This window comes from Streptomyces sp. NPDC126510 (genome assembly GCF_040302345.1).
Classification (GTDB): domain Bacteria; phylum Actinomycetota; class Actinomycetes; order Streptomycetales; family Streptomycetaceae; genus Streptomyces.
The window spans coordinates 1-56,108 of sequence record NZ_JBEORR010000029.1; the positions used below are offsets into that span (position 1 = coordinate 1).

Below are 56,108 nucleotides of genomic sequence, written 5' to 3' on the forward strand. Positions count from 1 at the left end.
CCGGGTCGGGGAATTCGCCCGGGTGTACCAGGGGGTGTCTCAGGTGGGCCCCCTGTTTTGGCTTCGTGGGGGGGGGGGGGGGCCCGCGGGCGGGGGGCCCACCCCTCAGCGGCGTTCCGCACCGGCCCCGGCCAGTCCCGCCCCGGCCAGTACGTAGGCGGCGAGGGCGTGCAGCGGCATGAACCCGCCCGGGCGGTCGATCTCGTCCATGAAGGACAGGGAGAGCACCGCCCAGATCAGCCCGCCGCCGACCATCAGCGTGATGTTGCCGGTCTCCCGCATGAGGCGCATCCCGGCCCCCAGCAGGAGGGGCATGAGACCCCAGGAAGAGGCCGTGGTCACCAACGACTCGAAAGCGCCGGCGAAGATCGTCGCCTCGCCGGTCGCCGCTTTGCCGCGGGCCCATGCGTAGCCGGCGGTCATGAGGGCGTGACAGACGGCGGCGGCCGCGGTGGCGCTGATGGCGCCTTTGACGAACCGTGCGTACCTCATGGCGGGAATCCTCGTCCGTCGGTGAAAGCCGGTCAGTCCCCGGGCGCGAGCGCCGCCGCCGTGGCCTTCACGAAGGCCTCCCGGTTGTCCAGCATGATGTTGTGGCCGCAGTCGGGGATCGCGACGACGGACACTCCGGCCTCGGTGAGGGCTTCGGTCCCGGGAAGCGGGCCGTCGGACTCGGGAAGCAGGAAGGCGCGGGGGATCTTCAGCTCCAGCAGCAGCTCGCGCATCGTGGGGGTCGTACCGCGGGTGAGGTGGAAGGCGCTGCGGTGCAGGGCCTCGCGGCCGGCCAGGCGCATCGTGGACCACCAGTGCGGGCCGACCCGGTCGCGGACCTCCTCCCAGCCGCCGCCCGTCACGAACTCCTCCTCGGAGTACGCGGCGATGCCGCTGCTGCCCGAGGAGCCGGGTGCGCGCGGGATGGGATCGAGGTTGGCGTCGACGAGCACCAGGCGGGAGACCAGCCGGGGATGCCGGGCCGCCAGGACGATCGCCACCGAGCCGCCCATACTGTGGGCGATCACTTCGGCGGCCGAGACGCCCGCTGCCGTCAGGGCGCCGGCGAGCGCGTCGGCATGGGACTCCAGGGCGTAGTCGAAGTGCGCCGGGCGGTCGCTGATGCCGTGGCCCAGCAGGTCGACCAGCAGCGAACGGCGACCGGCCAGGCGCGGATCGACCGCGACTTCCGTGAAGTAGGCGGGCGAGGTGGCGCCCAACCCGTGCACATAGACGCGCGCGGGCTCCCGCCCCGGCAGTTCGACCCAGCGGATTCGATCGCCCTCGGGCGTTACGGCGGCGCTGCGCACGGTCGGTGTCCCCCGGGTCATGACGTCGGTGTCGGTGGACAGCCAAGAGTAGTCTGCGGCATGGAGTTCTTCTGCTACCACCGCGACCGGCCCGGCTCCCTGCCGCTGCGCGAGGAGCTGGGGGAGGCGCACTGGGCCTACATGGACCGGTACGAGGCGAAGTTGATCGCCCGCGGGCCGACCTTCGCCCCCGACGGGGAGTCGCCGAGCGGCAGCGTTCACATCGTCGACCTGCCGGACCCCGCGGCCGCCCGCGCGTTCGCCTTCGACGAGCCCAACTACCAGGCCGGTGTGTACCGGGACGTGCTGCTACGGCGATGGCGCAACCTGCTGGGCCGCACCATGTGGGACTTCCCCGGCGGCCGTACGGGCGATGACCGCCACCTCGTCCTGGGGCTCGGCTCGGGCCCGGCCGCCGACCTCGACGTACCGCCCGGCCACCACGAACTGATCGCGTACGGGCCGCTGTTGTCCGACGACGGTGCCATGTGGCTGGGCACGGCGGCGCTGGTGCGGGCGCCGGACGCGGAGGCGGCGCGTTCCGTGCTGACCCGGGAGAAGTACGACGACATCGAGGTGCACGACTGGGAGTTCGGCGGACGCCGGTGAGGCGCGGAGCGGGGCGGGGCTGGGGAGGGAAGGGGACCGCTCGGTGCGCGAACGGCCCCCGCGGTACGTGCCGGGTGCGCCCGGCGTCAGCCCTGTTCCACGCCCAGGGTCAGCGTGCCCGCGTAGCCGGCGGACGTCGTGCTGCCGAGCGGGGTGAGGGTGAGGAGGCCCGAGGCCGCGCCTCCGTCGTCGTAGATCGAGTCCCGGGCCAGGGTGGTGCGCGGGACCGTGTTGACCTTGTACGTGGAGAGTGCCGCGACCCTGGCCGTGATCGTCTCGGCGAAGAAGAGCTGGCCGGTGTGGAGTTCCCGGCCGCCGGTGAAGGAGCCGTCAGGGGTCAGGGTCACGTTGGTGTGGACCTTGATGTGGATGTGCACGCAGCGGCCCCGGTACCAGCCGGGGTAGACCGTGGTGATCGCCGCGACTCCGCGCGCGTCGGTGAGGACGCCGCCGCGCAGGAACGTGCCGTTGTCGGGTTCGTCGTGGCCGTTGTCGCCCACGAAGCCGGAGTACTCGCCGAGGGCGTCGCAGTGCCAGATCTCCACCAGGGCGTTCTTGAGCGGGGCGCAGGTGTCGTCGTCGACGACCGTCAGCGTCAGCTTCAGGGGGATGCCCGTCTTGTCCTCCCGGATGTCGGAGCGGACGTACTGGCCGTCGAGGTAGTACGGGCCTTCGGTCAGCTCCTTCGTCAAGGTGCAGACGGCTGCGGCGGCGACGGGGGCGGTGGGCCCGGTCTCCTGGGTGCCCGGGTCGGCCGGGGTGACCGCGGCGCCGACGGCCAGCGTGGCGGCGGTGGCGCCGGTGGCGAGCAGAACGGTGCGGCGGCCGATGGGGGTGTCGGGGTGCTTCTTCGGAGTTTCTGTCATGGACACGGCAGAGTAGAGGCGGAATCTGTCGGCGGGCTGTGAGTTCGGCAAAGTGCTGCGGCGTCAAGTATCTGACGAGACAGGTACTTTACGGGTCCCGGTGGGCCACTCGCTTCTTCGCAGTGTCGTGCTTCCGCGGCCTGCATCAAGGGCGCTTCGCGTCGCCTTCGGCGATGGCCCTGCGGGCCACCCTTGACCCAGGCCGCTCCAGCACGGGGGAGAAGCGAGCGAGCGGCCGGGGAGAAACGGGTGGCCAGGGGCGTCAGGCCCGCTGGTGGGTGGCGTGGCTGTCCGGCGTTGTGGGACGCGCCAGCGGAGTGGCGGCACGCCGGGTCGGCTCAGCGGCCTGCGGGCCGTCAGGAGTGGCGCATCGGCAGGGGGTGGGCACGCCGGGTGGGTTCGGCGGCTGACGGCTGTCGACCGCACACTGGCCCTCATGCCCAGTCAGAAGGGGTGGGCCCTGTGGTGTTTGGAGCGGATGGGCCAAGAACGCCGACAGGTTGGCCGGTCAGTGCCGGGTGGTGTGACCCGAACGCTCCAAAAGTGCCCGGCACCCCCGCCCCCACACCACCGTTCGCCGCTGAGCCCGCCCGGCGTGCGGGCGAGGCGCGAGTGCGTTCGCCCGATGCCGATCGGCGATGCAACGGGCCGTTGACCGCAGGCAGGCCTGGCCACCCGCCTTTCCGGGCCGCTCGCTCGCTTCTCTCCCGTGCTGGAGCGGCCTGGGTCAAGGGTGGCCCGAAGGGCCATCGCCGAAGGCGACGCGAAGCGCCCTTGATGCAGGCCGTGGAAGCACGACACTGCGAAGAAGCGGGCGGCCCCGACGGTTGCTACCTGGCGGCGTGGGTGAGGAAGGCCGCCCAGGTGGTGGGGGAGAGGGTGAGCCGGGGGCCCTGCTCGTTCTTGGAGTCGCGGATGTGGACGGCTTCCGGGGAGGTGGCTATCTCGACGCAGTCGCCGTCGCCGCCACTGCTGTAGCTGGACTTGCGCCAGATCATGTCCGACGTGCTCATGGCTGCAGGCGTTGCCGCTCCGCCCTGGCAGCCCACTGCGCCTCGATCTGATCGTCGTCCAGGGGAGGGAGCAGCACCAGCTCGCCGAACTCCTCCCGGCTCAGCCCCGCGTGCTCGCGCAAGCCCTGGACCACCGCCCCGAACGTGCGCAAGCTGTCCGAGGACTCCGGCTCGCCACCCGTTCCCGCCCCCACCGTGCCATCGACCACCGTCGATCACCTCCCGGGCGCCATGGTTACGGCACGTCACCAGTACTGTCCAGCCAGTGACCGCGTACGCTGCGCCGGCGTACGCGGCTGCGACCTCGCGCAATGGGGGTCGGGGCGCGGGAAATTGGCCGTATGGCAGCACCTGGCTCGCCGACCGGTGGGAGGTCCTGGAGTGGAAGCCGTCGCCCGGCAAGACCGTGCGGGCCGAGGTCAGACTTTTCCCGGCACCCTGAAATAGCCTTCTGTGCAATGGGGTTGGCGATGGCATGACCAAGAAACCCGCACCCCGCCTTCTGTCCGACGCAGCCCTCTCCGACCTGCTCGGTGCGCAGCAGTTCGGCACGCTCGCCACCGTCAAGCGCAGTGGCCACCCCCACCTGACCACCATGCTGTACAGCTGGGACGCCGAGTCCCGCACGGTGCGGTTCTCGACGACGGCCGACCGCGTCAAGGTCAAGCACCTGCGGCGCGAACCGCGTGCGGCACTGCATGTGCAGGGCACGGACGTCTGGTCGTTCGCCGTCGCCGAGGGTGAGGCCGAGGTCTCCGAGGTCACGGCGGTCCCTGGCGACTCGGTCGGCCGGGAACTGCTCGCGATGATCCCGGCGGGCGCCGCACCGGAGGTCGAGGACGCCTTCCTCAAGCAACTGGTCGACGAACGGCGCCTCGTCGTCAGGCTGAAGGTGGACCGGCTGTACGGGACCGCGCTCGACATCGAGGGATAGGGCTGCGGCGCGCTGAGCGCATGAACGGGCGCCGTCGCCGTCCGAGTGCCCCGGCACGGGTGCTCGGACGGCGCGACAGAGGTGTTACCCCGCCTGCCCCATCCCCGCCGCATTGGGCCAGTTCTGGGCCGCGGGCCAGCCCGTGGCCGGGGCCGGTGTCAATCCGTTCGTGCCCCGTACCTGCGCGGCCGTCAGGCCGCCGCGGGCCGGGACGCCGGGCGGTGTGGGGCCGGTGAACGGTGCGGCCATGGGCGACGACGCGGGGACGGGGGCCGGCGCCGGAGCAGGGACCGGCGCCGGGGCTTGGGCCACGGGGGCCAGGGGCGGTGCCGGGGCGGCCATCGGCTGGGGAGCGGGCTGCGCCATCGGCTGGGGTATCTGCGGCTGCGGTATCTGCGGCTGGGGTATCTGCGCCGCAGCCGGCATCGGCATCCCGCCGCCCGCACCCGCCGGTACGGCGGACGCGGCGGCGGGGAGCGGCATGCCGATGCCGGTGGCCGGAGTGGGGGCCGGGGCGGGCACCAGTCCCGGCCCGCCGACGGCACCCGTGCTCGCGGCGGCAGGGGCGGGCGCCTGTGCGGGGGAGAAGCCCTGGCCGCCGCCCGTTCCCGTGCTCGCGGCAGCCGGAGTCGCGACGAGCCCCGGCCCCCCGGCCGTCGCCGCGGCGGCGGGCATGGGGGTCGGCACCGCTGCCGGGGCCGCTCCCATCGCCTGGGCCGCGAGCCCCCGCATGCCCGACCCGTTCGTCTCGCTCACCAGCCGGTCCACGGCCGCCGTACCCGAGCTGTAGCTGGTCCCATTGCCCAGCTCGGGTACGGCGGCTCCCCTCCTGGACGTCCCGTAGAGCACCTGTTCCAGGCCGGACACCAGGCGACGCACGTCCACCTGGGGGCGCACCACGAGACGCAGGAAGCGGCTGGACGAACCGATCTTGTTGCCGCACTCGCGGACCAGGATGCGGTGCTCGGTGAGCATCCGGTCCCGGACCACCGTGCCCTCGGCGCCCACGGGGAGGCGCACGAAGAGGAAGTTGCCCTGCGACGGGTAGACCGTCAGCCCGGGCAGGGAGGACAGCTGGCCGGCCATGTCGAGGCGGTCGCGGCGCACCTGCTGGAGGCTCTGCGCGTACTCGGCGCCGTGCTCCTTGAGCATGAAGACGACGTGCTCGGCGAAGGAGTTGAGGTTCCACTTCGGCAGCATCGAGCGGATCCGGCCCGCGAGCGCCGGGTTGGCGACGAGGTAGCCGAAGCGGATGCCGTGCAGGCCGAAGTTCTTGCCGAGACTGCGCAGCACGACCACGTTGGGCCGCAGCATCGCCTCCTGGACGACCGACGGCTCGGCCTCGGCGTCCGCGAACTCCAGGAACGACTCGTCGATGACGACCAGGTCGAGGTCGGCCATGGCGTCCATGAACTGCACGATGGCGTGCTTGTGCAGGAAGCCCCCGTCGGGGTTGTTCGGGTTGCAGATGACGGCGACGCGGGTGCCGCGGGCCCGGATGAACTCGGCGTACTGCGCGAGGTCGAGGGCGAAGCCGCTGGACTCCTGGAGCGGGAACATGTCGACCCGCTTGCCGGTCTCCATGGGCTGGTCGGTCCAGCGGCCGAAGGTGGGGACGGGCACGGCGAGGGACTCGCGGACCAGCAGGTGGTCGATCCAGGTGATGAGCTCGGTCGAGCCGTTGCCCATGGCCACGCACTGCGGCGGCAGCTGGAGCAGGCTGCACAGCTCGGCCGTGATGGTGTCGGCGCTGCTCGGGTAGTACGTGATGATGTCGCGCAGCCGGCCCGCCATGTCCTCGAACATGGCCGGGGTCGGGAAGTAGGGGTTGCAGGGGATACAGAAGTCCACGGGGCCGGCTCCCTCGCCGCCCTCCCGTGTCAGAGCCGCCATCGACGGGCTGTGAGCCGCGGTACTGCGGAACAGCGACGTGACGTTGTCGGCCATGGAACCTCCGTATGGGGCGGGTCCGTTGGGGACGGACGGACCCGACGTTTAAGGGCGGCCCGCGCGGGGGAGCGCGGGCCGCCCTTTCATACGGAGATCACGGTGACACCGTTCAACCGTCGGTAAAACGGTCGGGAAATGTGTTTAATCCGTGAAGACCTGTCAGTGGCCTCAGCAGCCGAACGTGTGGATCGTGGTCGTCCGGTACGTCTGTCCGGGCCGCAGCACCGTCGACGGGAACTTCGGCTTGTTCGGCGAGTCCGGGAAGTGCTGCGTCTCCAGGCACAGCGCGTCGCCCTGCCGGTAGGTGCGGCCGGACGGGCCGGTCAGCGTGCCGTCGAGGAAGTTGCCCGAGTAGAACTGCAGGCCCGGCTCGTTCGTGGCGATCTTCAGGGTGCGGCCGGAGGCCGGGTCGCGCAGGGTCGCCACGTGCTCGGGCCGTGCGGTGATGCCCTTGTCGAGCACCCAGTTGTGGTCGAAGCCCTTGGCGGTCACCAGCTGCGGGTGCGAGGTGCGGATGTCCCGGCCGATCGGCTTGGTCCGGCTGAAGTCGAACGGCGTGCCCGCGACCTTGGCCAGCTCGCCCGTCGGGATCAGGCCCGCGTCGGTGGGCGTGTAGCGGGAGGCGGCTATCTGCAGCTCGTGGTCCTCGATCGTGCCGCTGCCCTCGCCGGCCAGGTTCCAGTAGACGTGGCTGGTGAGGTTGACGACGGTGGCCTTGTCCGTGGTGGCCTCGTAATCGATGCGCCAGTCACCGTGCCGGGTGAGCGTGTACGTCACCTTCGTCTTCAGCGTGCCCGGGTAGCCCATCTCGCCGTCGACACTCGTGTAGTACAGGTGCAGGCCGACGTCGGAGCCCTTCACGAACGGCTCGACGTCCCACACCCGCTTGTCGAAGCCCTGGGTGCCGCCGTGCAGGCTCTGCTCACCGTCGTTCACGGACAGCTGGTAGTTCTTGCCGTCGAGGGTGAACTTGCCCTTGCCGATGCGGTTGCCGTAACGGCCGATCAGGGCGCCGAAGTACGGGGTCTTCGCGACGTAGTCCGCGAGGTTGTCGAAGCCCGCGGAGACGTTGGCGTAGCGGCCGCGGCGGTCGGGGATCTCCAGGGACTGGACGACACCGCCCCAGGAGAGGACCTTCAGGCGCGTGCCGCCGTTCTCCAGTGACCAGCTGTAGACCTTCGTGCCGTCGGCGAGCTTGCCGAAGAGCGTCTTCACCGGCTTCCTGCCTCCCGTGGCGTGTGCCGTACCGCCGAGCGTGGTGGCGGCGATGCCCGCCGCCGCTGCTCCCGCGATGACCGTGCGTCTGTTCAGTTCCATGCGTGCGGCTCCCGAATAAGGAAAGGGCCCCGCCTTCCGGCGGGGCCCAGAGCTGACTTACGAACCGACCTTGCGCTTGTTCCACACGTCGAACCCGACCGCCGCCAGCAGCACGAGGCCCTTGATGACCTGCTGCCAGTCGGTGCCGATGCCGACGAGGTTCATACCGTTGTTCAGCACGCCCAGGACCAGGCCACCGATGATCGCGCCGAGGACGGTGCCGACACCGCCGCTCATCGACGCCCCGCCGATGAACGAGGCCGCGATCGCCTCCAGCTCGAAGTTGAGGCCGGCCTTGGGAGAGGCCGCGTTGAAGCGGGCGGCGAAGACCAGACCCGCCAGGGCCGCGAGCATGCCCATGTTCAGGAAGACAAGGAAGGTGACCTTCTTGTCCTTCACGCCCGACAGCTTGGCCGCCGGGAGGTTGCCGCCGATCGCGTAGATGTGGCGGCCGATGATCGCGTTGCGCATCACGTAGCCGAAGCCGACGAGCAGCACGCCCAGGATGAGCAGCACGATCGGGGCGCCCTTGTAGCTGGCCAGCAGCATGGTGAGGGTCAGCACCGCGGCGCCGATCGCGACCAGCTTCAGCAGGAACAGCTTGGCGGGCGGGACGTCCAGGTTGAACTCCTGCTGCCGCTTGCGGTCCCGGACCTCCTGGAAGATCACGAAGGCGATCATCGCGAAGCCCAGCAGCAGCGTGAGGTTGTGGTAGTTGGTCTTCGGACCGACCTCGGGCAGGAACCCGTTGGCGACCTTCTGCAGCCCGTCGGGGAACGGGCCGAGGGTCTGGCCCTCCAGGAAGATCTCCGTCAGACCGCGGAAGATCAGCATGCCCGCCAGGGTCACGATGAACGACGGTATGCCGCCGTACGCGATGAAGAACCCCTGTACGGCGCCCGCGACCGCGCCCACGGCCAGGCACAGCACCACGGCGAGGGGCCAGGGCAGATCCTGTTTGACCATGAACACCGCGGCCATGGACCCGACGAACGCCGTCAGCGATCCGACCGACAGGTCGATGTGGCCGGCGATGATGACCAGCATCATGCCGATCGCGAGGATCAGGATGTAGCTGTTCTGCAGCACCAGGTTGGAGACGTTGCGCGGCAGCAGCAGGTCACCGTCGGTCCACACGGCGAACAGGACCACGATCAGGCCCAGGGCGATCAGCATGCCGTACTGCCGCATGTTGCGGCGCATGCCGTCCATCACCAGCTGCAGCAGGCCGTCGCCCCCGGCCCCGCCGCTCTTGCCCGGCGGCGCGGGGGCCGGGCTCTTGGCGGTCACGTCCGTGCTCATCGGGTTACCTCTTTGTCCTTCGTCATCTGACGCATCAGCGATTCCTGGGAGGCCTCGGCCCGCGAGAACTCACCCGTCAGCCGCCCCGCGGCCATCGTGTAGATGCGGTCGCACATACCGAGCAGCTCGGGCAGCTCGGAGGAGATGAAGACGACCGCCTTGCCCTGGGCGGCCAGCTGGTCGATGACCGTGTAGATCTCGTACTTGGCGCCGACGTCGATACCGCGGGTCGGCTCGTCCAGGATCAGCACGTCCGGACCCGAGAAGATCCACTTGCTGAGGACGACCTTCTGCTGGTTGCCGCCGGACAGCTTGCCGACCGGCTCGAACACCGTCGGCGCCTTGATGTTCATGGACTTGCGGAAGCCCTCGGCGACCTGCCGCTCCTCGTGCTCGTCGACCACACCGCGCCTCGCGACCTTGCCCAGGGCGCTCAGCGAGATGTTCCGGTTGATGGTGTCGATGAGGTTGAGGCCGTAGTGCTTGCGGTCCTCGGTGACGTACGCGATGCCGTGCTTGACCGCCTCGGGGACGGTCTTCGTACGGATCTCCTCGCCGTCCTTGAGGACCGTGCCGTCCGCGTACCGGCCGTAGGTCCGCCCGAAGACGCTCATCGCGAGTTCGGTACGGCCGGCGCCCATCAGACCCGCGATGCCGACGATCTCGCCCCGACGCACCTGGAGGGACACGTCGTCGACGACCTTGCGCTGCTGGTCGATGGGGTGGTGCACGGTCCAGCCGCGGATCTCCAGGGCCGGGGCCGCGCCCTCCTCGGGCTCGTGCGGCGACCGCTCCGGGAAGCGGTGCTCCAGGTCGCGGCCCACCATGCCGCTGATGATCCGGTCCTCGGAGGTCTCCTCGGCCTTCACATCGAGGGTCTCGATCGTCTTCCCGTCGCGCAGGATCGTCACCGAGTCGGCGACCTTGCGGATCTCGTTGAGCTTGTGGGAGATGATGATCGAGGTGATGCCCTGCTTCTTCAACTCCAGGATCAGATCCAGGAGTTTGCCGCTGTCCTCGTCGTTCAGGGCGGCGGTCGGCTCATCCAGGATGAGCAGCTTCACCTTCTTCGACAGGGCCTTCGCGATCTCCACGAGCTGCTGCTTGCCCACGCCGATGTCGGCGACGCGGGTGTCCGGGTGGTCGGCCAGACCGACCCGGCGCAGCAGCTCGCTCGCGTGCCGCAGGGTCTCGGTCCAGCTGATGATCCCCCGGGTGGCGTGCTCGTTGCCGAGGAAGATGTTCTCCGCGAGGGAGAGGTAGGGCACCAGGGCCAGCTCCTGGTGGATGATCACGATGCCGCGTTCCTCGCTGGCCCGGATGTCCTTGAACTGGCAGACCTCTCCCTCGAAGAGGATGTCGCCCTCGTACGTGCCGTGCGGGTGGACGCCGGAGAGGACCTTCATCAAGGTCGACTTGCCGGCGCCGTTCTCCCCGCAGATGGCGTGGACCTCGCCCTGGCGGACGGTCAGTGTGACGTCCGACAGCGCCTTGACGCCGGGAAAGGTCTTGACGATCGAGCGCATTTCCAGGACGGGTCCCGCCATGGTCGTGCCTTCCAATCAGTGGTGGAGCGTCGGTCGGTGGCGGGGACTACTTGAGGTCGCTCTCCTTGATGTAGCCGGAGTCGACGACCTCCTTCTGGTAGTTCGACTTGTCCACCGCGACCGGCTCCAGCAGGTAGGCGGGGACGACCTTCGAACCGTTGTCGTAGGTCTTGGTGTCGTTGACCTCGGGCTTCTTCTTGTTGAGCAGCGCGTCGACCATGTTCGAGGACACCTTGGCGAGCTGACGGGTGTCCTTGTAGACGGTCATCGACTGCTGGCCTGCGATGATCGACTTCACCGAGGCGACCTCGGCGTCCTGGCCCGTGACGACCGGCAGCGGCTTGCTCTTGGAGCCGTAATCGTCGGACTTCAGCGCCGAGAGGATGCCGATGGAGATGCCGTCGTAGGGGGAGAGGACGGCGTCGACCCGCTGGCTCTTGTAGGCAGACGTCAGGATGTCGTCCATGCGCTTCTGGGCGGTGCCGCCGTCCCAGCGCAGTGTGGTGACCTGGTTGAGCTTGGTCTGGCCGGAGCGGACGACGAGCTGCTTCTTGTCGATGTACGGCTGCAGGACGTTCATCGCGCCCTGGAAGAAGTAGCGGGTGTTGTTGTCGTCGTTGGAGCCGGCGAACAGCTCGATGTTGAAGGGGCCCTTCTTGGAGCCGTCCTTCAGGCCGAGCTTCTCGACGATGTAGGTGCCCTGGAGCTCGCCGACCTTCTCGTTGTCGAAGGAGGCGTAGTAGTCGACGTTCTGCGTGCCGAGGATCAGGCGGTCGTAGGAGATGACCGGGATGTTCGCGTCCTTGGCCTGCTGGAGCACGTTGTTCATCGACTTGTTGTCGATCGCGGCGATGATCAGCGCCTTGACGCCCTGCGTGATCAGGTTTTCGACCTGCGAGACCTGCTGGTCGGGGTCGTCCTCGCCGTAGACCAGCTTGGTCTTGTAGCCCTTGGACTCGAGGTCGGCGACGACGTTCTTGCCATCGGCGATCCAGCGCTCGGAGGACTTGGTCGGCATCGCGATGCCGATGGTGGCGCCCTTGGTGTCGCCCCCGCTTTCCTTGCTGCCGCCCTCGCCGCTCTGGCCGCAGGCGGACAGGGTCAGGGCGAGGGAGGCGGCTCCGGCTATGGCGGTGAGAGCGGCTCTGCGGTTACGCATGATCATCATCCTTGATCTGTGGCAGGGCTCGGTCTCAGGCGCGAAGTCGATCCGGGTGGTCGTGCCGGAAAGACCGAGAAGAGATGTGGTGGATTGTGGTCGGCTGTGTCTTCTTTTGTAAGCCGAGTAGCCGGAACGTTATGACGAGGTTTCGAAACGTTGCAGATCGCCCGGCAGGCGGGACCCCAGCGGCGCCATGTCGCCGTCCGCTCCGTGGCGGGCCAGGAGGTCCAGGGCGAGCCGTCCGCGGCGCACCCGCTCCTTGGCCGTGGCCAGGGTCAGCTCCCGCATGTGCTGCCCGTACGGGTAGATCCCGGGGGTCTTGGACAGGCCGAACTTCAGGTACAACGGGGCCCCGCGTCTGATGAGTTCGGCCACCTCGTACATGCGGATGTAGCCACCGAGGTCGTCGGGAGCCTCGATGTACATGTCCATCGGCGCGCCCGACACCCGGCGGATCTCGGTGAGGTGATCGAGCGTCAGGTCGCTGGGCACGTTGACCGAGTCGGCGCCGAGGCGCTCGTACACCGCGTAGGCGGCCGGGTTGACCGGGCCGATGAGCGCGGAGACCTTGAGTGTCGTGTCGGCCGGGATGATCCCCGCGGCCCGGGCCCGGTGCAGCGTCCAGAGCACGCCCTCGTCGGCGACGAGCAGGCACTTGACGCCCAACTCGGTTGCCCTGACGGCGTCTTCGACGCAACCGGCGACAGCGTCGTGGCCGCGGGCGCGCAGCCCGGCCCCCCGTGAGTCGGTGCGCGTGGACCCGCCGATGTCCCAGGTGCCGCGCGGGCCGGTGAACAGGCAGAGCTCGATGTCGCGCTCACCGGTCGACTCGACCATCTCGGTGATCTCGGCGTCGGACAGCATCCAGACGCCGCTGCCCTGGCTGATCCGGTGGATCGGCACGTCCAGCCGCGAGGCCTCCTTCAGGACCACCGCGAGCGCCTCGGGGCCCTCGCAGGAGGGGATCTCGGTGCGCCAGCGGCCGCCGCCGGGGAAGGAGTGTGCGGAAGTGTCGGCCGGGTCGGGGGCGGGCGCGCTCAGACCCAGCGCGGTGAGGGCCGGCTCACCGGGCCTGCGGGCTGCCGTGGCGGAAGCGTCGGTCACAGGACTGTCCTTCGGTTCGATATTTCGGACGAGGTTCACGGCTCTGAGTGGGGCAGGGCTGAGCACGGGCACGGCCGCGCGGAGGGCGCAGCCGGACAAGGGGTAGAGCTGGTGTACGCCGGTACGGGAGCCGTCAGGTTGCTCCCGTACCGGCGTACGTCTAGGGGCGGAGCAGGACCTTGCCCACCTTCGGATCGCCGGCCCCGACCAGCTCGATGGCCTGCGAGAACTCGGTGAGCGGCAGCTCGTGCGTCACCAGCGGCAGCGGATCGAGCAGACCGGCGGCGAACACCCGCACCGTGTGCGCCCAGGCGTCCGGCGGCGCGCCGAAGACGGTGTGCACCTCCAGCTGCTTCACGACGAGGTCGGTCGGGTCGAGGCCCTCGGCGCCCGACGCGGGGATGCCGGTCAGGACCAGCCGCCCGCCGCGCCGGAGCAGACCGGCGGAGATCCGGGCGGCGTCCGCGGACCCGGCCGTCTCGATCACCACGTCGATGTCGTCCGGGAGTTCCTGGTCCTTCGTCCGGAAGTCCGTCGCGCCGTACTGGCGCGACAGCGCCTCACGGTCCCGGCGGGTGCCGACGACCAGCAGCTCGGACGGCGAGTTGGCCTTCAGGAACTGCACGGCGAACATGCCGAGGGTGCCGGTGCCGACCACGGCGACGCGCTCGCCGGGCTGGGCGTTGCCCTTCAGCGCGGCGGCCGCGATGCAGGCGGCGGGCTCCAGGAGGGCCGCGGCCGTGAGGTCGCAGTCGTCCGGGAGGGCGTGCAGGAGACGGGCCGGGAGGGTCAGCGTGGCCGCCATCGCGCCCGGCTGGGTGAACCCGGTCTCCTCGTACCCGGCCGTGCACAGGGTCGTGTCGCCCGCGTGGCAGCGGTCGCAAACCTGACAGTTTCGAAAGCCCTCGCCGACGACCTTGCGGCCCACGAGCGACGCCGGGACACCGGCGCCCACGGCCTCCACCGTCCCGGACCACTCATGGCCCGGGGTCAGCGGATAGCGCACATAGCCCTCGGGGCGATTGCCCTGGTAGACCTCGCGGTCGCTGCCGCAGATCCCGGCGGCGTGCACCCGCACCAGGGCTTCGCCGGCCTCGGGCCGCCGCGGCTCGTGCGGGACGAGCCGGTGCTCGCCCGGGGCGTCGACGACGACCGCGGTGCTCACTTCGAGCCCTTCGGCTTGCGCTGTTCCCAGCCCTCCGCCCAGAGGTCGAAGCGGGCCTGCTGCTGCGGGAACTCGGCGGCGGCGTCGACGTCCAGCTCCACACCGAGGCCCGGGGCGTCGGAGAGGTGGAAGCAGCCGTCCTCCGGGTTCACCTGCGGGGCGCCCTTGACCACCTTCTTGATCTCCGCGTCGGCGAAGTCGTTGAAGTGCTCGAGGATCTTGAAGTTCGGGGAGGTGAAGCCGACCTGCAGAGACGCGGCGGTCAGCACCGGGCCGCCCACGTTGTGCGGAGCGACCAGCATGTAGTGAGTCTCGGCGGTCGCCGCGAGCTTGCGGGTCTCCCAGATGCCGCCGATGTGGCCGACGTCCGGCTGGATGATGTCGACGGCCTGGCTCTCGAACAGCTCGCGGAACTCGATCCGGTCGTGGATGCGCTCACCGGTGGCGACCGGCATGTCGACCTTGGCGGCGACCTTCTCCAGCGCCTTGAGGTTCTCCGGCGGGACCGGCTCCTCCAGCCACGCCGGCTTGAACGGCGCCAGTTCCTTGGCAAGGCGCACGGCCGTGGCGGGAGAGAAGCGGCCGTGCATCTCCAGCATCAGCTCGGCCTCGGGGCCGATGGCGTCGCGGACGGCCTCGATCAGCGAGACCGCGTACAGGGTCTCCTTGTGGTCCAGCTCGAAGTGGCCGGTGCCGAAGGGGTCGATCTTCAGCGCCCGGTAACCGCGCTCCATCACGCCCCGGGCGGCCTTGTGGTACGCCTCCGGGGTGCGCTCGGTGGTGTACCAGCCGTTGGCGTACGCCTTGACCTTGTCGGTGACCTTGCCGCCCAGCAGCTGCCAGACGGGGACGCCGAGGGCCTTGCCCTTGATGTCCCAGCAGGCCATCTCGATCACGGCGATGCCGGACATGACGATCTCGCCCGCACGGCCGTAGTCGCCGTACTTCATGCGCTTGACGAGGTCCTCGACGGCGAAGGGGTCGGAACCGAGGATGTGGTTGGTCTCGGCCTCCCGCAGGTAACCGAGGAGGGCGTCGGTGTGTCCCAGCATCCGGGTCTCGCCGACTCCGGTGATCCCCTCGTCGGTGTGCACCTGGACGTAGGTCAGGTTGCGCCACGGCGTCCCGACCACGTGTGTGCTGATTCCGGTGATGCGCACGGCGGTTGTCCCTCGCAGCTTCGTCGGCTCGTTCTGTCAGTTTGTTCCTGCAGCGTCCCGTTCGCGTTCCGGCGCCTCGTCTTGTTCGAGATTTCGGCACACGTTCGAAATGCTGGCGTGACAGTAAGGATCGGGCGGTGGGGGTGTCAATGGGTGGCGCACATAACGGTTTCGACAGTTTCGAAACCACGGAGCGACCGTGTCCCTACACAACCTTCACAGTTGGATCTAGGAACGTGACCGGCGCGGAACTTAATCTTCCCGCGTCATGGACTACTGCGACCCGTGCCGACGGCACCTCAACGGCGCCCTCGCCTGCCCGGGGTGCGGCACCTCGGCCGACCCGCTGCGTCGGAGCGACCCGGTGTACGGCGGGTACGACGCCACCGCCCCGGGGCACACCGGCGACGGGCCGGAGGGACCGTCCGGACAGCACGAGTCGCACGCCCCCGACGACGGGCACCACGACGCATACGGCGAGGGACGTGGCGACGCGTACGACGACGGGCACGACGGCCCGTACGGCGACGGACGTGACGACGCATACGGCGACGGACACCACGACCCGTACGGCGATGACGACGGCGAGCGCGCGGGGCGCGCGGCCCGGCGGGGCGGACGTGGGCGCGGTCCGGCCCCCGACGGTCCGGGCGGGTCGAGCAGACGGGACCGCAAGGCCGCGGCGCACCGCCGCCGGCGCCGCCGCACCCTGTTCGTGGCCGCCGGGTTCGTACTGGCGGCCGGCGGCCTGAGCCTCGCGGAACTCGGCCTGGACGCCCCCGGTTCGAATCCGAGACCGGCCGCGGCCGGGGGCGAGTCGGCGGACGGGGACGCCTCGCCCGAGGCGGGGGCGCCGGGAAGCGGTTCGGGTGGCAAGAGGGCCGGGACCGACGGCCCGTCAGACTCCGCTTCGCCGACGGCGTCTGACTCACCGTCCGCTTCCGCATCCCCGAAGGGCGAGAACTCGGAGTCCCCCAAGGGCGGCGAACCCTCGAAGGATCCCGAGTCGGCGGCGGGAGGTGCTCCCAGCGGCCCGGCGCCCGCCCCCACGGCAGCCCCGCCCACCTCGGGCCCGGGTCCCGGTCCGACCGCGGATCCGACCACCCAGCCCCCGCAGCCGGAGCCGTCCGCTTCCGAGCCGTGCAAACGGTTCCTCTGGTGGTGCACGTAGCGTCCGCTCGGCCGATTGCGCGAGGCGGCACCGATTGAGGCGCCGGCCACGAGTGCGCGGCCGCGGTCCGGCCACGCGGGCGGACAGCCCGCGACGGGAGCGGTTCCGCTCCTTGCCGGGATCCGAACGGCCCGTGCGCCGGTCGCGTCCGACCGCGTCGCGAGCAGGCCGCCCCACCCGGTCCTGCGCGGCGTAGTCCCTCGACGGCATCGCTCACGTACCCGCCGCGCCCCGAACAAGCCGCCGCACGCGGTCCTGAGCCACCGGATCTCCTGACGGCGGCGGCCCCTGCCTCAGTCCAGCATGCGCCGCAGCGCGTCCCGCAACGCCACCCGCTCCTCCTCGGAGAGCCCGGCCAGGGGCTCCCGGGCGAACCGCAGCGACTCCCGCAGGTTCCGGGCCACCTGCCGCCCCTCCGCCGTCGCCGCCGCCACCTTCACCCGGCGGTCGGAGGGGTTCGGCTGCCGCTCGACCAGGCCCCGCGCCTCCAGCCGGTCCACGATCCCCGTGACGTTCGACGGCTCGCACTTCAGCTGCTGGGCCAGCCTCCGCATCGGCAGCGGCTCGAGACACAGCAGGCTGAGCAGCCGCGCCTGCGCGCCGGTGAGGGCGTGCTCCGCCGCCGCGGACTCGTAGTCCTCGTGGAACCGCGCCACGACCTCCCCGATCAGCTCGACGACGTCGAGAGTCAGCTGATCCGGACGGGTGCCCGCCATTTCGGGCGTCGGTGTGGTGGAAGCCATGCCTTCGAGGGTACCCGGTTATTTGACAACCTGAAATTTTCAGGAGCATGGTTGTTTCAGGTACTGAAACATCGAGTCAGTGAGGTAAGGCGCATCATGACCGACACCCCCGCCCTCCCCGCCGTCAGCCGCGAGTGGCACCTGGCGAGCCGTCCCGTCGGCTGGCCGAAGCCCGAGGACTTCGCCTTCGTCGAGGTGGACGTACCGCAGCCCGGTGAGGGTCAGGTCCTCGTCCGGAACAAGTACCTCTCCGTGGACCCGTACATGCGTGGCCGGATGAGCGACGCCAAGTCCTACGTCGCCCCCTTCGAGCTGGGCAAGGTCATGCAGGGCGGTGCCGTCGGCGAGGTCGTGGCGTCGAACGCCGAGGGGCTGTCCGTCGGGGACCACGTGCTGCACTTCCTCGGGTGGCGCGAGTACGCGGTCGTCGGCGCGAAGAACGCCGTGAAGGTGGACGCGGACGCCGCGCCGCTGTCGACGTACCTCGGTGTACTGGGCATGACCGGCCTCACCGCCTACGCGGGCCTGCTGCGCACCGCCGCCTTCAAGGAGGGCGACACCGTCTTCGTGTCCGGTGCCGCCGGCGCCGTGGGCGGCCAGGTCGGCCAGATCGCCAAACTGAAGGGCGCCTCCCGGGTCATCGGCTCCGCCGGTTCGGACGAGAAGGTCAAGCTCCTCACGGAGGAGTACGGCTTCGACGCCGCCTTCAACTACAAGGAAGGGCCCGTCGCCGAGCAGCTGCGCGCCGCCGCCCCCGACGGGATCGACGTCTACTTCGACAACGTCGGTGGTGACCACCTCGAGGCGGCCATCGGCTCCCTCAACCAGGGCGGCCGGATCGCCGTCTGCGGCATGATCTCGGTCTACAACACCACCGAGCCCGCCCCGGGCCCGAAGAACCTCGCCCGCCTGATCGCCACCCGCGGCCGGATCGAGGGCTTCCTGGTCGGCGACCACTACGACCTGCAGCCGCAGTTCGTGCAGGAGGTCGCGCCCTGGGTCGCCTCCGGCGAGCTGAAGTACCGCGAGACGGTCGTCGAGGGCATCGAGAACAACCTGGAGGCGTTCCTGGGCGTTCTGCGCGGCGACAACACCGGGAAGATGATCGTCAAGCTCTGACGCCTTCCCTCGGGATTCCGGCATGCGGTAACTTGTTTCCGAATCCGTCCCGGTCCGGGCGCGAGCCGCGGCGGACGACCTAAGGAAACAACCGCATGCCGATCCAGCAGTCCGACGTCCTGTACACCGCCGTCGCCACCGCCGAGAACGGGCGCGACGGCCGGGTCGCCACCGACGACGGCAGGCTCGACGTCGTCGTCAACCCGCCGAAGGAGATGGGCGGGAGCGGCGCCGGCACCAATCCGGAGCAGCTGTTCGCCGCCGGGTACAGCGCGTGCTTCCAGGGGGCCCTCGGTGTCGTCGCCCGTCAGGAGGGGGCCGACCTCTCCGGTTCGACCGTGACCACGAAGGTCGGCCTCGGCAAGAACGGGGACGGCTTCGGGATCATCGTCGAGATCTCGGCCGCCATCCCGAAGGTGGACCGGGGGACCGCCCGGTCACTGATCGAGAAGGCCCACGAGGTCTGCCCGTACTCGAAGGCGACCCGCGGCGACATCACCGTGACGCTGGTCTGACCACGCTCGTTGCGTACGCGGAGGCCGCACCCTTGGACGTGGGGTGCGGCCTCCGTCCGTGCCGGGGCTCAGCGGTCCTCAGAGGGCGAGCGCCGCCGTGTGGACCGCCCGTACCAGCCGGCCGTTCTCCGGGGCCGCCCCGCCGGGGAAGGCGAACCGGCGGCGCGTGTAGCCGTAGGCGAGGCCGCTCCACGGGTCGGCGAAGGCCTGGGAGCCGCCCGCGCCGCTGTGCCCGATCGTTCCGGCACCGAGGAACGGGTGCCACGTGTCAGCCGTCATCTGGAAGCCGAGCCCGAACGACTTGTGGGCCCGGGCCACCAGGTCGTAGCCGGTCGAGTGGAACTGACCGAACTCCGCAACCGTGTCCGGCTTCAGCAGCGCCGGCTGTTCGTCCACCCCGCTGATCGTCGCCGCGTACATCCCCGCGAGGCCCCGCGCGGACGCCACCCCGCCCACCGACGCCGGGCCCTTGGCGCGGATCAGCGGCATGTTCGGAAGGGAGGCGAGGTCGGTCGGCTCCGCCGCGTTGCCGTTGAACGCGATCGAGGCCAGCGAGTGCGGGCCCGTGGGCGTGGCGTCGAGCTCGGCCCGCTGCTCGGGGGTCGGGTCCATCGGCTGGGTGCCCCGGAAGCGCGGTTCCTCGGGCGCGGGCAGGCCCAGGTGGAGATCCAGCCCGTACGGGATTCTGATCCGTTCCTGGTAGACCTCCTGGAGGGTGCGGCCGGTCGCCCGGCGTACGACCTCCGCGGCCAGGGCGCCGGCGACCAGCGCGTGATAACCGAACGCCGTGCCCGGGCGCCAGAACGGCCGCTGGTCGGCGAGGCGCTCGGCGAGCTGGCGGTCATCGGCAAGCTCCGCGAGCGTGAAGCCGGTATCGGTACCGACCACGCCCGCCCGGTGCGCCAGCAGGTCCCGCAGCGTCAGCGCGCCCTTGCCCTCGGCCGCGAACTCCGGCCAGTAGTACGTCACCTTGCGGTCCAGTTCGAGCGTGCCGTCCTGGACGAGCAGAGCCACGACCAGGTAGGCGGCGCCCTTGGTGGACGAGAACACACCGTAGAGGGCGTCGGCGTCGGTCCCCGCCCACAGGTCGACGACCTTCCGGCCGCGGACGTAGGCGCACAGCTGCCCCTCGTAGTCGGCCCGCTCCCCGGCGACGAACGCGGTGAACTCCTCGCGCACCGCCTCGAAGCCGTCCGCCACGCTGCCGTGGATCTCCCGCGTCATCCGCTCTCCTTGACTGAAGCGCTGTGTGCCACTGTGAACAATGCCCTTGCCACCTGCGGGAACTCCCCCTTGGGGTGGTCCCGGAAAAGTGGTTCGGTGCCGAACAGGACCGTGTTGTCCCCGCTCACGATGGAGGCCTGCCCGGCGGCAGCGGCGGGGCCGCCGGAACCGTCCCGCAGCGCCCGCCAGTGCCCGGAGACCAGTGGGTTCCCCCTCGCGTACGACTGCTCCACGCGGACACCGGGGCCCGCATCGGTGAACCAGAGCGGGGCGTAGACGAAGCCGCGGGCCGGTGCGTCCCGCGTGATGCCGCCGGAGTTGCGCACCCTCACTACGCCGTTCGCGTCCGCGTTGCCCTCCACCGGCTTGACCGCCAGCCGCCCCGCCGCCGCGTTCAGGGCCGCTCCCGCGGCGCCCCGGCCGACCAGGCCGTGCCCGTCGAGGAAGGCGTCCAGGGCCTGCCGGGCCGGCTCGGTGAGGTCCGCGCGGTCCAGGCCGGCGGACACGAACAGCACGTCCGCGCCCCGCCAGTCGAAGCCCGCGTTCAGGACGGCCGTCGAGACCGGCGTGACGTCGAAGCCCATCTCCCGCAGGGCGAACAGTTCACCCGGTGTGACGGCCGCGGCGACCCGCAGGCGGTGGAGCCGTGCCGTGCCGGACTGCCGGGCGGCCGTGAGGGAGACGTCGTGGGTGCGGGCGGCCGTACGCGCCTCGCGGCGGGCCGACGCCGGGACGATCGCGCTGCCGTCCGCCGCCCGCCGGACCGCGACGCCCGCCCGGAGCAGGGAGTTGAGGGCGGCGATCTCGCGCGGGTCGGTCAGGCGCAGCCGCAGGTCACCGTGCGCGGGCACGTGCGCGACGGGTGCGGCCTCGCCGACCGGGCGCAGGGGCGCGCCCCGCAGGCTGCCCGACGGCACCCGCTCGACCGTGGCGCCCCACAGGCTGCCCAGGCTCCAGCCGGAGATGTCGTACATCACCGAGACCTCGCCGCTGATGTCCCGGCCGTCGGCCAGCAGCGCGTTCGCCATACCGCGCTTGGGCTGGTGCAGGTCGACGACGTACGAGCCCCGGGGGTACGTCCGGCCGGCGAGCCGGAAGGGGCGGGTGGCGCGGGTGACGCGGACGTCGTTGGCCAGGAGGTGATCGACCAGGCGGGCGGCGGCCGGTCCCGAGCGTTGCGTGCGGGCGTCGCCGGACGGGATCACATAGGCGCGCGGGAACGTGGTCGTGTAGACGTCCTCCGGGCCGATGCCGGGCACGCCCGGGACCGTCTCCGGGGACACCGGCACCTGCGCGGCGCCCGCCGCGCCGCGCCGGAACACCTCGATCTGGTCGGAGATCAGGGTGCCGCGGTGCTCGTGGACGTGGTTCAGCGTCGCGCGGATCGCCGCGCCCGCCACGGCCGTGTTGACCGCCGAGCGGCGGCGCAGCTCGGGGACGGGCAGCTCGTCGTACTCGTCGTTGTTCACCGCCAGCGGGATCTCCACCGTGTGGGCGGCCACCGTGCCGTGGAAGGCCGCGTACTGCGGGGTGAAGATCGGCGGCCAGTCGTCCCAGCCCTCCTCCTGGTCGCGGAAGGGGATCTGCGCCGGCCGCACGCCGTCCTTCGCGGGTGTGTAGCCGAGGGCGTTGACCGCGGACTCCATGCCGAGGGCGTTGGCGTAGGTGTTCTTCAGGAAGAGGTCGTACTCGTAGTTCTCGCCGTGCGGGGGAGTGGTGGGCTCGATGAGGGTGCCGTTGACGTAGCCGTGCAGGTCGAGCAGGACGGCCGGCTGCGTGCCGAGCTCGATCTGCCGCATCGCGCGGGTCTCGGGCTGGGAGGCGGTGACGAAGTCGCGGTTGAGGTCGAAGCCGTTCGCGTTGGCGCGGGTACCGGCGATACGGCCGTCCGGGTTCGCCGTGATGTTGAAGTACAGGCGACTGTGCGCGAGGAGGTCCCTGGTCCTGGCGTCCTTCGCCGTGGCGAGCTGCTCGATGACCTTCAGGGAGGCGTCCGTGCCCTCCCACTCGTTGCCGTGGATGTTGCTGTTGACGAAGACCGGCGTCTTGTAATCCCGGCTGATCTCACGAGACTTCGCCGCTGTGGCGGGCGCGTTCCCGATCAGCTCGCGCATCCGTTCCTGGGCGCGGGCCTGCCGGACGGTCTCCGGGGCGGTGACGGTCACGAGGTAGAGGCGGTGGCCGCCGGCCGAGCGGCCCGTCACCTCCACGCTCACCCGGTCGCCGAGGCGCTGCAGGGCGTTCAGCTTCGGCGCGATCGCGTGGTACGGCGTGAGCCCCAGCTTCAGGGACGTGTCGCCGGGGTTCTCCGGGTCACTGGAGAGGGCCAGGCGGCGGGGGTAGGAGCGGATGGTGGCGGCGGTGGGGGCGTCCGCGGTCAACGCGCGTCGCGCCGCGCTCGCGGGAGCCCGTGCCGCCCGGTCGTCCACGGCGAAGCCCTCACGGGTGACGGGTAACGGGTCGGCGCCCGCGGGCCCGGGGGCGAGCAGGAGCGAACCCGCCGCGGCCAGGGCCAGGGCGGCGATCAGTGCAGGTCTCGCAGGAACGCTTCTCTCGGTGCGCACGCGTACCTCCTCCTGGGGCTTCCTGAGATCGGTACGGCGAGGTGTACCGGTTCGACTCAACGGCAACAAGAGCGCGTTGGTGTCACCCGTGACCCGGATGGCTCCCACCGGCGCGTCCGGCCTGACCTGGGCGACCCGTGACAGCGGTGTGACCGGAGCGCGTCAAGAGCGCGACACGGGCCCGGATAGGGTCTTCCCATGCGCGATCTAGGGGCGGGTTTCCGGTACCTCCTGAAGGGCCAGCGATGGGTGGCCCGGCACGGCAGGCAGTACGGCTTCGGGCTGCTCCCGGGGCTGATCACCCTCGTTCTCTACGCGGCGGCGCTCGTCGCGCTGGCCCTGTGGGGCGAGGCCCTCGTGGGCTGGGCGACGCCCTTCGCGGACGACTGGTCCAGCCCGTGGCTCGGCCTCTTCCGCGGCTTCCTGACCGCCGTGCTGTTCGCCCTCGGCCTGCTCCTGTCCGTCGTGACCTTCACCGCGGTGACCCTGCTGATCGGCCAGCCCTTCTACGAGAACCTCTCCGAGAAGGTCGACCGGGACGTGTCCCCGGACGGGCACGCCCCCGAGTCGGGGCTGCCGTTCTGGCGTGAGCTGTGGATCTCCGCCCGGGACAGCCTCCGGATCGTGCTGCGGGCCGCCCTGTGGGGGGTGCTGCTGTTCGCGTGCGGTTTCATCCCCGTGGTCGGGCAGACGGTCGTCCCGGTGATCGGGTTCGTCGTCACCGGGTTCTTCCTCACCGAGGAACTGACCGCCGTCGCCCTCCAGCGCCGCAGCGTCGAACTGCGCACCCGCCTCACCCTGCTGCGCTCCCGCAAGACCCTCGTCTGGGGCTTCGGCACGCCGCTCGCCGTGGCGTTCCTGGTGCCGTTCGTCGCGGTGTTCCTGATGCCGGGCGCGGTGGCCGGCGCCACCCTCATGGCACGTGACCTGCTCGGCGAGGACATCCGTGAGGGTGGCGAAGACGGCGAGGAGGGTGACGGGGCCGCTACGACGCTTCCGCAGCCACCTTCAGGATGGCCCTCACCTGGGCGATGATGTCCAGCCGGTTGCGCACGAACTCCGGGTCGGTGATCTCGGTGGTGTTCCCCGTGCCGAACTGCAGTACCGGCGTGTGGACATGCCCGCCCGGCAGGGTGTCGTGCAGCCCGAGCCGGTCGCGCAGCAGGGTGGCCCGGTAGGCGATCTCGTTGGAGAGGTAGTCCCCGCCCCCGCCCGCGCGAGCGGTGGAGCCGGGTGTCGGCCCGCCGGGGCGCACGACGGGCTCGGTGCCGCCGGCCGGGATCTCGGTGACACTGGTGTTGTCGTACACCGGGAAACGGCCTGTCTGCGCGGCGGTGATCGCCGCGTGGGGCAGCGTGGTCGCCGTCCACTGGGGCTGTGAGGCCGGGTCGGCGACCGGCACGGTCCCCGTGCGGCCGATGGTGTCGTTGTCCGCGAAGCCGCCCCGCCAGGCTCCGTTGGTCCGCTCGACGTCGAATCGCCCGACGCGGCCCTGGCTCACCGTCGTGAACAGGTCGACCTTCGGCAGGTACGGCCGCAGGGCCCGTTCCACCGTGCCCTCGGTGAAGTCCTGCCAGCGCACCGGGAACACGGCCGTCTCGATCCGGGCCGGGCCGTCCGCCGTCTCGATCACCGTGCCGTCGAGGGCCAGCGCCGTGGCGCCGGACGGGTTGGAGATCCGGATGTCCCGGTCGAGCGTGAACGGGTCGAAGCCGGTGAGCAGGATCCGCTTCAGGCCCTTGCCGTGCGGATACCGGATCGCGTTCTGGCCGCGCGAGGTGCGCTCCAGTTCGTCCAGCAGCGCGGCCCGCTGCCCGTCCGTCAAGCCGAACGCCGGCTCCCAGGTGCGTACTTCACGCGTCATGCCGAGCCGAGCCCAGTACAGCGGTCGGTCGTCGTCCCGGCTGAGGGTCCCGCCGGCCGCGCCGCGCCCCTGGGCCCGGTCGACGGCGTGTTGCCACAGCCGTGCGCCCTCCCCCGCCACCGCCCGTCGGGCCTCCCCGTAGGAGCGGGCCGAGTCGAGGGCCCGGGCCAGCCGCGGGGCCAGGGCGTCGAATCCGGAGCGGCGCAGGATCTCCTGAGGGGCGGCCCGGTCGAGCCGCTGCTCCTCGACGGTGGGAGAGGGGGCCGCCGGGGCGGCGCTCGCGGCCGTCGGGGTGGCGAAGCCGGTCAGCAGGGCGAGACCGAGTACGCCGAGGCGAACGCGTAGGGATATCAAGGGTGTTCAGGCCTTCCGTCGCGGTGGGGGGTCGGTGCCGGACGGCCGCAGTATCGCGTGACGCGTGGGGTGCACGCCATGGGGGGGTCAGGCGGGGATCCTCGCCGTCGCCTCCCGGCCGACCGGTACCAACTGCCAGGCGACATCCCTGTTGCTGTCGCGTGGCGCACCCCGTGACAGGGTCAGCCCTGGTCCTCCGACGAGGGGTAGATCCGCCACAGCTGGGAGAGGTTCGGTCCGCCCCACATGCGGGTGAGGCCCACCAGCCGGTCGTTGCCCTGAAGGTGGTCGGCGATGGCCAGGGCGTAACGCGGATGCACGACCGAGACCATGTAGAAGTCGTTGCCTCGCTCCGCGTGAGAGACCAGCCGCCAGTGCTGGTTGAGGCTGTCGGTGCGTTCCCGCAGGGTCACCATGTCAGGCGGGTTGGCCCCTGCGGTGAGGCAACGGTGGTTGGCGTACGACTCGATGCGCACGGTGCCGTCGCTGTTCTGCCGCAGGAACCACCGGTGTGAGTGGTTGTCCTTGGCGAACGGGTCCTGTGCCCAGGTCTGGGTGTGGTTGCCGACACCGTCGTGCCAGTCGTTGCACATGAAGTAGGTGCCGGTGACGTGGTGGGTCATCGTCACCGATCCGCCGGCGAGCAGTACAAGGTCGGTCACGTCAGTGCTCCTCAGCCTCGAAGTCCTACAGGAGAGGGCGCCCCTGAAACTCAGCGTAACCAGTCGGCTGTTGTTCCTCAGCGCCGCGAACCGGTCGTTTCACGAGGTGAGGGGCTGTCTGAGAGTGATCGAACGGACAGGCGGCGCGACTCGAACTCCCCAACAGAGCGTCACCCACACGCCGCACGCGCGGCGCAGCGTGGTGGCAGCGCACCGAGGCGTCCGAACGGATGAGGATGATGGCCGGCGGCCTGCCCGGGCGGCGAGAGCGAGAAACCGACAGCCGTCCTGACGAGGCGGCTGTCTCGGACCGGCTTCTTCGCCGGCCCGTGCGGCGAACAACGCCGCGTTCGGCGCGAGCGGCCTTGCCGACAGTCCACGCCTGACGGCCGCGCGCGCCTTCGGGATCCGGGACGAGGCGACCGGCTCGTGGTCGCTTGTGAAGGGTTCGTACGGGATCCAGGTCGGACGCTCGATCACGGACCGCGGGATCACCGCGACGATTAACGTCTGACCCGGGACAAGTTCCCCGCCGAGCGGCCCCGGCCCGGGACCTGACCTCCGGACCGGGGCTCTTGGTCTGTCACGGGCCCCCTCAGCGGGTGCCGAACCCGTACACCGTCTCCGAGCGGAACACCTCGCCCGGCCGCAGCACGGTCGTCGGGAACTCCGGCCGGTTCGGCGAGTCGGGGAAGTGCTGGGTCTCCAGCGCGATGCCGTCACCGGGCGCGAAGGGCTCGCCCAGGTGGTCGGCCGTGTACAGCTGGAGGCCGGGCTCGGTGGTCGCCACCGTCAGCACCCGCCCGGACGCCGGGTCGTGCAGCTCGGCGACCTCCACCGGGTCGTCCGTCACGCCCTTGTCGAGCACGAAGTTGTGGTCGTAGCCGGAGCCGGTCTTGCGCGTCTCGCGGAAGTCGAAGCGCGTCCCCGTCACGTCCTCGATGCTGCCGGCGGGGATCAGATCCGCGTCGACCGGCGTGTACCGGGAGGCGGCCAGCCGCAGCTCATGGCCGCCCGCGTCACCGGAACCGGCCAGGTTGAAGTAGCTGTGGTTCGTCAGGTTCACCACGGTCGGCGCGTCCGTCACCGCCTCGTACGCGATCCGCAGGGCGCCGCTCTCGTCGAGCGTGTACGTCGCCGAGACCTCCAGCAGCCCCGGGAACCCCTCCTCGCCGTGCGGGCTGATCCGGGTCAGCCGCACCCCGTGCCCGACGGGCTCCGCGTCCCACACCCGCTTGTCGAAGCCACGCGCACCACCGTGCAGCGAGTTCGGCCCGTTGTTCGGTTCCAGCGCGTGCGTCCGGCCGTCCAGGGTGAACCGGCCGCCGGCGATCCGGTTGGCGTACCTGCCGACCATGGCGCCGAGGTACGGCTCCGGATGGGTGAGATATCCGTCGAGATCCGGGAACCCCAGCACCACGTCCCCGGCCCGGCCCTCCCGGTCCGGCACCTCCACGGACTGCACGATCCCGCCGTACGACAGGACCCGCACCCGTACGCCCGCCCGCTCCAGGGTCCAGCGGCGCACCGGGGTCCCGTCGGAAAGTGTTCCGAAGAGTTCGTTCATGTGCGGAACTCTAAGTGAGAGTCCCGGTCAGGGCTTCTTCGCGGTGACGGTGCGGTACGCGATCTCCGCCAACCGGGCCTGTCCGTTCACACTGGGGTGGAAGTAGTCCCAGCGGCTCAACTGGGCGGTGCCGAAGCGGTAGTCGTACACCGCGCCCCCGTCGTAGCGGCACCGCTTGTCCTCGGCGCAGACCTCCTGGAGGACTTCGTTGTAGTCCTCCACCCGCTTCTGCACCGTGTCCCGCCGCAGGGTCGCCGCCGGGTCCAAGGCGTCCGCGTCGCCCAGCATCGACGGGCAGATGCCCAGCTTCCACACCTGCTTGCCCGTCGGGCTGGTGCGGCCCTCGGACCACAGCCGCTTCAGGTTCGGCACGCTCGCCACGAACACCTGCGCCTTGGGCAGGGCCTTGCGCAGGGAGCGCAGCGAGTCCTCGAAGTCGGCACGGAAGGCGGAGACCGGGGTCATCGCCGAGGGCGTGGCCCGGCAGGCGTCGTTGGCCCCCACCATCACCGTCACCAGCTGCGGCCCGCGCCGCACCGCCCGCGCCATCTGCCCGGGCAGATCGGCCATCCGCGCCCCGGTCACGGCGTAGTTCCAGCTCCGCCGGGCGGCCCCGGCCCTGCCCAGCAGCCGCACCGCGAGCGAGTCGACCTCGGGGCTGGCGCCGGTCGCCCAGGACGCCTCCGGACAGTCCGACAGCACGTCACACGCGTCGAACGCGCGCGTGATGGAGTCCCCGACGGCGGCGACGGAACCCGGGCTGCGGTCCCACAGGGGCGTGGGCTTCGGCGACGGCTTCGCGGATGCGGACGGGGCGGCGGAATCGCCCCCCACGGCATCACACCCGGCGACACCCAGCACGGCCGCCGCGACCACGGCCAGAACGCCCCGTGTGCGACGGCTTCGCTTCCGCATCCCTGGTCCATCCCCTCGCCACGCCGTGCCTTCTCTCCCCAACCCATAACAACGCACGAGGGTTCCCGACCGATCAGGTGCAACGGCTCACACCCGTACAAGCGTCCCCATGGGTGAATGGCAGGCGTTTCCCGGCACCTGGACCGACCGTACGTCACACTCCTTGCGCCCCCGCACGGTAGCCTCGCCATCAACGTGACCCGCCCGGTCACAGCCGTTCCGCCCGTTTGCACCCCGCTCTGCCCGGAGGTTCCGGTGACGACACGTGGAGTTCTGTACGTGCACTCCGCGCCGCGCGCGCTGTGCCCGCACGTCGAGTGGGCCATCGCCGGGGTGCTCGGCACGCGCGTCAGCCTGGACTGGATCCGTCAGCCTGCCGCGCCCGGCACCTGGCGCTCGGAGTTCTCCTGGCAGGGCCAGGCGGGCACGGCGTCCAAGCTGGCCTCGGCGCTGCGCGGTTGGCACCTCCTGCGCTTCGAGGTCACCGCGGAGCCCTGCCCCACCGCCGAGGGCGAGCGCTACAGCTGCACCCCCGACCTGGGCATCTACCACGCCGTCACCGGCATCCACGGCGACATCCTCATCCCCGAGGACCGGCTGCGCGCGGCGCTGCACCGCAGCCGGCGCGGCGAGACGGACCTGGAAGCCGAGATCGGCAAACTCCTGGGCAAGCCCTGGGACGACGAACTGGAACCGTTCAGATACGCCGGAGAAGGCGCCCCGGTCCGCTGGCTCCACCAGGTGGTATGACGCCGCTCCTTTAGGGGCGCGGGGAACTGCGCGACCAGCCCCCACCGGCCGGCACCCGGCACACGACGCGAAACAAAACGGCGAGTGGCCCGAACTCACGAAGAGTCCGGGCCACTCGCCGTAAGGCGAAATCAAACCGTCCGGAACGCCAGCACCACGTTGTGCCCACCGAACCCGAACGAGTCGTTCAGCGCGGCGATGCGGCCCTCCACGGGCAGCTTCCGAGCCTCGCCCCGCACGACGTCGGCGTTCGCCTCGGCCTCGGGGTCCAGGTTCTCCACGTTGATCGTCGGCGGTGCCACCCGGTGGTACAGCGCGAGCACGGTCGCGACCGTCTCCACACCACCCGCACCACCCAGCAGATGCCCGGTCATCGACTTCGTCGCGGACACCGCGAAGTGGTCGGCGTCGTCACCGAACACCTTCCGCAGCGCCTTCAGCTCGGCGATGTCACCGGCCGGCGTGGACGTCGCGTGCGCGTTGACGTGCACGATCTCCGCCGGGTCCAGGTCGTTGCGGTCCAGCAGGTTCTGCAGGGCGTGCGAAATGCCCCGCCCCTCCGGCTCCGGCTGCACGATGTCGTGCGCGTCGGCGGAGATGCCCTGCCCGACCGCCTCGGCGTACACCCGGGCGCCGCGCTTCGCGGCGTGCTCGGCGGACTCCAGGACCACGACACCGGCGCCCTCGCCGAGCACGAAGCCGTCGCGGGCCGTGTCGTAGGGACGCGACGCGCCCTGCGGGTCGTCGTTGTTCTTGGACATCGCCATCATGTTGCCGAACGCGGCGATGGGCAGCGGGTGGATCGCCGCCTCCGTGCCACCCGCGACGACGACGTCGGCGCGGCCGGTGCGGATCATCTCGATGGCGTAGCCGATGGCCTCGGCGCCCGAGGCGCAGGCGGAGACCGGCGTGTGCACGCCCGCCCGGGCGCCCACGGCCAGACCCACGTTGGCCGACGGGCTGTTGGGCATCAGCATGGGCACGGTGTGCGGGGAGACGCGGCGAACGCCCTTCTCCTTCAGCACGTCGTACTGGTCGAGCAGCGTGGTGACGCCGCCGATACCGGAGGCGATGACCGCGCCGAGCCGGTCGGGGTCGATGTTCGGGTCCTCGCCGGCCTTCGCCTCGAAACCGGCGTCGGCCCAGGCTTCCTTGGCCGCGATCAGCGCGAACTGCGCCGAGCGGTCCAGCCGGCGGGCCTGCGGCCGCGGAATGACCTCGGTCGGCTCCACGGCGACCGGGGCCGCGATCTTGACGGCCTGGTCGGCCGCCCAGTCCTGCTCCAGGGGCTTCACGCCGGACTTGCCGGCGATCAGGCCCTCCCAGGTAGAGGCTGCGTCGCCACCCAGCGGTGTGGTTGCGCCGATACCGGTGACGACCACGGTGCGATTGGTCGAGCTCACGGGAATTCTTTCTCCAACGGATCCGAGGATTAAGCGGCGCCACCGCCGGGTGGCGGGGCAGTCAGCCCGAGGGGCCAGATCGGCAGATCAGCCCTGGTGCTTGAGGATGTAGTCGGTCGCGTCACCGACGGTCTTGAGGTTCTTGACGTCCTCGTCGGGGATCTTGACGTCGAAGCGCTCTTCGGCGGCGACGACGACCTCGACCATGGACAGCGAGTCGACGTCCAGGTCGTCGGTGAAGGACTTGTCCAGCTGGACGTCCTCAACCGGGATGCCGGCGATCTCGTTCACGATCTCGGCGAGACCGGCGACGATCTCTTCCTGAGTGGCGGCCATGTTGGCGCTCCTTCGTAGATATCCAGAGGGTGTGGCAGGTGTTTCCTCCCGTGCCGGACCGCATGATCCGGCACGGAGTGCCTAGGGGAGAGTAACGACAGTCGCGGCGTAGACGAGACCCGCCCCGAAGCCGATGACGAGCGCGGTGTCGCCGCTCTTCGCCTCGCCGGTCGCCAGGAGCCGCTCCATCGCGAGCGGGATCGAGGCGGCCGAGGTGTTGCCGGTGGTGCGTACGTCACGCGCGACCGTGACCGACTCCGGCAGCTTGAGAGTCTTCACCATCGAGTCGATGATCCGCTCGTTGGCCTGGTGCGGAATGAAGACGTCCAGGTCCTCCGCGGAGATGCCGGCGGCGTCCAGCGCCTCCTTGGCGACCTTCGCCATCTCGAACACGGCCCAGCGGAACACCGCCTGGCCCTCCTGCGTGATGGCGGGGAACTTGGCGACCTCGCCGGAACGGTAGTCCGTCCACGGCACGGTCTGCTTGATCGTCTCGGACTTGTCGCCCTCGGAGCCCCAGACGGTGGGGCCGATGGCGGGCTCCTGGGCCGGGCCCACGACGACCGCGCCCGCGCCGTCGCCGAACAGGAAGGCCGTCGCCCGGTCCTCCAGGTCGGTCAGATCGCTGAGCCGCTCCACGCCGATCACCAGGACGTACTCGGCCGAGCCCTCGACGATCATGCCCTTGGCGAGGGTGAGGCCGTAGCCGAAGCCCGCGCAGCCGGCCGAGATGTCGAAGGCGGCGGCCTTGGCGGTGCCCAGCTTGTCGGCGATCTCGGTGGCGACGGCGGGCGTCTGCTTGAAGTGCGAGACGGTCGAGACGATCACGCCGCCGATCTGCCCGGCGGAGATCCCGGCATCGGCGATCGCCTTGCCGGACGCCTCGATCGACATCGCGGCGACCGTCTCCTCGTCGTTCGCCCAGTGCCGGGTCTCGATGCCGGAGCGCGAGCGGATCCACTCGTCGGACGAGTCGATCGTCTCGAGGATCACCTCGTTCGGCACGACCCGGGTCGGGCGGTAGCCGCCGACGCCGAGGATGCGCGCGTACGGGGCGCCCTTGCTGGGCTTGATCTTCGCCATGCGGTCGGCTCCTTGGGGGCGGCGGTCAGGCGTGCTCGGCGATGAGCTCGCGAGCCGCGTCGAGGTCGGCGGGGGACTTCAGGGCCAGCGTCTTCACCCCGGGCAGGGCCCGCTTGGCGAGGCCGGTGAGGGTGCCACCGGGGCACAGCTCGACCAGAGCCGTGACACCGAGCTCCTTGAAGGTCTCCATGCACAGGTCCCAGCGGACCGGGTTGGCGACCTGGCCGACGAGGCGGTCCAGCACTTCGCCGCCGGCGGCGACGGTCCGGCCGTCCTTGTTGGAGACGTAGGTGACCTTCGGGTCGCCGGGCGCCAGGGCCTCGGCGGCCTTGGCCAGCGTGTCGACCGCCGGGGCCATGTGGTGCGTGTGGAACGCGCCGGCGACCCTCAGCGCGACGACCTTGCGCACGCCCTCGGGCTTGTCCGCCTCCAGCGCGGCGAGCTGCTCCTTGGTGCCGGCCGCGACGATCTGGCCCGCGCCGTTGATGTTCGCCGGGGTCAGGCCCAGCTTCTCCAGGTGCGGAACCGTCACTTCCGGGTCGCCGCCGAGCAGGGCCGCCATGCCCGTCTCCGTGATCGCGGCGGCCTCGGCCATGCCGAGCCCGCGGGTGCGGACCAGGCGCAGCGCCTCCTCGTGGGGGAGCACCCCGGCGAGCGACGCCGCGGTGATCTCGCCGACGCTGTGACCGGCGATCGCGCCGACCTTCTGCGGCAGCTCGGCCGGGTCGTCGAACAGCATGTACGCGGACGCCAGTCCGGCCGCGACCAGCAGCGGCTGCGCCACCGCGGTGTCGCGGATCTCCTCCGCGTCGGCCTCGGTGCCGTAACGGATCAGGTCGAGCCCCGCGGCGTCGGACCATGCCTCGAGGGCACCGCGAACACCGGGGAGGTCGAGCCATTCGGTCAGGAAGCCGGGCGTCTGAGCGCCCTGGCCGGGAGCGACGAGTACGAGCACTCTCACACTCTCTCTTGAGGACGGGCACAACCGCCCGTGGGGACAGGGACGAAGAACACGGAGGGGTTTTGTCGAGCCCCGACAAAACCTTAGGCCTGAGGATCTCCATCGACCAGACGCCCCAGGATCAGCGCGATCCGCAGGGTGAACGCAGAGCGTACATCGGAGGGTGACCAGCCGGTGACGTCAGTCACACGTCGAAGCCGGTAGCGGACGGTGTTGGGATGGACGAACAGCATCCGGGCGGCGCCCTCGAGACTGCTCGCCTGTTCGAGATAGACGCTGAGGGTCTCCAGGAGCGCGGCCCCGGCCTCCTCCAGTGGTCTGTAGATCTCCTCCACCAGTTGGTCCCGGGCCGAGGGGTCCCCGGCCATCGCCCGCTCCGGGAGCAGATCGTCCGCCAGGACCGGGCGTGGCGCGTCCTGCCAGGCGGAACACGCCTTCAGCCCGGCCGCGGCGGCCTGCGCGGACCGGGTGGCGGCCAGCAGGTCCGGCACCACCGGGCCCGCCACGACCGGCCCGGCCGCGAACGGGCCGATGAGCGACTTGGCGACGGCCAGCGGATTGTCGCTGCCGCCGGCGATGACGACCAGCCGGTCGCCGAGCACCCCGGTGAGCACCTGGAGCTTGGCGTGCCGGGCGGCGCGGCGGATCGCCTCCACGGTCAGTTCGGAGTCGCCGTCGGGCGCCGTGCCGAGCACCACGCACACGTGCTCGGGCGAGTTCCACCCGAGCGCGGCGGCCCGGGACACGGCGCCCTCGTCGGCCTCGCCGCTGAGCACGGCGTTCACGACCAGGGACTCCAGCCGGGCGTCCCAGGCGCCGCGTGCCTCGGCCGCCTGGGCGTACACCTGTGCCGTGGCGAAGGCGATCTCCCGGGCGTAGACGAGCAGCGCCTCGCGCAGCACCCGCTCGTCACCGGGGGCCGCGACCTCGTCGATCGCGCTCTCCATGACCTCGATGGTGGTGCGCACCATCTCCACGGTCTGGCGCAGGGTGATCGCCCGGGTCAGCTCGCGCGGCGCGGTGCCGAACACGTCGGTGGAGATGGCCTGCGGGGCGTCCGGATGCCGGAACCACTCGGTGAACGCGGCGATGCCCGCCTGCGCGACCAGACCGATCCAGGAACGGTTCTCCGGGGGCATGGCCCGGTACCACGGCAGCGTCTCGTCCATCCGCGCGATGGCCTGCGCGGCGAGCGATCCGGACGACTTCTCCAGCCGCTTCAGCGTCGCGGCATGCGGATGGACGTCGTGGGCTGCGGCTTCGTTCTTGCTGGTTTCGGGTTCGGGCACGGGGACAAGACTGCCTTATCCGGACGGGAAGGTGGGCCGCCGGGTCTACGGTGGACTCCGTGATGGACGTCAGGCGCGCACACGAGCGCTACCCCGGAGGGGACGCGACCGCTGGGATCGAGACGTGGCACGCCTTCTCCTTCGGGCCTCACTACGACCCGGACAACCTCCGTTTCGGCGCGGTGCTCGCCTGCAACGAGGAGCGGCTGGCGCCCGGCGCGGGCTTCGACGAGCATCCGCACAGCCACACCGAGATCGTGACGTGGGTGGCCGAGGGCGAGCTGACCCACCGGGACTCCACCGGGCACGAGTCGGTCGTCCGCCACGGGGACGTGCAGCGGCTCAGCTCGGCCGGCGGAGTACGGCACGTGGAGCGCAACGACGGCCCGGAGCCCCTGACCTTCATCCAGATGTGGCTGGCCCCCCTCAGCCCCGGCGGCGACCCCTCCTACGAGGTCGTCCACGGCATCGCCGACTCGACGCCCTACGCCGTCCCCGGGGCCGGTGCGATGCTGCACGTGCGGCGCCTGGGGCCCGGGGAGCGCACGGCGGTGCCGGACGGGGCGTACGCGTACGTGCATGTCGTGCGCGGCGACGTCCGCCTGGACGGCGAGGAACTGGGGGCCGGTGACGCGGCCCGGATCACGGACGCCAAGGGCCTGGAGGCCGAGGGCGTGAGTGACGCGGAGCTGCTGATCTGGGAGATGGCCTAGAGCTCTGCCAGCACCGCGTCCGTGAACGCCGGCCACGCCTCGATCGCCCACGGCCCGAACGCCCGGTCCGTCAGCGCCACGCAGGCCGCTCCCGCGTCCGGGTCGACCCACAGGAACGTACCTGATTGCCCGAAATGCCCGAAGGTGCGCGGCGAGGACGAGGAGCCCGTCCAGTGCGGCGACTTGGAGTCGCGGATCTCGAAGCCGAGCCCCCAGTCGTTGGGGTTCTGGTGGCCGTACCCCGGCAGGACGCCCTTGGTGCCCGGGTAGTGCACGGTCATCGCCTCGGCGACCGTTCGCGGATCCAGCAGCCGCGGCGCCTGCACCTCGGCCGCGAACCGCAGCAGGTCCTCCACCGTCGACACCCCGTCCTTGGCCGGAGAGCCCTCCAGGGTCGTCGAGGTCATGCCCAGCGGCTCCAGCACGGCCTGCCGGAGGTACTCCCCGAACGGGATGTCGGTGACCTTCGCGACGTGATCGCCCAACTGCTCGAAACCGGCGTTGGAGTACAGCCGCCGCTCCCCGGCCGGGGCCATGACCTTGTGCTCGTCGAACGCGAGGCCCGACGTGTGCGCGAGCAGGTGCCGGACCGTCGACCCGGCCGGACCCGCGGGCTCGTCGAACTCGATGGCGCCCTCCTCGTACGCGACGAGCACCGCGTAGGCGGCCAGCGGCTTGGTCACCGACGCGAGCGGGAACCGCTGCCCGGCAGGTCCGTGGGTGCCGAGGACGGTGCCGTCCGCTCGTACGGCACCCGCCGCGGCGGTGGGAACCGGCCAGTTCTCGATCAAGGCGAGGCTCTTCAGCGACATGCGTTCGAGCCTATGCGCTCAGAGGGCGAGTTCCAGCAAAGGGTCGGGCTTGGGACGGAAACCGAGGGAGACGTACAGCGGCTCGGCCTCCGGCGAGGCGGTCAGCTGCACGCGCCGGGCGCCGCGCTCGCGGAACCACTCCAGCAGCGTGTTCATGCAGGCCCGCGCGTAACCACGCCGCCGGGCGTCCGGGTCGGTGGCGACGCTGAAGACGAAGCCCACCATGCCCTGCGGGTCGCCCGCCTTGCCGATGCGGTAGTCGATCGTCCCGGCCACCAGGCAGGCCAGCGCCCCCGGCCGCTCCGGGTGGTCCACGACGAACGCCGTGAAGTCCGCGTCAGGATCGGCCAGTTTGGCCCTCAGGGTGGGGAGCGACTCCCCGTGCCAGGCGACGGAGGGATCGGCGGCGAACACCGAGTCGATCATGACCTGGCGCAACCGCAGGACTTCTTCGGCGTCTTCGGGCAGGGCGCGACGTACAGCACTCATGAGTCCGTACGCTAACCAGCCGGATCCGGAAACGTCCTGCCGATTTCTTACCGTCGGCGCTTGCTTGGAGTGCACTCGAGGGTTTTAGCGTTGGGGCCATGACGGTGATGGAGACCACGGGAACCAGGACCGACACCTGCGCCGGTCCGCCGCAGCAGAACCGGCGCCCGGACGGCGACGACCACTACACGATCAGCGAGGTCGTCGCCTTCACCGGCCTGACGGCACACACCCTGCGCTGGTACGAGCGCATCGGCCTGATGCCGCACATCGACCGGTCCCACACCGGCCAGCGCCGCTACACCAACCGCGACCTCGACTGGCTCGACCTGGTGGGCAAGCTCCGTCTGACCGGCATGCCGGTCGCGGACATGGTCCGGTACGCGGAACTGGTGCGCGAGGGCGACCACACCTATGCCGAGCGCTTCGAGCTGCTGCAGACGACCCGAGAGGACGTCCTGGCCAGGATCGACGAACTCCGGGGCACGCTCGCCGTGCTCGACCGGAAGATCAGTTTCTACGCGGACGCCGGGCGTGCCCTGGCGTCGGAGAGGTCCCGATGACGGACGGCAGGATCACGACGGCGAAGCTCGGCGACCACGGTCCCGAGGTGAGCGTCCAGGGCCTGGGCTGCATGGGCATGAGCTTCGGCTACGGCCCCGCGGACGCGGACGCGTCCCGGGCCACGCTGGAGCGGGCGCTCGATCTGGGCGTCACCCTCTACGACACGGCCGACGCGTACGGCGCCGGTGAGAACGAGCGGTTCCTCGCGCCGTTCTTCAAGGCTCACCGCGACGAGGTCGTGATCGCCACCAAGTTCGCCCTGTCGATCCCCCCGGACGACCCCACGCGCCGAATCGTCCGCAACGACCCGCCCTACATCCGCCAGGCCGTCGAGGCGAGCCTGAAGCGCCTGGACGTCGATGCCATCGACCTCTACTACATGCACCGGCGCGATGTGAACGTGCCGATCGAGGAGAGCGTCGGCACGATGGCCGACCTGGTCCGCGAGGGCAAGGTGAAGCACCTCGGCCTGAGCGAGGTCACGGCCGGTGAACTGCGGGCCGCCCACGCCGTCCACCCCATCGCCGCCGTGCAGTCGGAGTGGTCGCTGTTCAGCCGTGACATCGAGACGCACGTCGTTCCCGCGGCCCGTGAACTGGGGGTGGCCCTCGTCGCGTACTCACCTCTCGGCCGGGGCTTCCTCACCGGCTCCTTCACCGACGCCGACCAGGACCTGACCGCCGGTGACTTCCGCCGCCAGCAGCCGCGTTTCACGGGCGACAACGCCACGGCGAACGCGACGCTGCTGGAGCTGATCCGGTCGGTGGCGAAGGCCCATGACGCGACCCTCGGTCAGATCGCCCTGGCCTGGGTCCAGCAGCAGGCGACGATCCACGACCTCCCGGTCATCCCGATCCCGGGCACCCGCAAGCCCGGCAGGGTGGAGGAGAACACGGCGGCGACCAGGATCGTCCTGACCGACGCGGAACTGGACCTCCTGGACGGCATAGCGGCCCAGGTGGCAGGAACGCGGTACGCGGACATGGCGTTCACGTCAGCGGGCAGGGAGTAGCGAGGCGCCCGCAGGGGCGCGGGGAACTGCGCGATCAGCCACGCACGACCCGCGCCCGCCCACTCACCGAACCGGCACAGGCTAAAGCTCCGCCAACAACTCCGCCTTTTTGACCGAAAACTCCTCATCCGTCACCAATCCGGCTTGATGCAGCTCGCCCAGGTGACGAATCCGCTCGGCGATGTCCGCAGGGTCACGCCGCGGCCCGCCGGCCGGCACGGCCGGTACCGGACTGGACGTCCGCACAGCGGCCAGCACCGCGGCAGCGAACGGCAGCGACTCGTGCACGGGCCCGTACCCGAGCCCGAACACCACCGCAGCGGGATCCTGGTCGGCCTGAGCGCCCGAGGCCCCCGCATCTCGGCGCAAAAGCCGCAAATGCCCCTCGAAGACCTCCGGTGACCGCCACTCCACCCCGTTCAGCTCTCCGACGGAGAAGCTCTGGTCGCCGGCCTTCCACTTCGCCGACGACGCCCCCGTCCAGAACCACCGGAAGTTCACGGTCCGTCCGTCGAAGGTCGCCTTCCCGTCGTAGGCCTTGAACGACAGCGGCCCCTCGGGCGGCTTCACGAGGAACCGATCGGCCGGCCCGGACTCCGTCAGCAGACCCCGCAGTTCGTCGGCGTAGTACTCCGCGAGGACCTCGCGCTCGGCGGGCAGCACCAGCCGGTAGGGGTCCACGTTCTCCTTCAGCTGCCCTGCGGCCGCCTCCAGCAACGGGTCCGCCCCGGGGCGCGGCTCGACGCGCAGCACCACCGTTCCGCGCTTCCCGCGGGTCAGCGTCACCCCGGCGATCGCCTCCAGCGGCACGCGCCGTTCCCCGAGGGCCTGAAAGAGCTTGGGTGTTCGAATCCCCCGTTCGTAGCGGATGAGCACGGAGTCGGACTCGAACTCCCAGGCGGCATGAAATCCGGCCAGTACGTCACCCATGCGGCTCATCGTATGCGGCACGAGCTCCTCCGTCCCCCTCCCGAACAAACCGCAATTTCTGCGCCTCTACGCGCGTCAGGCCGCCGCCGTGCCGGACATACCGGTACGGCAGACGCCGTCTTCGTGCGCGCAGTGCACCGAGCGGTATGCGCCGACGCCGATCTCTGCGAAATTGAACAGACTTGCCGTTCCGGGCTCGAAGTAGCCCGCGTGACCCTTCGCGCCCGCCGCCGACAGCACCCGCGCGCCGAACCCGGCGGACACCGGATCGGCTCCGTGGCCCAGTCCGCCGACCTCCAGATAGGGCACGTCCTGGATCCAGTCGTCGGAGTCCCGCATCGCCCACACCCGGGCGGTGGTGTGCAGCTGGGCGGCCTTCTCGACGCGCATGCCGGGGCTGCCGGCCACCGCGATGTCGGACACCCGGCCCGGCAGCGAGTGCGCGGCCACCCCGCACACCACGGAGCCGTAGCTGTGGCAGAACAGCGAGACCGGCGAACCGCCCGGCAGAGCCCGCACCAGCGCGTTGAGCCGTACGGCACCCTCCTCGGCGCGCATCGCCGTGGCCGAGTCGATGCCGAGTCCGCTCGGCGCCGTGTAGTCGGCCCAGGCGATCACGGCCGTACGGGTCGACGGGCTCACCTGCCGCTCGGCCGCGTGCAGGGACTTGGCCATGCCGACGGGCGCCGAGTACTTGCGGTGGGTGCGCTGGAAGGTCAGCAGGTCGGTGTCGACGCCGGGGACGACGACCGAGACCCGCTCCGCCCTGCGCAGGTCGCCGAAGACCTCCGCCACCCGGCCCGAACCCTCCGGGTCGAAGGCCAGGATGTGCCGGCCCGGCTCCATGAGGTCACCGAAGCGGTGCATCCTGCGGCCCGCCTCGTGCTGACCGGCCGGGGTGAGGCGCTTGTCGTGCACGCGTTCCCGCTCGACCTTGCGGGCCTTGGCGAGCGCGAGGTGATTGGCGCGGTAGCGCAGCTCGACCGGTGCGCCGTTCATGTTGCCCACCGCGAGCGAGTACTTGCGGACCAGGGTCGAACGGTCCTGCTCGGTGAGCGAGGAGAAGAAGCGGGCCAGCTTCGCCGGCTCGGACTGTGGGTCCGGCAGCCGGTGCCCGCCGATCCGGCCGTGCTCCCAGGCGGAGAGCGAGGCTTGGAGCGGCGTGGCGCCCCGCTGGTTGCGCAGGGCCGTCCAGCCGGTGGTCGCCAGCATCACGAACACGACGGCCAGAGCGAGCAGTGCGCGCCAGACGTTCAGTTGCGGGGAGGTGTCGAAGGAAGTCACTGAAAGGACACACTAGGAGAACGAGAGGGTCTCGCGTTAACCAAGTGACCGGGATCACGTTTCGGTGGATCTGTTAGGGGGACGGCTCCGCGCGCCAGTTCCCGGCGAGTGCGGGGCCCACCTGATCCAGGTATGCGGTGGTGAGTTCGCGCATTCCGTCGAGGGTGACGTCGTCGCCCGCCGACCACAAGCGTTCGGTGACACGAATCACCCCGCCGAAGAGCGCGACGACGATCCTCGGCCGGGGGTCCAGGTCCACGTCGAGCCCCTCGCGCTCGGCGATGATGCACGCGAGCTGCTCCTCCAGCTCCGCCGACCGCCGCAGATGGGCGGCGAGCAGCGCGGGCGTCGACTCGATCACCCGGTAGACGCGCATGTGGAGCTCGATCGGCACGAGTTCCACGACGGCCTCGTTGATCGCGTCCCAGCTCTCCAGCACGGACCGGCGCAGCGCCTCCAGCGGGACCTCGTCCGGCGGCCGGGTGCGCAGGGCCTCGACGACGAGCGTCTCCGCGAGGCGCGGAACGAAGAACGCCGTCTCCTCCTTGCCGGCGAAGTAGCGGAAGAAGGTGCGCTGCGAGACGTCCACGGCGGCGGCGATGTCGTCGACGGTCGTCTCCTCGTACCCGCGCGTGGCGAACAGTTCCAGCGCGGCCCGCAGCAGTGCGTCCCGGGTGCGCCGTTTCTTGCGTTCGCGCAGGTTCAAGTCAGGCCTCTCATCCGAAGTGTTTGCCCAGTTCAGGCTATACGGGGATGCCGTGCCGGTTGCCGACCGGTGAATTGGTTTGTCAACTGTCAGTCGCTGACACTAGCCTCCCGGTATGACTAGTCAGACCACCATCGACGCGACGGGGCCGGGGGGCAAGGCGCCGGCGGAGTCGTCGGACGCGACGCCGGGCAAGGGGTTGCGAGGGCATCCCTGGCTCACCCTCATCACCGTCGCTGTGGGGGTCATGATGGTGGCCCTCGACGGCACCATCGTGGCCATAGCCAACCCGGCGATACAGAAGGACCTCGGCGCCACCTTCGCCGAGGTCCAGTGGATCACCAACGGGTACTTCCTCGCCCTCGCGGTCTCCCTGATCACCGCGGGCAAGCTCGGTGACCGCTTCGGCCACCGGCAGACCTTCCTCATCGGCGTCGTCGGCTTCGCCGCCGCCTCGGGGGCCATCGGCCTGTCCGACAGCATCGCCTTCGTCGTCGTCTTCCGTGTCCTTCAGGGCCTGTTCGGCGCGCTGCTGATGCCGGCCGCGCTCGGCCTGCTGCGGGCCACCTTCCCGGCCGAGAAGCTGAACATGGCCATCGGCATCTGGGGCATGGTCATCGGCGCGTCCACCGCGGGCGGGCCGATCCTCGGCGGCGTGCTCGTCGAGCACGTCAACTGGCAGTCGGTGTTCTTCATCAACGTGCCGGTCGGTGTCGTCGCCGTGGTCCTCGGCGTGCTGATCCTGCTCGACCACCGCGCCGAGAACGCCCCGCGCTCCTTCGACCTCCTGGGCATCGCCCTGCTGTCGAGCGCCGTGTTCTGCCTGGTGTGGGCGCTCATCAAGGCCCCGCCGTCCGAGTGGGGCTGGGGCGACGTCAAGACGCTGTCGTTCCTGGGTGCTTCGGTGCTGTGCTTCGCGGTCTTCGCCTTCTGGGAGACGAAGGTGAGGGAGCCGCTGATCCCGCTCGCCCTGTTCCGCTCCGTGGCGCTGTCCGCCGGTGTGGTGCTGATGGTGCTGATGGCCATCGCGTTCATGGGCGGTCTGTTCTTCGTGACCTTCTACCTCCAGAACGTCCACGGCATGAGCCCGATCGACGCGGGCCTGCACCTGCTGCCGCTCACCGGCATGATGATCGTCGGCTCGCCGCTGGCCGGCGCGATGATCACCAAGCTCGGTCCCCGGGTCCCGCTCGCGGGTGGCATGGCGTTCACCGCGATCGCCATGTACGGGATGTCGACGCTGGAGACGGACACCGGCAGCGGCATCATGTCGCTCTGGTTCGCCCTGCTGGGCCTCGGTCTCGCGCCGGTCATGGTCGGCGCGACCGAAGTCATCGTCGGCAATGCCCCGATGGAACTGTCGGGCGTCGCGGGCGGCCTCCAGCAGGCCGCGATGCAGATCGGCGGCAGTCTCGGTACGGCCGTGCTGGGCGCCGTCATGGCCTCCAAGGTCAACAGCGACCTCGCCGGCAACTGGGAGAAGGCCGGCCTTCCGCCGCTCACCCCGGAGCAGGAACACCAGGCCTCCGAGGCGGTCCAGGTCGGTGTCCCGCCGGTGGCGCCGGGCACACCGGACGCGATCGCCGCGAAGATCACGGGCGTCGCGCACGACACGTTCATCTCGGGCATGAGCGCGGCCTCGCTCGTCGCGGCCGGGGTGGCCGTGGTGGCGGTGCTGGTCGCGTTCCTCACCAAGCGCGGTCAGAACGCGGAAGCCGGCGCGGGCGCGGCGCACATCTGACGGTCCCCGGCGGTTCGTTCCCTCATCAGGGTGAACAGGGCCGCCGAACTCTCCCCTTCGGCACGTGCCGCAGGTCACAGTGGGTCAAGTCCTCCGCAGGGCATGGAGGAAGGACGCTGCGGCGCGCCGCCGGAGGGGGGTGGCGCGCAGGCAGCGGGATTAACGCGCACCGGCGGGGTACCCGCCATGTCGTACCCGAAGGAAACCCCAACCGATCGAGGGTTCACGGGAGTCGATGATGGCGAGCTTCGGACACGGTACGCGCAGGCACCCCCGCTCACGTGGCCGGACGTGGTCACGGGCCGGGACGGATCGCGCGACGCTCGGACTCATCGGAGTCATCTGCGCCGTTGCAGGCTTCTTCGTGCTGGGGATCGTTCTCGGTCCCGCCGCGATGGTCTGCGGCTGGCTCGCCATGGGCCGCGCGTGGTCGGGTTCCCGCCCCATCGCGGCCGTGATCGCCCTGGTCCTGGGCGCCATCGACACGCTCCTGGCCATCATCTGGCTGTCCGGAGCGGCCACACCGGGCATCGGCATGTTCTGACCCGGGTGAAGAATGTGGGAAGGGCCCCCGGCCACCTGGCCGGGGGCCCTCTCATTGCTCCACCGGGGTTCCCTTGAGCTCCGCCAACTCTCCCCGCAGTGCCCGCACCTCCTCCGCCAGCTCCCGAATCGCCTCGGTCTGCCGCCGCTCCTCGACGTCGTCCTTCTCGAAGCGCGCGATGAACCAGGCGGCGATGTTCGCCGTCACCACACCGAGCAGCGCGATCCCGGACAGCATCAGCCCGACCGCCAGCATCCGCCCGAGGCCGGTGGTCGGTGCCATGTCCCCGTACCCCACGGTGGTCATCGTGGTGAACGCCCACCAGACCGCGTCTCCCAGGGTGTGGATGGACGCACCGGGCTCATCCCGTTCCACCTCGAGCACGGCCAGCGCACCGAAGACGAGCAGTCCCAGGCACGACCCCGCGACGTACGTGGTGACCCGCACCTGCGACGCCATCCGCGCCCGCTGCCCGGCGAGGAGCAGCATCGACACCAGCTTCAGCAGCCGCAGCGGCTGCGCCAGGGGCAGCACCACGGCCAGCAGCGCCAGCGGATTGCCGCGTACGAACCGCAGCCGGTCCTCGGCCAGCCACAGGCGGACCAGATAGTCGGCGGCGAACGCGGCCCACACCACCCAGTTGGTGACATGGCAGGCGGTGAGCAGGTCCTGCGGAGCCCTCGGGGCCACGATCGGTATGGCGTAGGCGATCGCGAAAAGCACGGCCAGCGCCAGCAGCGGGCCCTGGGTGCGCCGTTCCCAACGGGCCAGCGTGGTCGATGCGGTCATCGGGAGCGTCATGGAAGCATGGTAGGAAACGCGTGGGGCGGCACCTCTCGGGTGCCGCCCCACGGATTCGGTCCTCGCTGTCCCTACGCGTCGCCGCCCGCGGCTCCCGGATCGGCGGCCGACACGTCGAGCAGCTGGTAACGGTCGATGGCCTGCTTGAGCACGGAACGGTCGACCTTGCCCTCACGGGCCAGCTCGGTCAGCACACCCACCACGATCGACTGGGCGTCGATGTGGAAGAACCGCCGGGCCGCGCCCCGGGTGTCGGCGAAGCCGAAGCCGTCCGCGCCGAGCGACTGGTACGTCTGCGGCACCCAGCGCGCGATCTGGTCCGGAACCGCCCGCATCCAGTCGGACACGGCCACGACCGGCCCCTGCGCGTCCGCGAGCTTGCGCGTCACGTACGGCACCCGCTGCTCCTCCTCGGGGTGCAGCAGGTTGTGCTCCTCACAGGCCACGGCCTCGCGCCGCAGCTCGTTCCAGGAGGTCGCCGACCAGACGTCCGCCTTGACGTTCCAGTCCTCGGCCAGGATCCGCTGTGCCTCGATGGCCCAGGGGAGCGCGACACCGGACGCCAGGATCTGCGCCGGGATCGAGCCGGCCGTGCCCTCGCTGAACCGGTAGAGGCCCTTGAGGATGCCGTCGACGTCCACGTTCTCGGGCTCGGCGGGGTGCTGGATCGGCTCGTTGTAGACGGTCAGGTAGTAGAAGACGTCCTCGCCGTGCGGGTGCTCCTCGGAGCCGCCGTACATCCGGCGCAGGCCGTCCTTGACGATGTGGGCGATCTCGAAGCCGAACGCCGGGTCGTACGCCACACAGCCCGGGTTCGTGGACGCCAGCAGCTGGGAGTGGCCGTCCGCGTGCTGGAGGCCCTCACCGGTCAGGGTCGTACGGCCGGCGGTCGCGCCCAGGACGAAACCGCGCGCCAGCTGGTCGGACATCTGCCAGAACTGGTCGCCGGTGCGCTGGAAACCGAACATCGAGTAGAAGACGTAGACCGGGATGAGCGGCTCGCCGTGCGTCGCGTAGGCCGAGCCGGCGGCGATCAGCGACGCGGTGCAGCCCGCCTCCGAGATGCCGTCGTGCAGCATCTGCCCGTTCGGCGCCTCCTTGTAGGCGAGCAGCAGGTCACGGTCGACCGACTCGTACTGCTGGCCGAGCGGGTTGTAGATCTTCGCACTCGGGAAGAACGAGTCCATGCCGAACGTGCGGTACTCATCCGGCGCGATCAGCACGAACCGTTTGCCGATCTCCTTGTCCCGCATGAGGTCCTTGAGGAGTCGGACGAAGGCCATGGTCGTCGCGATGGACTGCTGACCCGAGCCCTTCTTCACGGTGGCGTACGTCTTGTCCTCGGGCAGTGCCAGAGGCTTGGAGCGGACCACGCGCGTGGGGACGTACCCGCCGAGACCCTTGCGCCGGTCGTGCATGTACTGGATCTCCTCCGAGTCCCGGCCCGGGTGGTAGTACGGCGGCACGCCGGACTCCAGCTCCTTGTCCGGGATCGGCAGGTGCAGGCGGTCGCGGAAGCGCTTGAGGTCGTCGACCGTCAGCTTCTTCATCTGGTGCGTGGCGTTGCGGCCCTCGAAGTTCGGACCCAGGGTCCAGCCCTTGATCGTCTTGGCGAGGATCACCGTCGGCTGGCCCTTGTGCTCCACGGCCGCCTTGTACGCCGCGAAGATCTTCCGGTGGTCGTGGCCGCCGCGCCCCAGGTGCAGGATCTGGTCGTCGGACATGCCCTCGACCATCGCCCGCAGCCGGTGGTCGTCACCGAAGAAGTGGTCGCGGATGTACGCGCCGGTCTCCGTGGCGTAGGTCTGGAACTGTCCGTCGGGCGTGGTGTTCATCTTGTTGACGAGCACGCCGTCGCGGTCCTGGGCGAGCAGCGGGTCCCAGCTGCGGTCCCAGACCAGCTTGATCACGTTCCAGCCGGCGCCGCGGAAGACCGACTCCAGCTCCTGGATGACCTTGCCGTTGCCGCGCACCGGGCCGTCGAGGCGCTGGAGGTTGCAGTTGACGACGAAGGTCAGGTTGTCCAGGCCCTCGCGGGCGGCGAGGGTGAGCTGGCCGAGCGACTCCGGCTCGTCCATCTCGCCGTCCCCGAGGAACGCCCAGACCTGCGACTTCGAGGTGTCGGCGATCCCGCGCGCGTGCATGTAGCGGTTCATCCGCGCCTGGTAGATCGCGCCGATCGGGCCGAGGCCCATCGACACCGTCGGGAACTCCCAGAAGTCCGGCATCAGCCGCGGGTGCGGGTACGACGACAGGCCGTGCGGCGCCTTCGACTTCTCCTGGCGGAAGCCGTCGAGGTTCTCCTCGCTGAGCCGGTCCAGCAGGAAGGCGCGGGCGTAGATGCCGGGCGAGGCGTGGCCCTGGAAGAAGACCTGGTCACCGCCGAGGCCGTCGTCCTTGCCGCGGAAGAAGTGGTTGAAGCCGACGTCGTAGAGGGACGCGGAGGACGCGAACGTGGCGATGTGGCCCCCGACGCCGATGCCCGGACGCTGGGCCCGGGAGACCATCACGGCGGCGTTCCAGCGGGTGGCGTTGAGGACCTTGCGCTCGATGTCCTCGTTGCCCGGGAAGAACGGCTCGCTCTTGGTCGGGATGGTGTTCACGTAGTCCGTGCTGCGCATCTCGGGCACGGCCACGCGCTTCTCGCGGGCCCGCTCGATCAGTCGCAGCATCAGGTAGCGGGCCCGCTCCCGGCCGCGTTCGTCGACGGCGGCGTCGAGAGAGTCGAGCCATTCCTGGGTCTCTTCGGGATCGAAGTCAGGAACCTGACTCGGAAGGCCGCCAATGATGATCGGGTTGCGATCGGATGCGGAAGCCACGCTGTTCCTTACCTGTCAGAGGGCCTGCGAGGGCCGCTGTTTCGCTGTCGTCGCCGGGGCGTCGTCGCTGGGGGGCGCGCCGCTGTCCATGGTCCACCTCAGGGCCGGGAAACGTCATCTCTACCGGGTGGTAACCCAGACTGAGATGGACTCCGTGACGTATGGGGCGAATACCTTCGAGTCTCGTACCCATAGACGATTCCCAAACGCCCAAACGGGGCAGAAAGGTGTGGTGTGTGTCACCTCGGACCATGATGGTGTGCCTGAGGTTGCGGTGACACCGCCAGGATCGTCACCGTTTCGGCGGTCTGAACGGCCGGGTACTTGCGCGATCCGCCCCGCCCGTGTGGACTACGGCCAATGCTTCGCGCACGCGCGTGGCTGAGATATTCCCAAGACATGATCAGGAGGCAACCCGTGAGCGCGACCGCGGACCACGCGGAGGAGCGGACGAACCCTGCCGCCAGGCTGGGGTTCCAGCCCGGGCAGGTGGTCCAGGAGATCGGCTACGACGACGACGTGGACCAGGAGCTCCGCAAGGCCATCGAGGGCATCATCGAGGCCGACCTGGTGGACGAGGACTACGACGACGTGGCCGATGCCGTTGTGCTGTGGTTCCGTGACGACGACGGCGACCTGACGGATGCGCTGGTGGATGCCACCACGTACATCGAAGAGGGCGGCGCGATCCTGCTCCTGACGCCGAAGACCGGCCGTTCGGGGTACGTGGAGCCGAGCGACATCTCGGAAGCCGCCACCACGGCGGGTCTGACGGCGTCCAAGAGCGTCAGCGTCGGCAAGGACTGGAGCGGCAGCCGGCTGGCGACGCCCAAGGCCGCCAAGACCAAGCGTTAGTCGTACGGCGGGGCGGGTCGGCGTCTGCCGGCCCGCCCATCGGCCTGTGCCGGTGCCTGCGTAGGGTGGTCTCACCCGAAAAGCCCCACGAAGGGACACCCACAGCGATGGCGATCCAGGTCGGCGAGAAGGCCCCCGACTTCGAGCTCAAGGACAACCACGGCGCGGCCGTGCGGCTGTCCGACTTCCGGGGCCGGAAGAACGTGGTGCTGCTCTTCTACCCCTTCGCCTTCACCGGCGTGTGCACCGGCGAGCTGTGCGAGCTGCGCGACCACCTGCCGCAGTTCTCCGACCGCGACACGCAGCTGCTCGCCGTCTCCAACGACTCCATCCACACCCTGCGCGTCTTCGCCGAGCAGGAGAACCTGGAGTACCCGCTGCTGTCGGACTTCTGGCCGCACGGCAACGTCTCGCGCGCCTACGGCGTCTTCGACGAGGACAAGGGCTGCGCGGTGCGCGGCACCTTCGTCATCGACAAGGAGGGCGTCGTGCGGTGGACCGTCGTCAACGGCCTGCCGGACGCGCGCGACCTGAACGACTACGTGAAGGCGCTCGACTCCCTGTGACGCCGGTCGGGCGGCATGCGTCCGACACCCGCTGAATTACAGGCTTCAGGGCCTGGGTGGGGCGGGAACCCGTCACTAGGATCGACTCGTTGATCCGACATCCGAGCACAACGGGGCATCCCGCCCCTGACACCAATGGAGGACTCGTGGGAGTCAGCCTCAGCAAGGGCGGCAACGTATCGCTGACCAAGGAGGCGCCGGGCCTGACCGCGGTCATCATCGGTCTGGGGTGGGACGTCCGCACCACGACCGGCACGGACTTCGACCTGGACGCCAGCGCGCTGCTGCTGAACAACTCCGGCAAGGTCGGCAACGACCAGCACTTCATCTTCTTCAACAACCTCAAGAGCCCCGACGGCTCCGTCGAGCACACCGGTGACAACATCACCGGTGAGGGCGAGGGCGACGACGAGCAGATCAAGATCAATCTCGCGACCGTCCCGGCCGACATCGAGAAGATCGTCTTCCCGGTCTCGATCTACGACGCCGAGACCCGCCAGCAGTCCTTCGGCCAGGTCCGCAACGCGTTCATCCGCGTCGTGAACCAGGCCGGCGAGGCGGAGATCGCCCGGTACGACCTGAGCGAGGACGCCTCCACCGAGACCGCCATGGTCTTCGGCGAGCTCTACCGGCACGGAGCGGAGTGGAAGTTCCGCGCCATCGGCCAGGGCTACGCCTCGGGCCTGCGCGGCATCGCGCAGGACTTCGGTGTGAACGTCTGAGCCGACCACCCGAAGGGCCCCGGCACCGGGGCCCGGAGGCCTTCTCGTCCGGCGCCGCACGGTTTACGTGCGGCGCCGGACGCGCAGGACCACCTCAGTAACACCATCGGGCCGGTGGCCCCAAGGGGAGGGACAGCATCATGGGCGTCACGCTCGCCAAGGGGGGCAATGTCTCCCTGTCCAAGGCCGCACCGAACCTCACCCAGGTGATGGTCGGACTCGGCTGGGACGCGCGCTCCACCACCGGAGCGCCCTTCGATCTCGACGCCAGCGCCCTGATGTGCGGCGGCGGGCGCGTGCTCGGGGACGAGTGGTTCGTCTTCTACAACCAGCTCAAGAGCCCGGACGGCTCGGTCGAGCACACCGGTGACAACCTCACCGGCGAGGGCGACGGCGACGACGAATCGCTCCTGATCGACCTCTCCAAGGTGCCGCCGCAGTGCGACAAGATCGTGTTCCCCGTCTCCATCCACATGGCCGACGAGCGCGGCCAGACCTTCGGCCAGGTCAGCAACGCCTTCATCCGCGTGGCCAACCAGGCCGACGGTCAGGAGCTCGCCCGCTACGACCTGAGCGAGGACGCCTCCACGGAGACCGCGATGATCTTCGGAGAGCTCTATCGCTATCAGGGCGAATGGAAGTTCAGGGCCGTGGGGCAGGGGTACGCGTCGGGCCTGCGCGGCATCGCGCTGGACTTCGGGGTCAACGTCTCATAACGCGTTATGAGCAAAATCCGGGCCCCATAGGGGCGCGGAGGGCGTCCGACTAGACTTCGGCTTCAAAAGTTCGTAAAGCCGGGTACGGCGCGGGGGAGCCCCGTACACACACGATTGGGTAGCCAGTGGTTCTGAAAACCTTCGGGTGGTCGTTCGCGGTCACCGCGCTCGGCCTGGTCGCGGCGGTCCTGTTCGGCGGGTGGACCGCGCTCGGCATCGTCGCGATCCTCTCCGTCCTCGAGATCTCGCTGTCCTTCGACAACGCGGTGGTCAACGCCGGGATCCTGAAGAAGATGAATGCCTTCTGGCAGAAAATCTTCCTCACCATCGGCATCCTGATCGCCGTCTTCGGCATGCGGCTGGTCTTCCCCGTCGTGATCGTCGCGGTCAGCGCCCAGCTTGGCCCCATCAAGGCTGTCGAACTCGCCCTGAACGACAAGGACCGCTACCAGCAGCTGGTGACCGACGCCCACCCGTCGATCGCCGCCTTCGGTGGCATGTTCCTGCTGATGATCTTCCTGGACTTCATCTTCGAGGACCGGGACATCAAGTGGCTCGGCTGGCTGGAGCGCCCGCTGGCCAAGCTCGGCAAGGTCGACATGCTGTCGGTCTGCATCGCGCTGATCGTCCTGCTGATCTCGGCGATGACCGTCGCCACCCACGCCCACCAGCACGGCGGCACACACGTCGACAAGGCCGAGACGGTCCTGCTCGCCGGCATCGCCGGTCTGATCACGTACATGATCGTCGGCGGGCTCTCCGGCTACTTCGAGGACAAGCTCGAAGAGGAGGAGGAGCGTGAGCACGAGGCCGAGGAAGAGGCCGAGCGCACCGGCAAGCCCCGCTCCGCGGTCGCCCTGGCCGGCAAGGCCGCGTTCTTCATGTTCCTCTACCTCGAGGTCCTGGACGCGTCCTTCTCCTTCGACGGCGTGATCGGCGCCTTCGCCATCACCAACGACATCGTGCTGATGGCCCTCGGCCTCGGCATCGGCGCCATGTACGTCCGGTCGCTCACGGTCTACCTGGTCCGCCAGGGCACCCTCGACGACTACGTCTACCTGGAGCACGGCGCGCACTACGCCATCGGCGCCCTCGCCGCGCTCCTGCTCATCACCATCCAGTACCAGATCAACGAGATCATCACCGGCCTCATCGGCGTCGTCCTGATCGCCGCCTCCTTCTGGTCCTCCGTCCGCCGCAACAAGGCGCTCGCGGCCGCCGAGGGAAAAGCCGGCTCGGACGAGAAGACTGAGGTCTCGTCCGGGGTGTGACACCCCTCCGAGCGAGGAACGCTCTGTGCGGGGCGGCCACCGAGGACTCCTCGGCGGCCGCCCCGTCGGTCTTCATGGGCCGTGGGTACGGCGGTGACCTGCGGTCTCCGAGTGAACGTGGGGGCGGAAATGGGCCTGTTCGACGGACTCCGGCGTGGCGATGTGCAGTTCGACTCGGGCCACGCGGCGACGAACGCGATCGAGCTGACCAAGCGGCGCGCGCAGATATCACTCACCAAGCAGGACGCCGCCACCGGCCATCTGCGCGTCAACCTCAGCTGGCGGATGCGCACGTCCGACTTCGGCGGCAGCCAGCGCGAGAGCCTGCTGCGCCATCCCTTCCGGGCCCTCAAGCCCCCCGAGGTCGTCGGTCACAGCCAGAGCATGGTCAACGTCGACCTCGACCTCGGCTGCCTCTACGAACTCCAGGACGGCAGCAAGGGCGTCGTACAGCCCCTCGGCGGCTACTACGGCGACGTCAACGCGCCGCCGTACGTCAAGCTCAGCGGTGACGACCGGTTCGGCTCCGGGTCCGGCGAGACGATGTACATCAACCTCGACCACCGCGACAACATCAAGCGGCTGCTGGTCTTCGTCTACATCTACGACCAGACACCCGCCTTTGACCGCACGCACGCGAGCGTCACGCTCTATCCGAGCAGCGGACCGCGGATCGAGATCCACCTCGACGAGCGCCAGCCGCAGGCCCGCTCCTGCGCCGTCGTCATGATCGAGAAGGTGAAGGACGAGATCGTGGTCCGCCGCGAGGCGAAGTTCGTCTACGGCTTCCAGGCCGAGCTGGACCGGCTGTACGGGTGGGGGCTCCAGTGGGGGCGGGGCTACAAGACGAAGGTCGACCGCTGACCGGGAAGCCCCGGCGAACGCCGGGGCGTGGGCCCGGCTAGCGCCCGATGAACTGCGGGCCCTGTGGGGGCAGGCGGAAGTCCGGGTCGGGGGCCGTGGTGGCCGCCGGCGGGTAGCCGTAGCCGGTCTGTGCCCCGGCTGCGCCCGCCGTGGCCGCTGCCTGGGGGTAGCCGTACGCGGGACGGCTCGTGGGCTGCGGGTAGCCGTAGGCCGGCTGCGTGGTCGGGGGCTGCTGCGGATACCCGTAGCCGGGCTGCGTGGGCACCGCGTTCGGCTGCTCCGGGGGCAGCGGCAGGGAGACCTCGGGGGTCTGCTGCGCGGGGCCGCCGGTCGTCGGCTGTGCGGGCGTGTTCGTGGTGGGAGGCGGGGGGACGGTCGTGGTCGGATCCTCCAGGGTCTCCGACTCGTCCACCGAGATGCCGAAGTCGGTCGCGAGCCCCTTCAGCCCGTTCGAGTAGCCCTCGCCCAGCGCCCGGAACTTCCAGCCCTCCCCGCGCCGGTACAGCTCACCGCAGATCAGCGCGGTCTCCTCGCCCGTCTCCGGCTTGACGTCGAAGTAAGCCAGCGCCTCGGCACCGGTGCCCGCCGCGTCGTACAGCAGGATGCGCAGCGCCTGTACGCGGTCGAACGTCACGCCGTCCGCCGATGCGACCAGCAGAATCCGGCTGACCTCCGACTCGACACCGGTGAGCTCTGTCTGGATCGTGTCGGTCAGGCCCTCGGCGACCCGCTTCTTGCCGAGCCGCCACACCTTTCCGGCCGGGTGCCGGGGCTGGTTGTAGAAGACGAAGTCCTCGTCGGAACGCACACGACCGTCGGGGCCGAGGAGCAGTGCGGAGGCGTCGACGTCCGGAACTCCCTGCCCGGGCGTCCAGCGCAGCACGGCCCGTACCGTGGTGGCTTCCAGAGGGACGTTCGACCCCTTCAGCATCGCGTGCGTCATGCGGTCATCCTGCCTTCTCGGTCCTGCTCACGACAACGCGGGGGGCCGCGGTCACGAGCGGCGCCGACGACCGTGGCGGACTACCGTCGTCATGGCCGGGTACTGGCTGTGATTGCCCGCGTTACCTGAAATTCATGCCTCATGGGAACCTGTGACATGGACATCTACGTACTATTACCGGCCACCTTTCATCGATTCGCAGGTCGCACAACCACCACGGGGGAGTTTCATGCGTCATTTCGGGCACATCGCCCCTGAGGTGCGGAAGCGTCTCTTCTTCCGCGAGCCGTGCGTGTTCACCCCGGACTCCCCGGCCCGGCTGCTCGCGGCCGCCCTGGGCGCCACGCTGTACAGCCCGGCCACCAGACCACGCCTCGCCGACGACGTCCTCAAGCAGGCCGGGCGCGGTGTGGTCTCGATGGTGCTGTGCCTGGAGGACTCGATCGACGACGCGGACGTCGGCCCCGGCGAGGAGAACCTGGTCCGCCAGTTCACGGCCCTCGACGCCCTCCCGGACGCCGATCTGCCCCTGCTGTTCATCCGGGTCCGCGCCCCCGAGCAGATACCCGACCTGGTGCGACGCCTCGGCCCCGCCGTCCGCCGGCTGTCGGGATTCGTCCTGCCCAAGTTCACCGAGGAACGCGGCATCCCCTTCCTGGAGGCCCTCGCGACGGCCGAGGCCGAGAGCGGCCGTCGGCTTTTCGCCATGCCCGTGCTGGAGTCTCCGGAGCTGCTCTACCGGGAGTCGCGCGTGGAGACCCTGGAGGGGATCTCCCGCGCGGTCGACAAGTACCGTGACCGCGTCCTCGCCCTGCGCCTCGGCGTGACGGACTTCTGCTCCTCCTACGGGCTGCGCCGGGGCCCCGACATGACGGCCTACGACGTGCAGATCGTCGCCTCCGTGATCGCCGACGTGGTGAACATGCTGGGCCGCGCCGACGGCACCGGTTTCACCGTCACGGGGCCGGTGTGGGAGTACTTCCGGGTCCAGGAGCGCATGTTCAAGCCGCTGCTGCGGCAGAGCCCCTTCCTGGAGGTGCAGGCCGCCGAACTGCGCGAGAAGCTGATCGAGCACGCCATGGACGGCCTGCTGAGGGAGATCTCCCTGGACCACGCCAACGGCCTGCTGGGCAAGACCTGCATCCACCCCTCGCACGTGCTGCCGGTGCACGCACTGTCGGTCGTCAGCCACGAGGAGTTCTCGGACGCCCAGGACATCCTGCGCCCCGAGCGCGGCGGCGGGGGTGTGCTGAGATCTGCGTACACGAACAAGATGAACGAGGTGAAGCCGCACCGGGCCTGGGCCGAGCGGACCCTGCTGCGTGCCGAGGTGTTCGGCGTGGCGAACCAGGACATCGGCTTCGTGGAGCTGCTGGCCGCAGGCCTGCCCGGCTGACCGTAGGTGCTTCCGAGGGAATTCGAAGGGTTCATGGCGAAGGCGGAGAAGGCGGAGAAGGCAGTGAACCAGGGGGAGCACCGTGAGGTGCGCGCCGAAGTGCCGGCCGGGCCGGCCGGCGGCGCCGACGGCGTCTGGTCCGGCGACTGGGTCGCCGAGCGGCTCGGCGTCGAACTCGTCGGCGACGAGGGGCTGACCGGCCTGCTGGGGCTGGCGCTGCGCCGCAACCCGAAGCGGGCCCACCTGCTCGTGTCGAACGTGCTGGGCAAGCACGTGCCGCAGTCGCCGTCCGTCGTGTACGGCTACGGCTGGGAGCTCGGCCGCCGGGTGCGTGAGCTGCTGGGCGACGACGAGGCCCGCCGGGCCGTCGTCCTCGGCTACGCGGAGACCGCGACCGGCCTCGGCCACTGTGTCGCCGACGGGCTGGGCCTCGCCCCCTGCCTGCACTCCACCCGCCGCCCGGTCGCCGGTCTCGACCCGGCCGGCGGCTTCGAGGAGTCCCACTCCCACGCGACCTCGCACCTGCTGCTGCCGGAGGATCCCACGCTGCTCGCCGGGGACGGGCCGCTGGTCCTGGTCGACGACGAGTTCTCCACGGGCAACACGGTGCTGAACACTGTCCGTGATCTTCATGGGCGGTATCCGCGGCGGCGGTACGTCGTGGTGGCGCTGGTGGACATGCGGTCGGCGGCGGATGCCGGGCGCCTCGCGGAATTCGCCGAGGAGATCGGGGCCCGGGTCGACCTGGTCACGGCGGCTTCGGGGACGGTACAGCTGCCCGAGGGGGTGCTGGAGAAGGGGCAGGAGCTGGTGGCACGGTACGAGGCGGAGAGCGCGGGGGAGGGTTCGTCGGCGGGTGCGGCGCCGTCGTGGCCGGTCGCGCAGTTCCCCGCGCCCCCGAACAGCGGCGTTGCCCTCGCAGCCGACCAGGAGGCCGACCCCCTAGGGGCGCGGGGAACTGCGCGAACAGCCCCCACCGGCCCGCACCCGGACGACGACGGCACCGCCCCCCACGCCACCCGCATCGACCTGCACTGGCCCGCCAACCTGCCGGACGGCGCCCGGCACGGGTTCACCCCCGCTCACCGCGCCCGGCTGGAGGCAGCCCTGCCTGCGATGGCGGCGAGGATCGCCGAGGCTCTGCCGCACAACGCACGCCGCGTGCACATCCTCGGCTTCGAGGAGCTGATGTACGCGCCGCTGAGGCTGGCCCGGGAGCTGGAGCGCGACACCGACCTCGAGGTCCGTTACTCGACCACCACCCGCTCACCCGTCCTCGCCGTCGACGACCCCGGCTACGCGATACGCACCCGCCTCGCCTTCCCCGCCCACGACGACCCCGCCGACGGCCCCGGCGAGCGGTACGCCTACAACGTGGCCGGTGCCGGATTCGACGCCGTCGTCGTGGTGGTCGACTCGGCCGCCGACACCCCCGCGCTGCACGCGCCCGGCGGCCTGCTGGCCCGGCTCGCCGCGCACACCCCCGAGGTCCTCCTCGCCGTCGTACCGTCGTACGCCCCTGAAAGGCCCCGCATGCTGCCCGAGCCCCTCCGCGGCCCCGACTTCTCCTCGTACGCGCCCGAGGAGGTCGGCTGGCTGCTCCAGGACCTCTCGGAGGTGACCCTGGAGGCGCCGACCGAGGAGCGCGAGGAGGCGATCCAGAGCGGCGGCGCGCACTACGCGGAGTCGCTGCCCGTGGAGTACCAGCCGAGCGAGCAGTACCAGCAGCTGTTCCACGCCGCGCTGGCGGACTCGGCGGCCCGGATCGCCCAGGCGGTCGGCGTCGTCACCGAGACGGTCCTCGCCGAGCGGTCCCCGCGTCCGGTCCTGGTCTCCCTCGCCCGCGCCGGCACCCCCGTCGGCATCCTCATGCGCCGCTGGGCCCAGCACCGGCACGGCCTCGAACTGCCGCACTACGCCGTGTCGATCGTCCGCGGCCGGGGCATCGACGCCAACGCCCTGCGCTGGCTCGCCGAGCACCACGACCCCCGGGACGTCGTCTTCGTCGACGGCTGGACCGGCAAGGGCGCCATCACCCGCGAACTCGCCCAGGCCCTGGAGGAGTTCGAGAAGTCCGACGGCATCGCCGGCTTCAGCCCCGAGATCGCGGTCCTGGCCGACCCGGGCTCCTGCGTCCGCACCTACGGCACCCGCGAGGACTTCCTCATCCCCTCCGCCTGCCTCAACTCCACCGTCTCCGGCCTGATCTCGCGGACCGTGCTGCGCGCGGACCTGGTCGGCCCGCACGACTTCCACGGCGCGAAGTTCTACCGTGAACTCGCCCCCACCGACGTCTCGGTGGCCTTCCTGGACGCCGTGTCCGCCCGCTTCCCCGAGGTCGCCGACGCGGCCGGCGCCCAGGCCAAGGAACTGCTCGCGGCCGACCGCTCGCCCACCTGGGAGGGCTGGG

At 70.4% G+C, this 56,108-nt stretch carries 52 protein-coding genes and 1 pseudogene (1 of these 53 running past the window's edge); 20 read left to right on the top strand and 33 right to left on the bottom strand.

The features are described 5' to 3' along the window. Positions 1-105: 105 nt before the first annotated feature. Both ABTX60_RS32405 and ABTX60_RS32410 read right to left on the bottom strand, forming a co-directional pair. Positions 106-492, bottom strand: coding sequence for a hypothetical protein (locus ABTX60_RS32405; RefSeq protein ID WP_352100574.1), 387 nt, complete (start codon positions 490-492; stop codon positions 106-108). Positions 493-524: 32 nt separating this feature from the next. Then, positions 525-1,301 (bottom strand): alpha/beta fold hydrolase, encoded by a 777-nt coding sequence (locus ABTX60_RS32410; RefSeq protein WP_352100676.1) that lies wholly within the window; start codon positions 1,299-1,301, stop codon positions 525-527. Positions 1,302-1,361: 60 nt separating this feature from the next. On the opposite strand from ABTX60_RS32410, the gene ABTX60_RS32415 reads away from it, so the two are divergent. After that, positions 1,362-1,910, top strand: coding sequence for a YciI family protein (locus ABTX60_RS32415; protein WP_352100575.1), 549 nt, complete (start codon positions 1,362-1,364; stop codon positions 1,908-1,910). 86 nt (positions 1,911-1,996) lie between these two features. Here the strand turns inward: ABTX60_RS32415 and ABTX60_RS32420 are convergent, their stop codons facing one another. From ABTX60_RS32420 to ABTX60_RS32430, 3 genes and pseudogenes are all read right to left on the bottom strand, one after another. Beyond that, positions 1,997-2,776 carry an intradiol ring-cleavage dioxygenase gene (locus tag ABTX60_RS32420; RefSeq protein WP_352100576.1) on the bottom strand — a complete coding sequence of 260 codons (780 nt, stop codon included), beginning with the start codon at positions 2,774-2,776 and terminating at the stop codon, positions 1,997-1,999. A gap of 830 nt (positions 2,777-3,606) precedes the next feature. Continuing rightward, positions 3,607-3,789 carry a DUF397 domain-containing protein gene (locus ABTX60_RS32425; protein ID WP_352100577.1) on the bottom strand — a complete coding sequence of 61 codons (183 nt, stop codon included), beginning with the start codon at positions 3,787-3,789 and terminating at the stop codon, positions 3,607-3,609. A 74-nt stretch (positions 3,790-3,863) separates the two neighbouring features. After that, a pseudogene (locus ABTX60_RS32430) lies at positions 3,864-3,998 on the bottom strand (transcriptional regulator); the annotation flags it as partial. 266 nt (positions 3,999-4,264) lie between these two features. Here ABTX60_RS32430 and ABTX60_RS32435 point away from each other — a divergent pair. Beyond that, the gene (locus tag ABTX60_RS32435) at positions 4,265-4,723 is read left to right on the top strand and encodes a TIGR03618 family F420-dependent PPOX class oxidoreductase (protein WP_352100578.1); all 459 of its coding nucleotides are present in this window, start codon (positions 4,265-4,267) and stop codon (positions 4,721-4,723) included. A gap of 84 nt (positions 4,724-4,807) precedes the next feature. Here ABTX60_RS32435 and ABTX60_RS32440 read toward each other — a convergent pair whose 3' ends face one another. The 8 genes from ABTX60_RS32440 to ABTX60_RS32475 form a co-directional block, all read right to left on the bottom strand. Further along, positions 4,808-6,670, bottom strand: coding sequence for a pyridoxal phosphate-dependent aminotransferase (locus tag ABTX60_RS32440; RefSeq protein WP_352100579.1), 1,863 nt, complete (start codon positions 6,668-6,670; stop codon positions 4,808-4,810). Between the two features lie 171 nt (positions 6,671-6,841). Beyond that, positions 6,842-7,990, bottom strand: coding sequence for an aldose epimerase family protein (locus ABTX60_RS32445; RefSeq protein ID WP_352100580.1), 1,149 nt, complete (start codon positions 7,988-7,990; stop codon positions 6,842-6,844). Between the two features lie 57 nt (positions 7,991-8,047). Continuing rightward, a complete protein-coding gene (mmsB, locus tag ABTX60_RS32450; protein WP_352100581.1) occupies positions 8,048-9,292 on the bottom strand; it encodes a multiple monosaccharide ABC transporter permease in 1,245 nt (414 codons plus the stop codon). Then, complete coding sequence (gene mmsA / locus ABTX60_RS32455; protein ID WP_352100582.1) at positions 9,289-10,839, bottom strand: multiple monosaccharide ABC transporter ATP-binding protein; 1,551 nt, start codon at positions 10,837-10,839, stop codon at positions 9,289-9,291. The genes mmsB and mmsA overlap by 4 nt, the downstream gene beginning before the upstream one ends. A 46-nt stretch (positions 10,840-10,885) precedes the next feature. After that, positions 10,886-11,998, bottom strand: coding sequence for a multiple monosaccharide ABC transporter substrate-binding protein (gene chvE / locus ABTX60_RS32460; protein ID WP_352100583.1), 1,113 nt, complete (start codon positions 11,996-11,998; stop codon positions 10,886-10,888). Positions 11,999-12,136: 138 nt separating this feature from the next. Beyond that, complete coding sequence (locus ABTX60_RS32465; protein WP_352100584.1) at positions 12,137-13,105, bottom strand: hypothetical protein; 969 nt, start codon at positions 13,103-13,105, stop codon at positions 12,137-12,139. 160 nt (positions 13,106-13,265) lie between these two features. Then, positions 13,266-14,270 carry a zinc-dependent alcohol dehydrogenase gene (locus ABTX60_RS32470; protein WP_352100585.1) on the bottom strand — a complete coding sequence of 335 codons (1,005 nt, stop codon included), beginning with the start codon at positions 14,268-14,270 and terminating at the stop codon, positions 13,266-13,268. Next, a complete protein-coding gene (locus ABTX60_RS32475; RefSeq protein WP_352100586.1) occupies positions 14,267-15,430 on the bottom strand; it encodes a mandelate racemase/muconate lactonizing enzyme family protein in 1,164 nt (387 codons plus the stop codon). The genes ABTX60_RS32470 and ABTX60_RS32475 overlap by 4 nt, the downstream gene beginning before the upstream one ends. A gap of 268 nt (positions 15,431-15,698) precedes the next feature. Here ABTX60_RS32475 and ABTX60_RS32480 point away from each other — a divergent pair, with 268 nt between their 5' ends. Beyond that, on the top strand, positions 15,699-16,601 hold the full coding sequence (locus ABTX60_RS32480) for an SCO2400 family protein (protein ID WP_352100587.1): 903 nt from the start codon (positions 15,699-15,701) through the stop codon (positions 16,599-16,601). A 293-nt stretch (positions 16,602-16,894) separates the two neighbouring features. Here ABTX60_RS32480 and ABTX60_RS32485 read toward each other — a convergent pair whose 3' ends face one another. Next, a complete protein-coding gene (locus tag ABTX60_RS32485; protein WP_352100588.1) occupies positions 16,895-17,344 on the bottom strand; it encodes a MarR family winged helix-turn-helix transcriptional regulator in 450 nt (149 codons plus the stop codon). 96 nt (positions 17,345-17,440) lie between these two features. Here ABTX60_RS32485 and ABTX60_RS32490 point away from each other — a divergent pair, with 96 nt between their 5' ends. Together ABTX60_RS32490 and ABTX60_RS32495 are read left to right on the top strand one after the other, a co-directional pair. Beyond that, positions 17,441-18,463 carry an NADP-dependent oxidoreductase gene (locus ABTX60_RS32490; protein ID WP_352100589.1) on the top strand — a complete coding sequence of 341 codons (1,023 nt, stop codon included), beginning with the start codon at positions 17,441-17,443 and terminating at the stop codon, positions 18,461-18,463. A gap of 95 nt (positions 18,464-18,558) precedes the next feature. After that, the gene (locus tag ABTX60_RS32495; protein WP_352100590.1) at positions 18,559-18,978 is read left to right on the top strand and encodes an organic hydroperoxide resistance protein; all 420 of its coding nucleotides are present in this window, start codon (positions 18,559-18,561) and stop codon (positions 18,976-18,978) included. A gap of 78 nt (positions 18,979-19,056) precedes the next feature. Here ABTX60_RS32495 and ABTX60_RS32500 read toward each other — a convergent pair whose 3' ends face one another. Beyond that, a complete protein-coding gene (locus tag ABTX60_RS32500; protein WP_352100591.1) occupies positions 19,057-20,202 on the bottom strand; it encodes a serine hydrolase domain-containing protein in 1,146 nt (381 codons plus the stop codon). Beyond that, on the bottom strand, positions 20,199-22,766 hold the full coding sequence (locus ABTX60_RS32505; RefSeq protein ID WP_352100592.1) for a M14 family zinc carboxypeptidase: 2,568 nt from the start codon (positions 22,764-22,766) through the stop codon (positions 20,199-20,201). The genes ABTX60_RS32500 and ABTX60_RS32505 overlap by 4 nt, the downstream gene beginning before the upstream one ends. Positions 22,767-22,964: 198 nt before the next feature. Between ABTX60_RS32505 and ABTX60_RS32510 the strand changes: the two genes are divergently transcribed. Next, entirely contained in the window at positions 22,965-23,801 is an 837-nt protein-coding gene (locus ABTX60_RS32510) for an EI24 domain-containing protein (RefSeq protein WP_352100593.1), read from the top strand. Here ABTX60_RS32510 and ABTX60_RS32515 read toward each other — a convergent pair. The 4 genes from ABTX60_RS32515 to ABTX60_RS32530 form a co-directional block, all read right to left on the bottom strand. Next, entirely contained in the window at positions 23,752-24,984 is a 1,233-nt protein-coding gene (locus ABTX60_RS32515; RefSeq protein WP_352100594.1) for a pyroglutamyl-peptidase I, read from the bottom strand. The genes ABTX60_RS32510 and ABTX60_RS32515 overlap by 50 nt on opposite strands. Positions 24,985-25,166: 182 nt before the next feature. Then, entirely contained in the window at positions 25,167-25,646 is a 480-nt protein-coding gene (locus ABTX60_RS32520) for an RICIN domain-containing protein (protein WP_352100595.1), read from the bottom strand. Between the two features lie 595 nt (positions 25,647-26,241). After that, positions 26,242-27,213, bottom strand: coding sequence for an aldose epimerase family protein (locus ABTX60_RS32525; RefSeq protein ID WP_352100596.1), 972 nt, complete (start codon positions 27,211-27,213; stop codon positions 26,242-26,244). Positions 27,214-27,240: 27 nt separating this feature from the next. Continuing rightward, complete coding sequence (locus tag ABTX60_RS32530) at positions 27,241-28,128, bottom strand: SGNH/GDSL hydrolase family protein (protein ID WP_352100597.1); 888 nt, start codon at positions 28,126-28,128, stop codon at positions 27,241-27,243. 255 nt (positions 28,129-28,383) lie between these two features. Between ABTX60_RS32530 and ABTX60_RS32535 the strand changes: the two genes are divergently transcribed. Next, entirely contained in the window at positions 28,384-28,878 is a 495-nt protein-coding gene (locus ABTX60_RS32535; protein ID WP_351630342.1) for a DUF3145 domain-containing protein, read from the top strand. A gap of 131 nt (positions 28,879-29,009) precedes the next feature. On the opposite strand, the gene fabF is transcribed toward ABTX60_RS32535, so the two are convergent. The 5 genes from fabF to fasR form a co-directional block, all read right to left on the bottom strand. Further along, positions 29,010-30,281: a beta-ketoacyl-ACP synthase II gene (gene fabF, locus ABTX60_RS32540; RefSeq protein WP_352100598.1), complete on the bottom strand. Its 1,272-nt coding sequence runs from the start codon at positions 30,279-30,281 to the stop codon at positions 29,010-29,012. Positions 30,282-30,368: 87 nt separating this feature from the next. Beyond that, positions 30,369-30,617 (bottom strand): acyl carrier protein, encoded by a 249-nt coding sequence (locus tag ABTX60_RS32545; RefSeq protein ID WP_003989952.1) that lies wholly within the window; start codon positions 30,615-30,617, stop codon positions 30,369-30,371. Between the two features lie 81 nt (positions 30,618-30,698). Then, positions 30,699-31,700 carry a ketoacyl-ACP synthase III gene (locus ABTX60_RS32550; RefSeq protein WP_352100599.1) on the bottom strand — a complete coding sequence of 334 codons (1,002 nt, stop codon included), beginning with the start codon at positions 31,698-31,700 and terminating at the stop codon, positions 30,699-30,701. Positions 31,701-31,725: 25 nt separating this feature from the next. After that, on the bottom strand, positions 31,726-32,655 hold the full coding sequence (locus tag ABTX60_RS32555; RefSeq protein ID WP_352100600.1) for an ACP S-malonyltransferase: 930 nt from the start codon (positions 32,653-32,655) through the stop codon (positions 31,726-31,728). An 89-nt stretch (positions 32,656-32,744) separates the two neighbouring features. Beyond that, the gene (gene fasR / locus ABTX60_RS32560; RefSeq protein WP_352100601.1) at positions 32,745-33,950 is read right to left on the bottom strand and encodes a fatty acid biosynthesis transcriptional regulator FasR; all 1,206 of its coding nucleotides are present in this window, start codon (positions 33,948-33,950) and stop codon (positions 32,745-32,747) included. A 59-nt stretch (positions 33,951-34,009) separates the two neighbouring features. Here fasR and ABTX60_RS32565 point away from each other — a divergent pair, with 59 nt between their 5' ends. Next, positions 34,010-34,663 (top strand): pirin family protein, encoded by a 654-nt coding sequence (locus ABTX60_RS32565; RefSeq protein ID WP_352100602.1) that lies wholly within the window; start codon positions 34,010-34,012, stop codon positions 34,661-34,663. On the opposite strand, the gene ABTX60_RS32570 is transcribed toward ABTX60_RS32565, so the two are convergent. Further along, positions 34,660-35,475, bottom strand: a complete 816-nt coding sequence (locus ABTX60_RS32570; RefSeq protein ID WP_352100603.1) for a serine hydrolase domain-containing protein — start codon at positions 35,473-35,475, stop codon at positions 34,660-34,662. The two genes, ABTX60_RS32565 and ABTX60_RS32570, sit on opposite strands and share 4 nt — an antisense overlap. 18 nt (positions 35,476-35,493) lie before the next feature. Continuing rightward, on the bottom strand, positions 35,494-35,964 hold the full coding sequence (locus ABTX60_RS32575) for a GNAT family N-acetyltransferase (RefSeq protein ID WP_352100604.1): 471 nt from the start codon (positions 35,962-35,964) through the stop codon (positions 35,494-35,496). Positions 35,965-36,062: 98 nt separating this feature from the next. Between ABTX60_RS32575 and ABTX60_RS32580 the strand changes: the two genes are divergently transcribed. After that, positions 36,063-36,527, top strand: coding sequence for a MerR family transcriptional regulator (locus ABTX60_RS32580; RefSeq protein ID WP_352100605.1), 465 nt, complete (start codon positions 36,063-36,065; stop codon positions 36,525-36,527). Then, complete coding sequence (locus ABTX60_RS32585) at positions 36,524-37,540, top strand: aldo/keto reductase (protein ID WP_352100606.1); 1,017 nt, start codon at positions 36,524-36,526, stop codon at positions 37,538-37,540. Before ABTX60_RS32580 ends, ABTX60_RS32585 begins: the two co-directional genes overlap by 4 nt. Positions 37,541-37,621: 81 nt before the next feature. Here ABTX60_RS32585 and ABTX60_RS32590 read toward each other — a convergent pair whose 3' ends face one another. The 3 genes from ABTX60_RS32590 to ABTX60_RS32600 all read right to left on the bottom strand — a co-directional run bounded on the left by ABTX60_RS32590 (position 37,622) and on the right by ABTX60_RS32600 (position 40,460). Continuing rightward, the gene (locus ABTX60_RS32590; protein ID WP_352100677.1) at positions 37,622-38,479 is read right to left on the bottom strand and encodes a DUF4429 domain-containing protein; all 858 of its coding nucleotides are present in this window, start codon (positions 38,477-38,479) and stop codon (positions 37,622-37,624) included. Positions 38,480-38,545: 66 nt separating this feature from the next. Next, entirely contained in the window at positions 38,546-39,754 is a 1,209-nt protein-coding gene (locus ABTX60_RS32595) for an alpha/beta hydrolase (protein ID WP_352100607.1), read from the bottom strand. A gap of 73 nt (positions 39,755-39,827) precedes the next feature. After that, entirely contained in the window at positions 39,828-40,460 is a 633-nt protein-coding gene (locus ABTX60_RS32600) for a TetR family transcriptional regulator (RefSeq protein ID WP_352100608.1), read from the bottom strand. Positions 40,461-40,575: 115 nt separating this feature from the next. Between ABTX60_RS32600 and ABTX60_RS32605 the strand changes: the two genes are divergently transcribed. Together ABTX60_RS32605 and ABTX60_RS32610 are read left to right on the top strand one after the other, a co-directional pair. Next, positions 40,576-42,201 carry an MFS transporter gene (locus ABTX60_RS32605; RefSeq protein WP_352100609.1) on the top strand — a complete coding sequence of 542 codons (1,626 nt, stop codon included), beginning with the start codon at positions 40,576-40,578 and terminating at the stop codon, positions 42,199-42,201. A gap of 235 nt (positions 42,202-42,436) precedes the next feature. Beyond that, on the top strand, positions 42,437-42,745 hold the full coding sequence (locus ABTX60_RS32610; RefSeq protein WP_352100610.1) for a small hydrophobic protein: 309 nt from the start codon (positions 42,437-42,439) through the stop codon (positions 42,743-42,745). Between the two features lie 51 nt (positions 42,746-42,796). Here the strand turns inward: ABTX60_RS32610 and ABTX60_RS32615 are convergent, their stop codons facing one another. Further along, positions 42,797-43,546 (bottom strand): potassium channel family protein, encoded by a 750-nt coding sequence (locus ABTX60_RS32615; protein WP_352100611.1) that lies wholly within the window; start codon positions 43,544-43,546, stop codon positions 42,797-42,799. A 71-nt stretch (positions 43,547-43,617) separates the two neighbouring features. After that, a complete protein-coding gene (gene aceE / locus ABTX60_RS32620; RefSeq protein WP_352100612.1) occupies positions 43,618-46,365 on the bottom strand; it encodes a pyruvate dehydrogenase (acetyl-transferring), homodimeric type in 2,748 nt (915 codons plus the stop codon). A gap of 417 nt (positions 46,366-46,782) precedes the next feature. Here aceE and ABTX60_RS32625 point away from each other — a divergent pair, with 417 nt between their 5' ends. From ABTX60_RS32625 to ABTX60_RS32650, 6 genes are all read left to right on the top strand, one after another. After that, entirely contained in the window at positions 46,783-47,220 is a 438-nt protein-coding gene (locus tag ABTX60_RS32625; RefSeq protein ID WP_352100613.1) for a DUF3052 domain-containing protein, read from the top strand. Positions 47,221-47,327: 107 nt separating this feature from the next. Next, on the top strand, positions 47,328-47,786 hold the full coding sequence (locus tag ABTX60_RS32630) for a peroxiredoxin (RefSeq protein ID WP_352100614.1): 459 nt from the start codon (positions 47,328-47,330) through the stop codon (positions 47,784-47,786). Between the two features lie 146 nt (positions 47,787-47,932). Then, entirely contained in the window at positions 47,933-48,508 is a 576-nt protein-coding gene (locus ABTX60_RS32635; protein WP_352100615.1) for a calcium homeostasis/redox stress adaptation protein, read from the top strand. A 140-nt stretch (positions 48,509-48,648) separates the two neighbouring features. Continuing rightward, positions 48,649-49,224, top strand: coding sequence for a TerD family protein (locus ABTX60_RS32640; RefSeq protein ID WP_053672145.1), 576 nt, complete (start codon positions 48,649-48,651; stop codon positions 49,222-49,224). 125 nt (positions 49,225-49,349) lie between these two features. Continuing rightward, the gene (locus ABTX60_RS32645) at positions 49,350-50,495 is read left to right on the top strand and encodes a DUF475 domain-containing protein (RefSeq protein WP_352100616.1); all 1,146 of its coding nucleotides are present in this window, start codon (positions 49,350-49,352) and stop codon (positions 50,493-50,495) included. Positions 50,496-50,624: 129 nt separating this feature from the next. After that, positions 50,625-51,359: a TerD family protein gene (locus ABTX60_RS32650; RefSeq protein ID WP_352100617.1), complete on the top strand. Its 735-nt coding sequence runs from the start codon at positions 50,625-50,627 to the stop codon at positions 51,357-51,359. Positions 51,360-51,396: 37 nt separating this feature from the next. On the opposite strand, the gene ABTX60_RS32655 is transcribed toward ABTX60_RS32650, so the two are convergent. Beyond that, positions 51,397-52,302, bottom strand: coding sequence for a TerD family protein (locus ABTX60_RS32655; RefSeq protein ID WP_352100618.1), 906 nt, complete (start codon positions 52,300-52,302; stop codon positions 51,397-51,399). A 229-nt stretch (positions 52,303-52,531) separates the two neighbouring features. Between ABTX60_RS32655 and ABTX60_RS32660 the strand changes: the two genes are divergently transcribed. Both ABTX60_RS32660 and ABTX60_RS32665 read left to right on the top strand, forming a co-directional pair. Next, positions 52,532-53,698: an HpcH/HpaI aldolase/citrate lyase family protein gene (locus ABTX60_RS32660; RefSeq protein ID WP_352100619.1), complete on the top strand. Its 1,167-nt coding sequence runs from the start codon at positions 52,532-52,534 to the stop codon at positions 53,696-53,698. Positions 53,699-53,731: 33 nt separating this feature from the next. Next, a protein-coding gene (locus ABTX60_RS32665) for a phosphoribosyltransferase (RefSeq protein WP_352100620.1) crosses the window boundary here: on the top strand, positions 53,732-56,108 show its 5' portion. Its footprint extends 281 nt past the window's final position; only the first 2,377 of its 2,658 coding nucleotides appear in the window; it begins with the start codon at positions 53,732-53,734; the stop codon falls past the right edge of the window.

What these genes read in the sequence shown, in the direction of transcription:
- ABTX60_RS32575 (WP_352100604.1), bottom strand. Translation starts at nt 35,964, where the DNA reads ATGAGTGCTGTACGTCGCGCCCTGCCCGAAGACGCCGAAGAAGTCCTG.
- ABTX60_RS32415 (WP_352100575.1), top strand. Translation starts at nt 1,362, where the DNA reads ATGGAGTTCTTCTGCTACCACCGCGACCGGCCCGGCTCCCTGCCGCTG.
- ABTX60_RS32610 (WP_352100610.1), top strand. Translation starts at nt 42,437, where the DNA reads ATGATGGCGAGCTTCGGACACGGTACGCGCAGGCACCCCCGCTCACGT.
- ABTX60_RS32585 (WP_352100606.1), top strand. Translation starts at nt 36,524, where the DNA reads ATGACGGACGGCAGGATCACGACGGCGAAGCTCGGCGACCACGGTCCC.
- ABTX60_RS32525 (WP_352100596.1), bottom strand. Translation starts at nt 27,213, where the DNA reads ATGAACGAACTCTTCGGAACACTTTCCGACGGGACCCCGGTGCGCCGC.
- ABTX60_RS32605 (WP_352100609.1), top strand. Translation starts at nt 40,576, where the DNA reads ATGACTAGTCAGACCACCATCGACGCGACGGGGCCGGGGGGCAAGGCG.
- ABTX60_RS32405 (WP_352100574.1), bottom strand. Translation starts at nt 492, where the DNA reads ATGAGGTACGCACGGTTCGTCAAAGGCGCCATCAGCGCCACCGCGGCC.
- chvE (WP_352100583.1), bottom strand. Translation starts at nt 11,998, where the DNA reads ATGCGTAACCGCAGAGCCGCTCTCACCGCCATAGCCGGAGCCGCCTCC.
- ABTX60_RS32655 (WP_352100618.1), bottom strand. Translation starts at nt 52,302, where the DNA reads ATGACGCACGCGATGCTGAAGGGGTCGAACGTCCCTCTGGAAGCCACC.
- ABTX60_RS32440 (WP_352100579.1), bottom strand. Translation starts at nt 6,670, where the DNA reads ATGGCCGACAACGTCACGTCGCTGTTCCGCAGTACCGCGGCTCACAGC.
- ABTX60_RS32530 (WP_352100597.1), bottom strand. Translation starts at nt 28,128, where the DNA reads ATGCGGAAGCGAAGCCGTCGCACACGGGGCGTTCTGGCCGTGGTCGCG.
- ABTX60_RS32495 (WP_352100590.1), top strand. Translation starts at nt 18,559, where the DNA reads ATGCCGATCCAGCAGTCCGACGTCCTGTACACCGCCGTCGCCACCGCC.
- ABTX60_RS32570 (WP_352100603.1), bottom strand. Translation starts at nt 35,475, where the DNA reads ATGTCGCTGAAGAGCCTCGCCTTGATCGAGAACTGGCCGGTTCCCACC.
- mmsA (WP_352100582.1), bottom strand. Translation starts at nt 10,839, where the DNA reads ATGGCGGGACCCGTCCTGGAAATGCGCTCGATCGTCAAGACCTTTCCC.
- ABTX60_RS32615 (WP_352100611.1), bottom strand. Translation starts at nt 43,546, where the DNA reads ATGACGCTCCCGATGACCGCATCGACCACGCTGGCCCGTTGGGAACGG.
- ABTX60_RS32650 (WP_352100617.1), top strand. Translation starts at nt 50,625, where the DNA reads ATGGGCCTGTTCGACGGACTCCGGCGTGGCGATGTGCAGTTCGACTCG.
- ABTX60_RS32425 (WP_352100577.1), bottom strand. Translation starts at nt 3,789, where the DNA reads ATGAGCACGTCGGACATGATCTGGCGCAAGTCCAGCTACAGCAGTGGC.
- ABTX60_RS32435 (WP_352100578.1), top strand. Translation starts at nt 4,265, where the DNA reads ATGACCAAGAAACCCGCACCCCGCCTTCTGTCCGACGCAGCCCTCTCC.
- ABTX60_RS32630 (WP_352100614.1), top strand. Translation starts at nt 47,328, where the DNA reads ATGGCGATCCAGGTCGGCGAGAAGGCCCCCGACTTCGAGCTCAAGGAC.
- ABTX60_RS32580 (WP_352100605.1), top strand. Translation starts at nt 36,063, where the DNA reads ATGACGGTGATGGAGACCACGGGAACCAGGACCGACACCTGCGCCGGT.
- ABTX60_RS32660 (WP_352100619.1), top strand. Translation starts at nt 52,532, where the DNA reads ATGCGTCATTTCGGGCACATCGCCCCTGAGGTGCGGAAGCGTCTCTTC.
- ABTX60_RS32550 (WP_352100599.1), bottom strand. Translation starts at nt 31,700, where the DNA reads ATGGCGAAGATCAAGCCCAGCAAGGGCGCCCCGTACGCGCGCATCCTC.
- ABTX60_RS32500 (WP_352100591.1), bottom strand. Translation starts at nt 20,202, where the DNA reads ATGACGCGGGAGATCCACGGCAGCGTGGCGGACGGCTTCGAGGCGGTG.
- ABTX60_RS32590 (WP_352100677.1), bottom strand. Translation starts at nt 38,479, where the DNA reads ATGAGCCGCATGGGTGACGTACTGGCCGGATTTCATGCCGCCTGGGAG.
- ABTX60_RS32510 (WP_352100593.1), top strand. Translation starts at nt 22,965, where the DNA reads ATGCGCGATCTAGGGGCGGGTTTCCGGTACCTCCTGAAGGGCCAGCGA.
- ABTX60_RS32640 (WP_053672145.1), top strand. Translation starts at nt 48,649, where the DNA reads ATGGGCGTCACGCTCGCCAAGGGGGGCAATGTCTCCCTGTCCAAGGCC.
- ABTX60_RS32420 (WP_352100576.1), bottom strand. Translation starts at nt 2,776, where the DNA reads ATGACAGAAACTCCGAAGAAGCACCCCGACACCCCCATCGGCCGCCGC.
- ABTX60_RS32445 (WP_352100580.1), bottom strand. Translation starts at nt 7,990, where the DNA reads ATGGAACTGAACAGACGCACGGTCATCGCGGGAGCAGCGGCGGCGGGC.
- mmsB (WP_352100581.1), bottom strand. Translation starts at nt 9,292, where the DNA reads ATGAGCACGGACGTGACCGCCAAGAGCCCGGCCCCCGCGCCGCCGGGC.
- ABTX60_RS32485 (WP_352100588.1), bottom strand. Translation starts at nt 17,344, where the DNA reads ATGGCTTCCACCACACCGACGCCCGAAATGGCGGGCACCCGTCCGGAT.
- ABTX60_RS32545 (WP_003989952.1), bottom strand. Translation starts at nt 30,617, where the DNA reads ATGGCCGCCACTCAGGAAGAGATCGTCGCCGGTCTCGCCGAGATCGTG.
- ABTX60_RS32490 (WP_352100589.1), top strand. Translation starts at nt 17,441, where the DNA reads ATGACCGACACCCCCGCCCTCCCCGCCGTCAGCCGCGAGTGGCACCTG.
- ABTX60_RS32480 (WP_352100587.1), top strand. Translation starts at nt 15,699, where the DNA reads ATGGACTACTGCGACCCGTGCCGACGGCACCTCAACGGCGCCCTCGCC.